This window comes from Nocardiopsis sp. NPDC006198, assembly GCF_040613895.1.
Taxonomy (GTDB): domain Bacteria; phylum Actinomycetota; class Actinomycetes; order Streptosporangiales; family Streptosporangiaceae; genus Nocardiopsis; species Nocardiopsis tropica.
Genome location: NZ_JBEXSY010000036.1, coordinates 1 through 56,147, shown reverse-complemented (window position 1 = coordinate 56,147; position 56,147 = coordinate 1). Strand labels below are relative to the sequence as shown.

The window sequence follows — 56,147 nt, the reverse complement described above, 5'->3', positions numbered from 1 at the left end:
GTGCGAGCGCCTGCTGGACATGGCGATCGAGTACTCCCGGACCCGCGAGACGTTCGGGGCGCCCATCGCCGACCGCCAGGCCATCCAGTGGATGATCGCCGACTCCCAGACCGAGATCGAGGCCCTGCGCCTGCTCGTCCTGCACGCCGCCTGGCAGGTGTCGGTGGGGCGGGACTCGCGCCACGCGCAGTCCATCGCCAAGCTCTTCGGCGGGGTGAAGGCCAACGAGATCGTCGACCGGGTCATGCAGATCCACGGCGGCATGGGCTACACCCGCGAACTGCCGATCGAGCGCTTCTACCGCGACGTCCGGCTGCTGCGCATCTTCGAGGGGACCGACGAGATCCAGCGCCGCACGATCGCCCGCGACCTGCTCAAGGGCCACATCAAGGTGGGCGCAACCCTGGGCTAGGCGGACGGAGGGGCCCGCGCCGCACCCGTGGGCACGGCGCGGGCCCCTCCGCGCTCCGCGTGTCCGGGGGCCCGGCCCCCGGCGCCGGTCAGGTCAGCGGACGCCGACGAGGTCGCAGACGAAGATCAGGGTCTCGCCCGGCTTGATGGCGCCGCCGGCGCCGCGGTCGCCGTAGGCCAGGTGCGGGGGGATGACCAGCTTGCGCCGGCCGCCCACGCGCATGCCCAGGACGCCCTGGTCCCAGCCGGAGATGACCTGGCCGGCCCCGAGCCGGAAGCTCAGCGGGCCTTCCCGGTTCCAGCTGGCGTCGAACTCCTCGCCGCTGGAGAAGGCGACGCCCACGTAGTGGACGTCGACGGTGCTGCCGTGGCCGGCCTGCGCGCCTTCGCCGACCTTGATGTCGGTGATCTCCAGGTCGGCGGGCGGCGGGCCCTCGATGAAGTCGATCTCCGGACGCTCGAGCGCCATGGTGGTACCCCTCGTGTGTTCAGTGGGAACAGAGAGGCCAAGGGTATCGGCGCGCGGACACCTCCCCGCGCGTCCGGGCCGCGCGACCGCTCCCGTCCGGCGCGGGCGGCGGACCGCTCCGTCAGTGGGAGCCGACCGTGGCCGCGACGACGTGCCCGTGCCCCTCGACCTTGATCGGCCCGCTGTCCGCCTGCACGAACACCGACTCCCCGCGTTCCAGGGTCAGGCCCTGGCCGACCTCCGCGACCAGTTCCACCCGCCCGTGCAGGGCCAGCACCACCGTGGGCCCCTCCCCCGGCAGGTGGGCCGCGACGCGGCCCGGCCCGATCTCGTGCAGGGCGAACTCGGGGGCGGCCGGGCGGAACTCCCGCCTCCCCTCCAGCAGGCCGGGCCGCGCGTAGGGGATCGGCAGCACCGAGAAGTCCACCACGTCCAGGAGTTCGGGGGCGTCCACGTGCTTGGCGGTCAGCCCCGCGCGCAGCACGTTGTCCGAGCTGGCCATCACCTCGACCGCCGTCCCCTGGAGGTAGGCGTGCAGGTTGCCGGCGGGCAGGAACAGGGCCTGCCCCGGCCCCAGTGTGACCCTGTTGAGCAGGAGCGACGCGACCGCGCCCGGATCGCCCGGGTAGCGGACGGCGAGGTCGGCGACGATGTCGCCGTGGGTCCCCCGGGGGCCGGACGCGGACCACTCGGCGACGAACTCGTCGAGCAGGCGCTCCCTGCTGCGGTCGGGGAGGGTGAGCAGGCGTGTGAGGGCCGAGCGCAGGGCCGCGTGGGTGTCGGGCACCGCCAGGTCCGCGCGCAGCAGCACGGCCAGCTCGCACGTGAGCCCGCGCAGCTCGGCGCCGGTGGCCGCGGGCTCGCGGAAGCCGCACAGCGCCTCGAAGGGCTCCAGGGCGAGCAGGAGCTCCGGTTTGTGGTGGGGGTCGCGGTAGTTGCGGTGGGGGGCGTCGAGGGGGATGCCCGCGCGCTCCTCGGCGTCGAACCCGGCCCGGGCGCGGGTGGCGTCGGGGTGCACCTGGAGGGAGAGGGGCGCCTCGGCGGCCAGGAACTTGAGGAGGAAGGGCAGCCGTCCGCCGAACCGCTCGGCGGTCCCGTGCCCCAGCACCCGGTGCGGGTCGTCGGCGATGAGGCGGGGCAGGGGCCTGGGCCCGTCCTCGCAGTGGGCGGTGCTGGGCGCGCCGTGGTGGGCGCCCAGCCAGAGCTCGGCCTGGGGCGTGCCGTCGGGGTCGGCGCCCAGCAGGCGCGGGATGGCCGTGCGCGCTCCCCAGGCGTACGGTCGTACCTGGTTGGTGAGCCTGTGCATCCGCCCCCCGCTTTCCCGTCTGCGTGTTCTCACCCCGTGGACGCTCCGGCGAGGTGGCAACAGTCTCGCGAAGGGGGCCGTCCCGGTCGACACGGCACGCCCCACTCGTAGAGGTAGTGCACACTTCACCTCGCGGGGTGGGCAGGCACCCGACTGCTGCGGGGCCCGGCGGCGGCTACGAAGTTACTGGGAAGTAAACCACGATCCCGGACACGTGAACAGCACCACATTGTCACCTCCCGGAGCCCGCGGCGACACCCGGACCGGGGTCCTGGAACCCCTTCCCCGCTCAGCTGTCGTCGCACCGGACCGCTATCGTGTCCCGGTCGTGATCGTTCCCCGAAGCGTGAGGCGGACACATGAGGCTACGGCAGGGAGGCCCGGCCGACCTACCGGCGGTGCTGGAGATGTTCGACCGCACCGTCGCGTGGCTGGCCGCGCGCGGGCGGTCGGGGCAGTGGGGCGACACACCGTGGTCGCGCGACCCCGACCGGGTGCGGCTCGTCGAGGACCTGGTCTCCGACGGGATGTGGGTGGCCGAGGCGGAGGGCTCCCCGGCCGGGGTCCTGACCGTCCGCGAGGAGGCCCCCGCGTACGCGCCGCCGGCCGGGGAGCCCGAACTCTACGTGCGCCTCCTGCTGGTCTCCCGGGAGCACACCGGGGCCGGCGTCGGCGGCGAGCTGCTCGCCTTCGCCCGGAGGCGGGCCCTCGACCGGGGCGTCGGCCTGGTGCGCGTGGACTGCTGGTCCGGCGGCGACGGAGCGCTCATCCGGTACTACGAGGGCCAGGGCTTCACCCCGACCGTGCGGGTCCCCGTGGGCGCCAGGGAGGTGCAGGTCCTCCAGCTCCGGCCCTGAGCCGGCGCGCTCCCCCGGGCCCGCCCGCCGCCCCAGGTGAGGGGCCCCGCGGCCCGGGCCCGCGCCTCCCCTCACCTGGGGCGGCGGACCTTGTCCGAGGCCTCGACCAGGCGGTCGATCATCTCCTGGGTGAGCGCGGGTTCGGGCTGCGGCAGGCCGGCGATCGCCGCCATGTACAGCCCGTCCCCGGCGCGCAGGATGATCTCGGCCAGGACGGGGTCGGTGAGCTCGTCGTGCAGCAGTTCCCCCCAGTGCGAGAACAGGTACTGCACCCTGCGGGTGGCCTCCTCCGGCATGTCCTCCCGGCCGCGCAGGGCGGCGATGACGGCCCAGTACAGCTCGCGCTCCTCGGGGCTCTGCGGCAGCGACGTGCGCAGGAACACGCGGACCACGCCCTCGGGGCCCTCCCGGGCCTCGCGGAACTCCTCCTCCGCCAGCGCGCTCAGGCGCTCGATCAGCCCGGTGAGCATCGCCGCCTTCGACGGGAAGTGGTAGAGGAGCCCTCCCTTGGACACCGAGGCGGCGCGGGCGACGGCCTCCAGGGTCACCCCGGAATAACCCTCGCCGATGAGGATGTCCTGGAGGGAGTCGAGAATTCGGTCGCGGGTGTTCGATGCGTTCACGATTGACACTGTACCGTCCGGACGGTACTGTACCGTCTGGACGGTTGAAGAGTCCTGCGGCGTGCCCGCGGTCGACCAGACTTCCCGCCCCTCCCGACCCGGAGTCCGCTGCCTCCCGTCGGGCCTCCACCGCGCCCCGGTCGGGGTGCCGCGCAACCAGCAACACGTAACGAGGAAAGATGAGCTCCGCCAAGGCCGGGAACGGCCCCACCGACGCGCACGGACGCGACCGAGCGACCCCGGCCCTCGCCGGGCCGCGGGAGTGGGCCGCCCTCGCCGTCCTGGTCCTGCCCGTGATCCTGATCTCGGTCGACTCGACCGTGCTCGGATTCGCCGTCCCCGCGCTGAGCGAGGACCTGCGGCCCACCGCGGGCCAGCTGCTGTGGATCGTCGACGTGTACGGCTTCGTCCTGGCCGGCCTGCTCATCACCATGGGCTCGCTCGGCGACCGGATCGGCCGCAGGCGCCTGCTCATGATCGGCTCGGCGGCGTTCGGCACCGCCTCGCTGATCGCCGCGTTCTCGCCCACGGCGCAGACCCTGGTCCTCGCCCGCGCCCTGCTCGGCCTGGCGGGCGCCTCGCTGATGCCGTCCACGCTGTCCCTGCTGCGCAACATCTTCCTCGACGCGCGCCAGCGGCTGCTCGCCATCGCCATCTGGGCCTCCGGGTTCTCCGGCGGCGCGGCGCTCGGCCCGATCCTGGGCGGCTGGCTCCTGGAGCACTTCTCCTGGGGTTCGGTCTTCCTGATCAACCTGCCCGTCATGGTGCTGATCCTGGTCCTCGTGCCGCTGCTGGTCCGCGAGTCGCGCAACCCGGAGGCGGGGCGGCTGGACCTCCTGAGCGCGGTCCTGTCCATGGCCGCGATGCTGCCCGCCGTGTACGGGATCAAGAAGCTGGCCACCGAGGGCTTCGGCGTCGTGCCGATCGCCTCCCTCGCCGTCGGCCTCGGCCTGGGCTACCTGTTCGTGCGCCGCCAGCGGCAGCTCCGCGACCCGCTCATCGACGTGGGCCTGTTCCGCTACCGCGTGTTCAGCGTGGCCGTCGCCACGAACCTGATGATCGTGTTCTCGCTGGTGTCGTCGCTGTTCTTCCTGACGCAGTACCTCCAGCTGGTCCTCGGCATCTCGCCCATGCGGGCCGGCCTCGTGCTGGTCCCCGGCCTCGTCCTGTCGGTCCTCGCGGGCCTGGTGGCGGTACGCCTGTCGCGGCACCTGAGCCTGGCCGCGGTGATCGGCGGGTCCCTGCTGACGACCGCGTCCGGGTTCGCCGTCCTGGTCCTGGCCCCGGAGAGCGGCGTGACCACGGGCGTGGTGACCGTGGCGCTCGGCTTCTCGCTCATCTCCACCGGCGCGGGCTTCGCCGAGACGCTGACCAACGGCGCGATCATGTCCGCGGCCCCGCCCCAGCGCGCGGGCGCGGCCTCGGCGATCTCCGAGACCGCCTACGAACTCGGGGCTGCCCTGGGCGTCGCCGTGCTGGGCAGCGTGCTGACCGCCTCCTACCGGTCGCAGCTGACCGGTGTGGAGGGCGTTCCGGCGGAGGCCGTCGACGCGGCCAGGGAGACCCTGGGCGGCGCCGCGAACGCCGCCGCCGACCTGGGCGGCGGCGCCGGCGACGCCCTCATGGGCGCGGCCCGGTCCGCGTTCACCGACGGGATGCACCTGACCAGCGTCATCGCCGTGGTGATCGTCCTGGCCGCCGCAACCCAGGTCTGGGTGCTGCTGCGGGGAGTGGGCAACCCGACCGTCGAGGCCCCGTCCTCCGCCCCGGAGGACGGGGGCGGCGCGGACGCGGTCGCGGTGGGCCCCGCCGGTACCGAGGTCCTCGCGGACGCCCCGGACGGGGCCGGTCCGGCCGGGAGCACGTCGGCCGCGGGGTCCGCGGCAGGCGCCCCGGACCGGGGCGCGCGGTAGCGGGGCGCGGCGGGACCGCCCCGGCCCGCGGCGGTCCGGCGGCCGATGGAGCCGGGCTCCCGCCGGCACCGCCGTCCCCGGACGGACCACCGGACGGCCGGTGGGAGAAGTGAGGCCCCGTGGCCCCGGGGGACGCCCTCCGGGGCCACGCGCGTGTCGGGCGCCGACGGGCAGGGGCCCGTGTCGGCGACGGCCGGACGCCTCCGCCTCAGGGGAGGCCGACCAGTTCCACCTCGGCGCCGTCCCAGGCCGGGGGCACCACCGCGTAGGCGTTGGCCAGGGCCGCGCCCCGGAGGCTGCCGGGGCGGTCGTGGCCGACGGGCACGGCCCGGCCGCCGACCAGGCGCACGGCGACCAGCCTGGTGTCCACCGGGTGGGACTCGACCCCGCCGTCCAGGACGGCCGCGGGCAGGCTCCCCCGGGGTTCGGCCGCACCCGCCATGGCCCGCAGCAGGGGCGCGAGCAGCGTCACCGCGGCGACCAGCGCCGCCCCCGGGTTGCCGGGCAGCCCCACGAAGACGGCGCCGTCCGTGTACGCCAGCAGCTGCGGGTGGCCGGGGCGGCAGGCGACCCCGTCCACCACGACGGTGGCCGCGAGGTCGTCCAGGACCGCGCGGAAGTGGTCGGCCGGGCCCCGGGAGGACGAGCCGCACACGGCGACGACGTCGGCGTCGGCGCCCTGCGCCGCCTCCCTGAGCGCCGACCGGTCGTCGCCGAGGTGGCGCACGGACACGAGAGCGCCCCCGGCCCAGTCGACGACTCCCGGCAGCAGCGGCCCGATGGCGTCGCGCACCCTCCCGTCCCCGGGCAGGCCCTCCGTGGCGACCTCGTCCCCCGTCACGAGGGCCGCCACCCTCGGGCGCGCCACGGGCAGGGTCGCGTGCCCCAGGCTCGCGGCCAGCCCGAGCGCCGCGGGTCCGATCACCGTCCCCCTCGTGAGAACGGTCTCACCGGGCGCGGTCTCCTCGCCCGCCCACCGCACGTGGCGGCCGCGCTCCACCCGGCCCTCCACCACACCGCCGCGGACCACCGAGCGCTCGTACGGCAGGACGCTCTCGGAGCCCTTGGGGACCCTCGCCCCCGTGGCGATCTCGACCGCCTCACCGGGACGCAGGCCGGCGCCGTCCGCGGGGGCGCCCGCGAGCCGCCTGCCGACCAGCCGCCAGGGACCCGGCCCCGCCACCGCGAAGCCGTCCATGGCGGAGGCGTCGAAGGCGGGCAGCCCCACCAGGGCCCGCACGTCCGCGCCGAGGACCCCGCCCAGCGACCGCTCCAGCGGGGTCTCGCGCGGCTCCGCGCCCCGCAGCCCGCCCAGCGCCACGGCCTCCGCGCGCGCACGGGCCCACGAGAGGTGGGACCCGTGGTCCGCGTGTGTTCCGTGCGTCCGCCCGTCCTCGGACGTCCCGTGTGTGCCCGGGGCCCCGCCCCGGTGGGCGTCGCCGCGGATGTCGCCGTTCCTGCCCATGCCGCCTCCCGGTCGTCGCACCAGCGCGCCCCCATTGTCCACCCGGGCGCCCCGGGGCGGGAGCCACCGCTCCGGCCGTTCCGCGCGGGGGTCCCGGCGCCGCCCCGCACGGGCCGGGGCCGGGGCCGGAGCCGGCGGCGGACCCGGTCCTCCCTGCGTCGATTTGCCGTCTGACGACTTTCCGCTAAAGTTCTTATCAGCAGCACGGCGGGGCCGCGGAGGACGCGGACACCGGCCAGGCAGCAAGCGGACGTGGCTCAGCTGGTAGAGCATCACCTTGCCAAGGTGAGGGTCGCGGGTTCGAATCCCGTCGTCCGCTCGGAGGAGACGCGAAGGCGCCCAGGCGCTTCCGTGTGACTCGGTGGAGTGGCCGAGAGGCGAGGCAGCGGCCTGCAAAGCCGTCTACACGGGTTCGAATCCCGTCTCCACCTCACACCGCTTCACGCGGGCGATTAGCTCAGTTGGTTAGAGCGCTACCTCGACACGGTAGAGGTCACAGGTTCGAGTCCTGTATCGCCCACCAGCATCACCCAAGGCCAGAGCTTCGGCTCTGGCCTTCGGCGTTCCCCGGGGCCGCCGCGCCGGGAGGTGTCCGGGAGAGCGCCTTCCCGAGGGTTTCCGCCTGGGCACGCACCGGACGCCTGGACGGCGTCGTGGACTGGTTCCCCGGCCCCACCAACGGATGGCGCTACTACCGCGCAGGCGACGTCTACGACCTCGCCGCACAACGCGGCACAACCACGTGAGACCTCCCCCAACCTTCCGAGACGATGAGCCGGCCCACCGCGTTGCCCGGTGGGCCGGTTCTGTGTGCACCGGGACCGCGCGGTGCACCGCCGCGCCGTCGCGGGGCCGCGGGGCCGCAGGGCCGCAGGGCCGCGGGAGGGCCGGGACCGGGTCCCGGGAAACGGCCGTTGACCCCGGGGTAAGGAGAATGTAGCCCCAGCCGTGGTCCGGTGGTCATGGCGGGAGTGGTCCACTCCCGGCGTGACCGGACCGGCGCCGCCGGAGACCGATCCCCTCGCTGATCACCGGGAACGCCCCGGAAGCCGGCCGACCGGGCCGGGACCCCGCCGCCCCCGGGTGGTCCCCCGCCCGGTACGGGGACGGCCCGGCGCCGCGACCACCTCGGCCCTTGACCGAGGGTCACGATCCACCTACCTTCGCCTCACCCCCCGACCCGGGTCCTCCGCTCCCTGGTCATCGAGGAAAGGCTCCGCGCATGAAGCCCCGCTCGTCCCCCCGCCGACTCCGCGCCGCGACCGCCGTGGCGGCCGCCACCGCCCTCTTCTTCACCCTCATGCCCGCCGGCGTCGCGTCCGCGCACGGCTACGTCTCCAACCCCATGAGCCGCCAGGCCCAGTGCGCCGCGGGCATCGTGCAGTGCGGCTCCATCCAGTGGGAGCCGCAGAGCGTCGAAGGCCCCAAGGGCCTGATGCGCTGCGACGGCGGCGTCGGGCGGTTCTCCGAGCTCAACGACGACAGCCGCGGCTGGCGGGTCACCGACGTGGGCCGCTCCCAGACCTTCACCTGGACCCTGACGGTGTCGCACGCCACCAGCACCTGGGAGTACTTCATCGGGAACCAGCGGATCGCCGTGTTCAACGACAACGGCGCCCGCCCCGGGTCGACGGTGAGCCACAACGTCGACCTGTCCGGGTACAACGGGCGGCACAAGCTCCTGGCCCGCTGGAACATCGCCGACACCGGCAACGCCTTCTACGCCTGCACCGACATCAACATCCGCTGATCCGCAGGGGCCCGTCCGGCGACGGGCCCCGACGGCAGGACGCGCCGACGCCCGTGCCGGCCGCGCTCCTCGGCCGCCGGCCCGGGGCCTCCCGGCACGCGTCCTCCCCTTTCCCCGCACCGCGCCGAGGCGGCACCGCGCCCCGGCACGGTGCGCGTCCCCGTCCGGGGCTCCGGAGTCCGGCATAATCTGCGGGGGCGGGACCACCTGCGGTGTCCCCGCGGCGAGGGGCGCTCCTGCCCCCGCCGCGAAGCCCCGGGCGCACCACGACCGCGTGGGACGCGCCCGTGTCCGACGGCGGAGGGTGGAAGGCCAGTGGAGCGGCAGGAGGGCGCGCCGGCGCCGGACCCCCGGGGCTCCGGGGTGGACATCGGACCCATGGCGGTGGAGCACCTTCCCGCGGTCCTCGACCTGGGACACCGGGTGTACGAGACGAGCGCCCTGCCGTACACCTCCTGGTCGCTCACGGCGGCCGCCGGCCACCTGGACAGCCCCCGCTCCTCCTGCCGGGTGGCGCTGAGCGGCACGCGGGTCGTCGGGTTCGTCCTCGGCTCGATGGGCTTCGAGCACCGCGACGACTGGGGCTACATGGAGTGGATCGCCGTGGACCCCGGCCTCCGGGGCCACGGGATCGCCGGACGCCTGGTCCGTGAGTGCTGCGCGGGGCTGGAGGCCCTCGGGGCGTCCCGGATCCTCACCGACGTGGAGACGGGCAACACGGCCTCCCTCGCCCTCATGCGCGGCAGCGGGTTCTCGGAGAACACCACCGTCATGTACCTCGAACGGCGGGTCGGGCCGGAGCGGTAGCGCCGCGGGCGCCTTCCCACGGGAGGAGGACCGCCCGCCGCCGGTGGAACCGGGGCGGACGCCGGGCCGACAGGCGCCCCGGCCGTCACCCGGCGTGCACGCCGCGGGGCCTCTCCCCGGGGCCTGCCCCCCGACCGGCCGGAGACCCCGCGGCGCGGAGGACTCCCCTCCGCGGGCCCGGGAGCGCAGGAGCGCTCCTTACGGGAGCGCCTCCGGCCCCCGGCCGGAGCCGTGCGCCCTCCCCGCCCTGCGGGCGGATCCGTCCCCGGTGGCGCGCCCCCGCCGGGTCTTGCGCCGAGGGCCGTCGGTCCGGGGCCGTTGCTGCCCGCCACCTGTGATCATCGCGCGTCAGAGAAACGAACTAACCGCTACAAAAGCTGACGAAAACCCCCTGAACGCCACCCTCGATGGCAACTCTCCGTAGTTAAACCATCTCGGCATGTAGGGATGGTCACAGTGCGAGCCCCTTTTGGTTAGGTTAGGCTCCCCTTGCTTGGATTTCGCATCCCGGCACCGCATCGACGCAGTTCACCCCCTCATGCCCACATCCGGCCAACGGATGCCTTTGGCATGCCCGCCTTCAGGAGGACGACCCATGAACTTCCTCGCGAGGTCCGTTCAGGACCCGCCGACCGGGGGACGCGGCTCCACGGACGCCGGGGCCGACGACGCCCCCGATACCCCGCCCGTCGAGGGGACCGACCACCGGGCCCACCTCTTCGACGCCCACAGCGCCGAGCGCTACCGCGTCCTCGCCGGCTCCGCCGTGGACCGGGTCGCCGCCCGGATCGCCCGGGTGGACCGGCCGTTCACGGGGGCCACCGCCGAGGACCTCCGCCCCGGAATGGACAAGGTCGACCTGGACCGCCCGCTCGACGACCCGGCCGCCGCCCTGGACGAGCTCGAGCACCTCTACCTCGACGACGCCGTCTACTTCCACCACCCCCGCTACATGGGCCACCTGAACTGCCCCGTGGTCCTGCCCGCCCTGCTGGGCGAGACCGTCCTGTCCGCCGTGAACTCCTCCCTCGACACCTGGGACCAGAGCGCCGGCGGAACCCTCATCGAGCAGCGACTGATCGACTGGACCGCCGGGCGCATCGGCTTCGGCGAGGACGCCGACGGGGTCTTCACCAGCGGCGGCAGCCAGTCCAACCTCCAGGCCCTGCTCATGGCCCGCGACGAGGCCCACGAGCGCCACGGGGGCCGCCTCTCCGAGCTCCTGCCGCGGATGCGCGTGCTGACGTCCGAGGCCGGGCACTTCAGCGTCGCCAAGTCGGCCGCGCTCCTCGGACTGGGCTACGAGTCCGTGATCACCGTGGCCTGCGACGACCGGCGCCGCATGCGCCCGGACGCCCTGGCGGCCGAGCTGCGCCGCTGCCTGCGGGAGGACCTGATCCCCGTCGCGGTGGTCGCCACGGCCGGGACCACCGACTTCGGCAGCATCGACCCCCTCCCCCGGATCGCCGACCTGTGCTCCCGCCACGGACTGTGGATGCACGTCGACGCGGCCTACGGCTGCGGACTGCTGGTCTCGCGCCACCGGCACCTGCTGAGCGGCGTCGAGCGCGCCGACTCGGTGACCGTGGACTTCCACAAGTCCTTCTTCCAGCCGGTCAGCTCCAGCGCCGTGGTGGTGCGCGAGGGTCGGTCCCTGCGCCACGTCACCTACCACGCCGACTACCTCAACTCCCGCTCCGACGGCAGCACCCCGGTCCTGGCCCCCAACCAGGTGGACAAGAGCCTCCAGACCACGCGCCGCTTCGACGCGCTCAAGCTCTGGCTGACCCTGCGCACGATGGGCGCCGAGGGCGTGGGCGCGCTCTTCGACAGCGTCCTGGACCTGGCCGCCGCCGGGTGGTCGCTGCTCGACGCCGACCCCCGGTTCACCGTGGTCACACGGCCCACACTCAGCACCCTGGTGTTCCGGTGCGCCCTGCCCGGGGTCGACGAGGAGACCGCCGACGGCGCCAACCGGTACGCGCGGGAGGCCCTGCTGGCCTCGGGCCGCGCCGTCGCCGCCCGCACCACGGTCGACGGCCGCCCGCACCTGAAGCTCACCCTGCTCAACCCCCGGAGCACGCGGGAGGACGTCGCCGAGGTCCTGGACCTGCTCGCGGGACACGCCCGGCACTACGCCGCCGAGCACGGCACGGTGGCCGGAACCGGCGGCGCACCGTCCACCGCGCCTGCCGGCGCACCGCACGACCCCGCGCACACCTCTGGGAGGACCCGTTGACAGGCGACCACAGCCCCGGCGCACACGGCGGAGACCGGGTCCACGACTTCGCCGCGATCGGCCTCGGCCCCTTCAACCTCGGCCTGGCCTGCCTGAGCGCGCCCATCGCCGAGCTGGACGGCCTCTTCCTCGACCAGAAGCCGGAGTTCGACTGGCACAGCGGCATGCTGCTGGAGGACGCCGAACTGCAGACCCCGTTCATGTCGGACCTGGTCACCCTGGCCGACCCCACCTCGCCGTACTCCTTCCTCAACTACCTGAAGGAGTCCGGGCGGCTGTACCCGTTCTACATCCGCGAGCGCTTCTACCCCCTCCGCACGGAGTACAACGACTACTGCCGCTGGGCGTCCCGCAAGCTGGGCGACGCGGTCCGCTTCGGCCAGCGGGTCGACGCCGTCGAGTACGACCCCGAGCAGTCCCTCTACCTGCTGCACAGCACCGACACCGCGACCGGGGCGCCCGGCCTGCACCGCGCGCGCCGCCTGGTGCTCGGCACCGGGACCCCGCCCTACGTCCCCGAGTCCTGCCGGGGCCTGGACGGGGACGCCGTGCACAGCTCGGACTACCTGTACGCCGGGGAGGACCTCCGGTCCAAGCGGAGCATCACGGTGGTCGGCAGCGGCCAGAGCGCCGCCGAGATCTTCCACGACCTGCTCCAGGACGTGGACAGGCACGGCTACCAGCTCAACTGGGTCACGCGCTCGCCGCGCTTCTTCCCGCTGGAGTACACCAAGCTCACCCTGGAGATGACCTCCCCGGAGTACGCCGACCACTTCCACTCCCTCCCGGACGCCACCCGCGACCGCCTGGTGAGCTCCCAGAAGAACCTGTACAAGGGCATCGACACCGAGGTGATCAACGCGATCTACGACCTGCTCTACGTCAAGAGCAGGCTCGGCCCGCCCCCCGTGCGCCTGCTGACCGGCACCGAGGTCACCGGGGCCTCCCGGGTGGCGGAGCTGGACGGCTACCGCCTGGAGCTGCGCAACACCGACCAGGGGCGCGACTTCACCCTGGACACGCAGGGGCTGGTCCTGGCCACGGGCTACCGGTACCGGCGGCCGGACTTCCTGGGGCCCGTCTCCGACCGGCTGGCCTGGGACGCGGCCGGGCGCTTCCGGGTGCGCCGCGACTACCGGGTGGACGCGGACGCCCACGGGCCCGGCGGGGACGCGGAGGGGCCGGGCACGCAGGCCCCGCCCGGGGCGGTGTTCGTGCAGAACGCCGAGCTGCACACCCACGGGTTCGTCTCCCCCGACCTGGGGATGGGCGCCTACCGCAACTCCTACATCCTCCGCGCGATGCTGGGCCGCGAGCCCTACGCCGTGGAGCGCTCCATCGCCTTCCAGGAGTTCGGCGCGCCCGCGCCGCGGGACCCCGGGGCCCGGGACGGGGGCTCCGCTCCCGCGGGGCCGGACACCGAGCTGGAGGTGGTCGACCGATGAGCCGCCCCGCGCCTGCCGCTCGTTTCCCGGCCGGGCTGACCAGGGACGACCCCGAGCTGGGCCGGTTCGGTGTCCGCCCCGTCGACCCGGACGCCGACACACCGCTCCTCCACGGGTGGCTGACCGAGCCCCGGGCCCGCTTCTGGCTGATGACCGAGGCCGACGAGGAGGACGTGGCCCGCCAGTTCCGGGCCGTGCACGCCTCCGACCACGAGCAGGCCTACATCGGCGTGTGGAAGGGCCGGCCCGTCTTCCTCGCGGAGCTCTACTCGCCCGCGGACAGCGAACTGGCCCACCACTACGAGGTGCTGCCGGGCGACATCGGGATGCACTTCCTGGTGGCGCCCGCCGACACCCCGGTCCACGGGTTCACCCGCGCCGTCATCACGACGGTCATGGAGCTGGCCTTCGCGGCCCCGGGGGCCGAGCGCGTCGTCGTCGAGCCGGACGTGCGCAACCGACCCGTCCACGCGCTCAACGAGGCGGTGGGCTTCCGGGTCGAGTCCACCGTCTCCCTCCGGGAGAGCGGCAAGGACGCCTACCTGAGCACCTGTACCCGCGACCGGTTCCGCTCCGCCCTGGCGGCGGCCGCGCCCATGAGAGGAGTCGACAGATGACCGTCAGCCACCCCGGTGGGACCTTCACGGCGGAGCCCTCCCCGGGCGTCCGCGCACCGGACCCCGCAAGCCCCGCGGCCGCAGCCCGGGAACGGCGGGCCCCCCGGCCGGCCGGGGCCCCGACCGACCCCCGCGAGGGCGTCGCCCACCTGTCCCCGGACCTGTGGGAGCGCGCCAACCGGCTGCTCGTCCGCAAGGCCCTGGCCGAGTTCTCCCACGAACGGCTGCTCACCCCCGAACGCGGCGTCGACGGCGCGTACACCGTCCGCTGCGACAGCGGGGCCGAGTACCGGTTCACGGCGCGTGTCATGGCCCTGGACCACTGGCGGATCGACGCCGACAGCATCGTCCGCCGCGCCCCCGGCGGCGACGGCTCCCCGGAGGCGACGGACACCCTGGACGCGCTGGAGCTCGTGCTGGACCTGCGCGACACCCTCGGTCTGGGGAAGGAGGTCCTGCCGGTCTACCTGGAGGAGATCACCAGCACCCTGGCGAGCAGCGCCTTCCGCATGGCGGGCACGCAGCCGGACGCCGCGGAGCTGGCGCGCTCCGGTTTCCAGGCGATCGAGGCGGGGATGACCGAGGGCCACCCGTGCTTCGTCGCCAACAACGGGCGCCTGGGCTTCGGGTCCGACGAGTACCTGGCCTACGCCCCCGAGGCCGCGGCCCCGGTGTGCCTGGTGTGGGTGGCCGCGCGGCGCTCGCGCACCGCCTTCTCCCACTCCGCCGACACCGACCCCGGCTCCTTCCTGCGCTCGGAGCTCGGCGACCGCGTCCTGGCCGCCTTCCACGCCGAGCTGGCCGGCCTGGGCCTGGACCCGGACGACTACCACCTGGTGCCGGTCCACCCGTGGCAGTGGTGGAACCGGGTCTCGGTGACCTTCGCCGCCGACCTGGCCCGCCGCGACCTGGTGTGCCTGGGGTACGGGCCGGACGAGTACCGGGCCCAGCAGTCCATCCGCACCTTCTTCAACGCCTCCGAGCCGGAGAGGCACTACGTCAAGACGGCCCTGTCGGTGCTGAACATGGGGTTCCTGCGCGGGCTGTCGGCGGAGTACATGGAGGCCACCCCGGCGATCAACGACTGGCTGGCCGACCTGGTCGGGCAGGACCCGGTGCTGCGCGCGACCGGGGTCGGGGTGCTGCGCGAGCGCGCCGCGGTGGGCTACCGGACCTCGCACTACGCGCGGGCCGCCGCCAAGGGCTCGCCGTACCTGAAGATGATCGCCGGACTGTGGCGGGAGAGCCCGGTGCCGAGGCTCGGACGGGGGGAGCGGCTCGCGACGATGGCGTCGCTGCTGCACACCGACGCGGACGGCGGCTCCCTCGCCGGGGCGCTCATCGCCGAGTCGGGCCTGGCCCCGGCCGTGTGGCTGCGCCGCTACCTGGACGTCTACCTGGTCCCGCTGCTGCACGCGTTCTACGGGCACGACCTGGTGTTCATGCCCCACGGGGAGAACGTGATCCTGATCCTGCGCGACGGGGTCCCCCAGCGGGTGCTGATGAAGGACATCGCCGAGGAGATCGTGGTGATGGACGCGGACGCGGAGCTGCCCGAGGCGGTGGAGCGCATCCGCGCCGAGGTCCCCGAGGACAAGCGGCTGCTGTCGCTCTTCACCGACGTCTTCGACTGCTTCCTGCGGTTCCTCAACGGCATCCTCGCCGACGAGGGCACCCTGGCGGAGGAGGACTTCTGGCGGACGGTGGCGGAGTGCGTCGCCGACTACCAGGCGTCGGTCCCGCACCTGTCCGAGCGCTTCGAGCGCTACGACGTGTTCGCGGACCGTTTCGCGCTCTCCTGCCTGAACCGGCTCCAGCTCCGCGACAACCGCCAGATGGTGAACCTGGACGACCCCGCGGGGGCCCTCCAGCTGGTCGGAACGCTGGAGAACCCGATCGCCGCCCACCGCCCGGGACGGGTCCCCCGGTAGGGCGTGCCCGGCGGGTGCCGCCCGCCGGACAGCAGTGTCCGCCCCTCCGCGCCCGGTGCCCCGGGGCGCGGAGGGGCGGCCCGCGGCGGCGGCCGGCGCCGTCCGCCGCCGCGGCCCGGGTCAGGCGGGGCGGCGGCCCCGCACGGAGTAGACCACGCAGGAGCAGGCCCGGAACGACGGGTCGTCCAGCAGGTCCCGCACCCGTGCCAGCCGCTCGTCCGTCATCCCCTCGCGCACGAACGCGTCGCGCAGGTGCAGGGTGTGGTGGCGGATCAGGCGGACCCCCGGGGAGCCGGCGTCCCACAGTTCCACGTGCGGCCGGGGGTCGACGCCGACCAGCCCGGCGCCGCGCATCGCCTCGGCGGCGTTCCTCCCCCAGGCAGGGTCGGCCCCGGCCCGGGTCATCAGCCGGATCTTCGCCTCCAGGAACTCCTCGTACAGCTCGCGGGCCCCGGCGTCGGGCATGAGCAGCGACGGCCCGTAGGTGATGTCGAACTCGTCCAGCTGCAGCACCCCGCCCGGCTTGAGCGCGCGCACGAGGCGGTTCAGGACCTCGATCCGCTCGGGCAGGTGCAGGAGCACCAGCCGCGAGTGGACGAGGTCGAAGGCCGCCTCCGGCAGGGGGTCCCGGGTGATGTCGTGCTTCCACACCTCCAGCCCTTCGGCCGGGGTGATGTGGTCGGGTTTGACGTCGGTGGCGACCACCCCGCCGCCGGGCGCGACGCGCCCCGCCAGCCAGCGGGCGACGCCGCCTCCGCCCGCGCCCACCTCCAGGCAGCGCCACCCGGGTCCGACCCCGGTCTCCGCCAGTCTTCCGGTGGTCAGCGGGTCGTAGGCGGCGGCCAGGAACCGGTGCTGGTCACCGGCGTTCTCGTTGTGGTTGTCGAAGACGTAGCCGGGTCCGGCGGTGGCTGTGTCCGTCATCGTGGGCCTCCTGGGAGTACGGTCGGTCGGTCGCGGACCGCGTCGGCCGCGATCCGGGCCAGGGTGGACGTGCACACCTTCCCGGTCGGGCCGAGCGGCAGCGCGGGGAGGAACAGCACGTGCTCGGGCAGGGCGCGGACGTCCACGCCGTGCCCGTCGCGCAGGTGGGCGAGCAGTTCGCCGCCCGTGGGCGGGTCCACCCCCGGCAGGGGGCAGACGCAGGCGCACATGCGCTCGCCCAGGTCGGGGTCGGGTACCGGGACGCACTGCGCCTCGCCCAGGGCGGGGTGGGCGGCCAGGGCGCGCTCCACCTCGGCGGGGAAGAGGGTGACGCCGCCCCGGATCACCGTGCGGCGCAGGCGGTCCACGACCCACAGCGTCCCGTCGCCGTCCAGTCGGCCCGCGTCACCGGTGCGGACCCATCCGCCGGGGTCGCGCCGCTCGGCGTCGAGTGCGGGGTCCGCGACGTGGCACAGGGGCGTCATCGGTCCCCGTGCCCGGATCTCGCCGACCTCCCCCGGCGGCAGCGGCCGCCCCCGGGGGTCGCACACCCGGATTGCGGCGACGGCCGGGTCGGGGCGCCCGGCCATGCCCGGCTCCCACGCCCCGGGGTCGTGCGCGGTGTGGCAGTTGACCCCGTCGGTGGAGCCGTAGACGTTCACGACCGGTCGGCCGAAGCGGCGTTCGCACAGGTCGCGCACCTCCCGGTGCAGGGGCGCGCCGCTGGCCACGAGCGCCCGCAGCGATCCGGTGTCGGCCGCCTCCCCGACCAGCGCGGTGCGCCTGAGCATGGTGGGCACGCCGATCAGGTGGGTGGGGCGGTCCCGTTCGACCGAGCGCAGCACGGCCACGGGGTCGAACCGCCCCGGAACGACGAGGGTGGCCCCGAGCCGGACCAGGGACACGATGCCCAGCGAGCCGAAGGAGGAGGCCAGCGGCACCGGGATGAGGGCGCGGACGGGCCCGGCGCCCAGCACGGCCCGCGCGTAGTTGCCCCTCCCCCCGGCCATGGCGTTGTGCGAGTAGGCGACCATGGTCGGCTCGCCCTCGGATCCCGAGGAGACGAGGATGCGCGCGGGTGATTCGGCGTCGGGGCGCGCCGGCTCGGGCGCCCTCGCCCCCGCGAGGGGGCCGCCGGGGTCCAGCGTCCCGGCGTCCGCGCACCAGACCGGTGTGTCCGGCGCGTCGTCCGCGCGGGCGGGGGCGGTGACCAGGAGCGCGGCGCGGGAGCGCGCCAGCAGGGAGAGCACGTCGGTGCGGGAGCGCCCGTACGGGACCGGCAGGGCGACCGCCCCGAGCGCGGCGACGGCGAGTTCGACCGCGATCGCGTCCCTGCCGTCGGGCAGCAGGACCGCGACGACGTCGCGCTCGCCGCACCCCCTTGCGGCCAGGGCCGCGGCGGCCCGCCGGGCCCTGGCCGCCAGCCCGGCGCGGTCCAGGCTTCCGCGGCCGTCCACGACCGCCTCGCGCGCGGGGTCCTCCCGCACCCGGTCGAGGAACAGGGAGTACAGGTCCCGGCCGGGGCACAGGCCCTCCGCGACCCACCGGGCGCGCTCCTCCGCGGGGACGAGGTCCGCCAGGACCAGCCCCGCCCCGGAGGTCCAGGCCGTCACAGGTCCTCCCCGTCCAGGGGGGCGAACGTCCACGGGGCGCGCGGGAGGGAGGCCCCGCCGACCGTCGTGAAGGCCTCCGGGAAGGCGTCGGCCGCCTCGGCCGGGCCGGCCGCCGGCGGCGTGCCGGGGCGGGGCAGGTGGGCGGTGCCGCGCCCGGCCCACCGGAGCAGGCGCGCGGCGTCGACCAGCCCCGTCCTCGCCACCGCACCGGTCCCGGTGCGGGCGCGCAGCAGCAGGCCGGCCAGGGCCGCCTCGGCCGCGATGATGCCGCCGAGCACATCCGTGAGGGTGACCAGGGAGGGGGCGGCGGGCGCTCCGCCGACGGACACCAGGTCCGCGATCCCGCCGTCGGCCTGGACCAGGAAGTCGGTGGCCGGGATCCCCGGTCCGGGGTCCTCGCCGGCCCACCCGTCGGCGTGGACGTGGACCAGTCCCGGGGCGCGGGCGGAGAGGTCGTCCGCCCCCAGCCCGAACCGCTCGGCCCGGCCCGGCGGCCAGTTGTAGAGCAGGACGTGGCCGGAGGCCGCCAGGTCGGCGGCCGCGCGGCGGCCACCGGGGGTCTTGAGGTCCAGTCGGACCGCGTCCTTGCCCCGGTTGAGGGCGGCGAAGCGGGCGGAGAGGCCTCCGGCCAGGGGCGGGACACCGCGCATGGGGTCGCCGCCCGGCGGCTCGACGCGCACGGTGTCGGCGCCGAGGAGGGTCAGCAGCAGACCCGCCAGGGGCCCCTGGACCCGGTTGGTGGCCTCGACCACCCGCAGCCCTGCCAGCGGCCCCGTCCCGGAGGCCTGCCACGGCGGCAGGCCCGGACCGGGCTCCCCGCCGGCGCCGCGGAGCCGCCACGGCGAGGCGGGGCCCTCCCCGGCGACCTCGGACAGGGGGCGCAGCGGGACCACGCCCACCCCGCACTCCCGGCCGGTGTCGCGGACGACGGCGAGCGGCAGCGCCGCGAGGGTCGCGGACAGCGCGGCGGGCAGCGGGCACACGGCGGTGGCGAACCTGCGCTGGAAGGGCGCCCATCCGGTGGCGACCGCCCGCGCGGGCGCGCCCAGGGCCTCCCAGAACCGGAGCCACGCCTCGGGGTCGAGGGTCTCGATCTCGAACCGGACACCGTCGGCGGAGCGGAAGGGCGGCGGTTCGCCCTCCCCCGGGGCGGGCGGCGCCCCCCGCGCGGCGGTGGCGTCGGCGACGTACGGGGCGACCGCGAGGAGCGCCGCGCCGGCCACGGAGACCGACGCCCGCAGCGCCGGCCCCCCGCGCAGCGCGCAGAGCACCGCCGCCGCCACCGCCTGCGCCGCGAGCACCCCGGCGCACACCGACGCGTGGTCGACGGGCAGGAAGAGCGGTCCTCCCCCGGCGAGGCCGTGCAGGTGCGCCAGGCCGCACGCGGCCTGGACGTCGCGCTCGTCGGCCAACGGCTCCGGGGACGCCGACCACACCAGGTCGCACCCGGCCCGGACGCCTCCCGGACCGGTGAGCAGGTCGATCCGGCCCGCGGGGGCGCTCGCCGCGGCGGGTCCCCGCACGACCTCGCACCCCAGTGCCCGCAGGCGTGCCGCCGCGACGCGCACCGGTACCGCGTCGCCCGAGGCCAGGACCGCGGTCCCCGCCAGCGGAGGGGCGGCGATCGCCGTCGCGGTCACGTCCACCTCCCCTTCCCGGGTGCGTCGGGGCCCAGGCCGAGGCTCTCCCGCAGCGCGCCCCGGCGGACCTTGCCGGTACCGGTGCGCGGCAGGTCGCCCCAGGTGAGGACCACCGGTTCGGCCATCGTCGGCAGGTCGACGACGGCCTCCTTCCAGACCCCCGGGGCGAGGGTGCCGTCCTCCGTGGCCACGACCGGCACGGGCGGGCCGTCGGCGACCCCCAGCACGACGCAGTCCAGCGCCTGGGGGAGCCGTTCGTCGACGACGTCCTCGATCTCCAGGCAGCCGCCGTCGGACAGGGAGTCCACCTCCCGGTCCACCAGGCGGACCGCGCCGGTGCGGTCGACGGAGCCGATGTCCCCGGTGCTCCACCACTGGCCGACGAGCTTGGAGCGCCAGCGCCCCTCCTCCCCGACGTAGCCGAGGCACAGCGCGTCGGTGCGGCAGAACAGCAGGCCGGGCTCGCCCGCCGGGAGGGGGCGCAGGGTCCTCGTGTCGACGGCGCGCAGCCGGGTCCGACCGGGGACGGGCCGCCCCAGGTTGCGGGTGGTGGGGTCGACCCACTGCCTGCGGGCCAGCGACCGGCGGGTGAGGAAGCGGAAGGTCAGCGGACCCGTCTCGCTCTGGCCCCACCCCTGCATCCACACCGGCGCCCGTCGGCGGCTGGCGTTGAGAAAGGTGCGGACGGTGGACGGGTGCACGGCGTCGAAGGTGCTGACGAACAACCGCACGCGCCCGAACTCGTCCCCCTTCCCGTCGACGTGCCGCTGCCAGCGCACCAGGGTGGAGGGCTGGGCCTCCAGGGTGGTGGGCCGGTGGCGGCGCAGCGCGGGACCGGCCTCGTCCCAGTCGGGCGAGGTGATCAGCGAGACCGCCTCCGGGAACATCCACAGCACCCCGGCCGTCCAGGCCAGGGCACGGCCGTGGGCGTAGGAGAAGGAGGAGGCGACCGTGTCGTCGCGCCGGCTGCCCAGCACCGGCCACCGGTGCGACTCGAAGCCCGCCAGCCTGCGCAGGATGGTGCGTGTGGAGTGCACGGCCAGTTTCGGGACGCCGGTGGTGCCGGAGGTGTGCATGACGGCGAGCGGTGCGTCCAGGTGCGGACGGCGCGGCGGCGGCGCGGAGCTCCCCCGCACGTCGTCCGTGCACAGGGCCCGCTCGGCGCGGCCCCCCACCACCAGGGTGCGCGCGGCGTGGGCGGAGGGGTCGTGCCCCGCCCCGCGGGCGGCCTCCAGCAGGGCGGTGTCGGTGACCAGGAGCGCCGGTTCCAGCCTGCGGAGGAGGATTCCCAGGGTCTCGGGGGACAGGTGGGCCGACAGCGACGCGGGGACGGCGCCCAGGCGTGCGGCGGCGCAGGCCAGGAGCACGTAGTCCCAGTGGTTGCGCTTGGCGATGGCGACGCGGTCGCCCGGCCGCACCCCCGCCTCGGCGAACCAGCCGGAGACCCTGCGCACCAGGTCGGCGGCGGCCGGCACGTCGAGTTCGGAGCCCGCCTCGGGGGCGATGTCCAGGGGCCTGCTCAGCCGCACGGCGGTGGTGGAGCCGCGCGCCGCCAGGTCGTCGAAGAGGGTGCCCAGGTGGAGGGGTTTGCTCAGGAGTGTCATGGCGCCTCGGTCGTGATCGGTTCGCGGGAGGTGGTGAGCAGGGCCGACGTGCGTTCGGCGGCCGTGAAGGCCGAGGCGACCGCCCCCTCGCTGCACGGGCGCAGGGCGGTCCAGTCGCCGGCGTAGTCGACGGGGGCCAGGGGCCGGTCGGCGAAGGCGGGGCGGGCGGCCAGCGCCCGTGGTTCGGGCAGGGGCAGGCCGTGCCGGAAGCGGTGCACGATCGTCCTCCTCACGCGCTTCCCCACCCCGGGCATGAGGCGCTCGGCGCGTGCGGTGAGGCGCGCGCCCACCTCGTCGTCGGGTGCGTCGATGAGGTCGCGCGCCGCCCGCGGGGAGGCGACCAGGGACACCAGGCCGCGTCCCCTGGGCGCCCGGCCGGGGTGCTTGGCGTGGTCCGCGGTGACCACGGCGAGCACCGGGTCGTCGGGCACCAGGACGGCGAAACCGCGGCGCGCCCCGCGCGGGGCCGCCGGGGCGTCCAGCAGCAGGGACACCCGGAGCATGGGCGCGTATCCGCAGGCCTCCAGGTACTCCCGCTCGGCCGGGGGCGCCCCGGGGTGGAGGCGCAGGGCGACGGGGGCGGGCACGGCCAGGACGACGGCGCGCGCGGTCACCGCTCCCCTCGGGGAGTCCAGGCGCACCCCGCCGGGGGCGTGCGCGACACCGGTCACCGGGTGGCCGGTGCGCACGTCCAGCCGGGCCGCCAGAGCCCGGGGCAGCGTGTCCATCCCGTCCCGGTAGGTGCGCCAGGTGGCGGTGCTGCCGGAGGCGGCCAGGTGGGCGGCGAAGGGCGCGGCGGCGGCCCGTTCCGGCGGCCAGCCGAAGAACCCCGCGGCGAGCGGGCCCAGGAGGCGGTCGCGCACCTGCGGGTGGTACCTCCGCAGGAGGTCGGCGACGGTCTCCTCCCCCAGCACCGCCCTCTCGGGGCGGTCGGGGTCCAGCCCGGCGCGGTCCAGGCGCCGCAACAGGCGCGCGAGGTCGAGACGGGCCCTTCCGGACAGTCCCATGCCGGTGAGCAGCCCCAGGGGGCGTCCGGCGTGGGGGCGGGCGCGCCCGTTCCACCAGACCGCGAGGGCGTCGCGCACCAGGGGGACCGCCTCCGGGTCGGAGTCCAGGCCGGTGGCGCGCACGAGCCGCCAGGTCGCCGGGTAGGCGTCGGCCGAGGGGATCATCTCGGCGCCGGTGTCGACGAGGTAGCCGTCGGAGCGCAGTGTGCGCGTCCTGCCCCCCACGGCGTCGGCGGCCTCCAGGACCCGCACCGTGTGTCCGGCGGCGGCCAGCAGGTGCGCGGTGGCGAGCCCTGCGGGCCCCGCGCCCACCACCGCCGCGTCGAGCGGCGCGCTCACAGGGCGTCCGGCAGGAACGGGGCGAGCAGGTTGGCCCCGATGAGGAGCACGACCGCGGCCCGGTGCGTGTGGATGGCCGTGCGGCGCGCCCTCAGGATGTCGCCGAGGACGAAACCGGTGTAGAGCTGTGCGACCCGCAGGGCGATGACGGGCAGCAGGGCGACGGTGAACCACCAGGGGGCGATCCCGAGCAGGTGGGACCCGGTGACCAGCAGGGTCTCCGTCGCGGTGAGCGCGACGATGAAGGCCGTGTTGGCGCGCAGGGACACCCTCGCGGCGACGGTGACGCGGCCCGCGGCCCGGTCGCCCGCGGCGTCGTTGGTGTTGGAGTACAGGCCGAAGATCATCGGGCCGCCGCCGAACACCAGCGCCTGGACGATCACGAAGCCGTCGACGTGCCCGACGAGCAGGCCGTAGGGGACCAGGACCCAGCCCACCCCCAGGCCGCAGAGGAAGATCTCCTGGAAGCCCCGGTAGCTGAGCTTCAGCCCCCAGGAGTACTGGACCGACGCGACCAGGCACAGGGCCGCCCCGACGACGGCCCACAGGGGCCGGTGCGGGGCCAGCGCGACCACCAGGGCCCACAGGACGACGCTCGCGGCGGTCGCCGCCCGCCCGAAGCGGAGCGCCTGGGGCTCGGTGAGGGTCCCGTGGACCAGGGGTTTGCGGGCGAGTCGGCGCCGCGCGGCGTCGGAGCCGTAGTTGGCGGCGTCCGAGCCGTCACGGTAGCCGGTGACGTCGTCGAAGGAGACCATGGCGGCCACCACCGCCACCTCGGCCACCAGGACGAGCAGGAGGAACCCGAGGGTCTCGGCGCGCGCCCCCAGCAGGGGCAGCGTCATGGCGAACACCAGCGGCAGGCCGATGTAGTAGTCGACGATGTCGAGTTTGGCGAGCCTGGCGTAGGCGCCCGGGGTGGGCCGGGGCGGAGTGGGCGGCGCGGCGGGCGGCGCGGCGGGCGCGGTCGTGCGGTCGGTCATCGTTTCCTCCCGTGGGCGAACGCGCGCACGGCGGTGACCACGTGCTCGACGCGTTCGTCGGTCAGGTGCGGGTACAGGGGCAGGGAGATGTTGCGGCGCGCCGCGTCCCGGGCCCGGGGCCACTGCCCGCCGGGGCGGGCGTGGGGGGCGAAGGCGGGCTGCTCGGGCAGGGCGCGGGGGTAGTAGACGTGGGTGTCGATCCCTTCGGCGGCCAGGTGGTCCCGCAGCCCGTCGCGGTCCTCGCACAGGAGCGTGTAGACGTAGGGGAAGCGGCCGTCCCCGCCCGCGGGGGGCGCCGCGACCCCGTCCTCGCGCAGGTCGGCCAGGTGCTCGGAGTAGTACGAGCAGATGGCGTTCCGGCGGGTCACGCGCTCCTCCAGCCCCGCCAGGCGGTGCAGCTGGAAGGCGGCCATCACCTCGTCGAACCGGCTGTTGTGGCCGATGCGGTGGTGCAGGAACCGGTGGCGGCCGTCCTGGCCGTGGTTGCGCAGCATCCGCACCCGGTCGGCGAGTCCGGCGTCGGCGGACAGGACCACGCCGCCCTCGCCGGGCATGCCGAAGACCTTGACCTGGACGAAGGAGTACACCCCGGCGTCGCCCCACAGGCCGGCGGGGCGGCCCCGGAGCGTGCCGCCCTGGGCCAGCGCCGCGTCCTCGACGAGCCGCACCCCCGCACGGGAGGCCAGATCGCGCAGGCGGGGCATGTCGGCCATGACGGAGAACATGTGGGCGGGCATGAGGGCCCGGGTCCTGGCGGTGAGGAGCTGCTCGGCGTGGTCGGGGTCCATGGTCAGCGTCACGGGGTCGACGTCGGCGAAGACCGGGGTCGCGCCGCACGACAGGACGGTGCTCGCCAGGGGGGCGCAGCCGAAGGCCGGGACGACCACCTCGTCGCCGGGCCCGATGTCCATGGCGGCCAGGACGAGGGTCAGCGCCGAGGTCCCGCTGGAGCAGGCCACGACGTCGCCGGCGCCCAGGGAGTCGCGCAGGGCCTCCTCGAACCGCGCGGTGCGGCGTCCGAGGATGAACTTCTGCTCGGGGTCCGTGCCGACCTCGTACAGGGCCGCGAGGAGCGCCTCGCGCTCGGTGTCGAAGAGGTCGGGGGCGAAGAACGGGACGGTCCGCCCGGTGGCCGCGGTCATCGGGTCCTCCCGGCGAGGAAGCGCTCGATCTCGTCGCAGACCCGGTCGACCCGCTCCTCGGACAGGTCGGCGTACAGCGGCAGCGCCACGGCCGACCGGCACACCTCCTCGGCGCGGGGCAGGTCGCCCGGCCGGTGGCCCAGGTGGGCGAAGCACGGCTGCAGGTGCAGCGGGCGGGGGTAGTAGACCTCGGTGCCGACACCGGCGGCGTCCAGGTGGGCGACGAGGCCGTCGCGGTCGTCCACCTCGACGAGGTGGACGTACACCGCGCGCTCCTCACCGGGCCGGGCCGCGGCGTCGCCGGGGACGGTCCGTACCCCGGGCAGGCCGCGCAACCGCCCGTCGTAGCGGCGCGACAGTTCGGCGCGGCGCCGGATGTCGGCGTCCAGGCGGGTGAGCTTGGCCAGCAGGACGGCGGCCTGGATGTCGTCCATCTTGCTGTTGCCGCCGACGACGACCGTCGGGTTGGAGATGCCGGGGAACTCGGCCAGGGTGCGCCCGGACCGGCCGTGGTGGCGCAGCATCCGCGCGGTTTCGGCGACGGCGTCGTCGTCGGTGAGCAGGGCCCCGGCGTCGCCGACGGCCCCCAGGGTCTTGGCGGGGAAGAAGGAGAGGACGCCGCCGGCGCCGAGCAGTCCCGCGTGCTTGCCGTGGAGGCGCATGCCGACGGCCTCCGCGCTGTCCTCCACCACGGTCAGCCCGTGGGCGCGGGCGACCCGGCCGATGCCCTCCATGTCGGCGAGCCGGTCGAAGAGGTGGACCGGCATGACCATGCGGGTGCGCGGGGTGACGGCGTCCGCGACCGCGCCGGGGGAGAGCCCGTACCCGTGCGCCTCGATGTCGGCGAAGACGGGGACGCCGCCGGCGTGCACGACGGCGGTGGCGGTGGCGACGAACGTGTAGGCGGGGACGATCACCTCGTCGCCGGGGCGCAGTCCTGCGGCGCGCAGGAGAATGACGAGCGCGTCGGTCCCCGAGTTGACGCCGACGACGTGCCGGGCACCGGTGTAGCGCTCCATTTCCCGCTCGAATTCAGCCACCATGGAGCCGTGCGAGAACTTACCGTCGTCCATGACGCGGACACAGTTCTCCTCGATCTCCGGCCACAGTCTTCGGAAGGTGTCCGACTGGTCGAAGAAGGGAATGCGCGAACGACCCCCGCCGCGTTCGCCCGCGGCGGGGGAGGAGAGTGCCGACTTCATTTCTTCCGTTCTGCGTGTGGGGGAGGGACCGGAGCCCGGCCGCGCCGTGGCGCGGCCGGGCCGGAAGGGGGACGGGACCCGAGGGGGGTCAGACGCCCAGGAGGGGGATGTCGTTCTTGCCGAGGTGGTAGTCGCGCACCGCGGCGACCAGCTCGGTGACGGTGAGGACGCCGTCGTTGTCGGTGTCGATCTCACCGAAGGCGTCGGCGGCCTGGGCGGTGCTCAGACCGATGGCGTCGAACCACCGCTCCAGCTCGGTCGGGTTGATCCGGCCGTCGCCGTCGGTGTCGGCGATGGTCATGATCGCCTGGATGGTCGGCTGGAGGACCTCCGAGAAGCCGGCGTCGCCCTTGCTGACGATCTCGCTCTCGGCGGCCCGGACGAAGTCCTCCTTGCTCATCCGCTCGGTGCCCGCGGACCGCGCCAGGCGGTCGAACAGGCCGAGGTAGGCGCCGCGGAGGCCCTCCGCGGCGGGGGCCGAGGCCTCGACGCCGAAGCGGCTGAGGATGCCCTCGACCTCCTGCTCGAAGTCCGCGCGCTCGATCACGCCGTTGCCGTTGTGGTCCCACAGGCGGAAGCGCTCTTCGAGGCGGTCGTTGGCCTTGACGGCGGTCGTCATCCGTTCTCCTTCAAGAGAATAGTTGGGAACAACAAAATGAATAACAAGGAGAAGGGGACTCGAATGCGATTCGAGAATCACCTTCCCCCGACTCGAATATTACCGATCCGTGGGCCCCGGAAAAGCCAATCCGGGAAAATCATCGATGCTTCGTGAAATTTATTTCGGACATTCTTCGACATTTTCCGCGGACGGTGTCCGGAAGACCTCGGCCACGGTCCCGGGGCTCCCCTGCCGGAACACCACCGGCTCCTCCGGTCGCAGCGCCAGATCGCGCCCCGTGGGGGCCGGGTCCGCGTGGATGAGCACGTTGTAGTGGTTCGGCGTGTGGCAGGCGTCGAACCCCAGCACCACGCCCACCCGGCGCGGGCCGATCCACACCTCGTCGCCCCGGTCCACGACGCCGGCGGCGGTGATCTCGGCGAACCCCAGGAACCCCACGCGGTCGATCCGGGCGCCCTCCGCGGTGTCGGTGTGGTCGGTGGCGACCAGCTCGTGGACCTCCCCCGCGCGCACGCACCGGCTCGCGAACGGTTCCAGCCGCATGCCGCGCTCGGTCCTGCGGTGGACCAGGACCTTGAGCAGGGTGGCGGCCACGTCGCGCTTGGCGCCGTCCTCGTGCGGATTCACCGGGCGGCCCTCTCCCCGAGCTCCGCCGCGCGGTAGGCCTCGCCGACCAGGCGCAGCGCCGACACCCCCGCGCCGTCGTCGGTCCGCCCTTCGCGCACCCGGCGCGCGAAGTCGGCGGCGATGCCCTCGTACTCGTGCCAGAGGGACTCCTTGAAGGCGGGGCGGCCGGCCAGCAGGTCGGCCGCCCACACCTGCCCGTCCGCCGTTCTCACCACCACGTCCTTGCGCTCCCCCGGATGGGACCAGTCCAGCAGCACCCGGGCGCGGGCTCCCCCCGCGCGCAGGGCGACGTCCGCCCTCCGGTCCACCCCCGCGTCGTCGTACTCCACCCGGGCCCCGGTCACCTCGGCCCGGCCCAGCAGGGTCTCCACCAGGTCGAAGGCGTTGGGTCCGTTGTCGGCCACGCACCCGCCGCCGCAGCGGCCCGGATCCAGGTACCAGGTGTCCTCCCCGGCGTGCTCCTCGATCCGCTCCAGGTAGCGCACGGTCACCTCCGCCACCGCGCGCTCCCCGATCCGGTGACGCAGCGCGGCGAACCCGGAGTTGTACCGGCGGTGGAAGGCCGTGGTCAGCGGCACCCCCCGGTCCCGGGACAGGGCGGCCAGGGCCTCCCCCTCCGCGAGGTCCAGGGCGAGGGGCTTCTCCGCGCACACCGCGACACCGGCCGCGAGGGCGTCGGCGCAGATCCGGGCGTGCGCGTCGTTGGGGGCCGTGACCACGACCGCGGCCAGGTCCGCCTCCGCCAGCATCCGCGTGTGGTCGGTGTAGCCCGCCGCCCCCGGCGGCGGGTCCGCGACCCTCGACGGGTTCAGGTCGCACACGGCCGCGAGCTCCCAGTCGGTGGAGGCCGACAGCGCCGCCAGGTGGAACCGGGAGATGACCCCCAGGCCGACCACCCCCACGCGCAGGGGCCCCCTCATCGTCCCTCCCCCGCGAGCGCCGGCGCCGGGATCCCCGCCCGCGCGGCCACGTCCGCCAGTTCGGCGTACAGGCCGGCGGCCAGCGGCACCCCCGTGGCGCGGCGCTCCCGCGCCGTGCGGTGCTCGTGCCAGCCGGGGTAGCGCACCGGGTCGCCGGGGGCGGCCGGAGGGCACGCCGTCACCACGCCGAACAGCTCCTCGGCGTCGGCCGGCGCCCCCTCGCGCAGCGCGTCGGGGGCGATCGCCAGCATCAGGAAGCCGATGTCGTCGTCCCGGCCGGAGGGCCCGCCGTCCCCGGACAGGGCGTCGGGGTCCGGGCCCCGCCCGGCGCCGGAGACCACCGCGGACAGCACCTCCACCAGCAGGCCGAGGCCGAAGCCCTTGAACCGCCCCGCCTCGCCGCCCAGCCACATCAGGTGCGCACGCCCGGCGTCGAACGCCGCCGGGTCGGTGACGGGGGCGCCGTGGTCGTCGCACAGCACCCCCTCCGGCAGCCGCCGACCCTCGCGGGCGGCCTGCCGGACCCGGCCGGTGGGCGCCGCCGTGGTGCTCATGTCCAGCAGGAACGGCGGATGCGCACCGGCCGGGGCCGCGGCGCTGAGGGGGTTGGTCCCCAACAGGGCCACGGCCCCGCCCGGCGGCCGCGCGATGCGCTGGCGGCCGCAGTTGCTCGCGACCACGCCGATCATGCCGCGTTCGACGGCGCGCAGTGCGTGGTAGCCGGCGCAGCCCAGGTGCGTGGCCCCGCGTACCGACACCAGGCCCACCCCGTGCTCCCCGGCCCGCCGCGCGGCGAGGTCCATCGCCTCCGACGCGGCCCACAGGCCGAGGGCGCGCCGGGCGTCGAGCAGCACGGCGGCGCCGAGGTCGGCCAGCACGCGGGGCTCCGCGCCGGGGTCCGCCCTCCCCTCGTCGAGCAGGGGGAGGTAGAGCCCGGCCAGGTTGGCGACCCCGTGGGAGTCCATTCCGGTGAGGTCCCCGTGGCACAGGGCGCGCGCCGCCTCCGCGGCCCGGCCGCGGGGCAGGCCCCGGCCGGCGAAGACCTCCGTGAGGAAGGCGAGCAGCGCGTCGTGGTCGACCGTCACGGTCGCCCGTTCCTGTGCCGGCGGTGACTCTGGGGAGAGGGTGGTCACGATCCTCCGTCGGTGTCGTCGGTGTCGTCGGTGAAGGCGGTCAGGAGACGGGCCACCGTGTCGGCGTACCCGTCGAGGTCGCGGAGGCGGACGCGCTCGTCGTCGCCGTGCGCGCCGTCGGCGTCCAGGTCGCCCGGTCCCAGCACGACGGTGCAGGTGTCCGGGACGTCCGCCATCCAGATGGCGTCGCAGGTGAAGGCGGGTTCGCCGGCCGGCCAGGCGGGCACCCCGGCCCGGCGCAGCAGGTCGTGCCCCCACCGGTCGCGGTCGTCCAGGACAGGCAGGCCGCGCTTGGGCCAGTCCAGGCGGGTGAGGCGGCGCGCGTCGGCCGCGGTCCGGGCGAAGAGGGCGGTGTCGGCGAAGGCGGAGCCGAACTCCGCCAGCGCGGTGTCGAAGGCGCCCCGCACCGCCTCCTCCAGGGTCCTGCCGGCGCGGGCGTCGGCGTAGGACAGGTTGAGGAGCAGGTCGCCGGAGCCGTACACGCGGTTGTGCAGTGTGCCCGTGTGCAGCCCGGCCACGCACACCGCGCCGTTCCGGGCGTGGGCGTCCAGGGCGCGGCCCATGCGCTGGGCGAGGAACCCCAGCAGCACCGAGGCGTTGTGCCCGCTGTGGGGCCGGTCGTCCACGGCGTCGTCGCCGCGCACCGAGACACGGGCGGTCATCGAGGCCGTGGAGCGGGTGAGGAACCGTCCGGACGTGGGTTCGCAGAACACGTTGACGCGGCCGGTGTGACCCAGTCCGACCAGGGGGCGGGTGCCCAGGACGCCCATGGCCCCGCCCTCCTCCCCCGCGACCGCCTGGACGAGGACGGCGGTGTCGCGGCCCAGGGCCGGCGAGCGCTCCAGGGCGGCGCGCACCCCGGCCAGGAGCGCCACCGCGGGCCCCTTGGCGTCGACGGCGCCGCGGCCGCGGAAGACCTCGCCGTCGAAGGAGGCGGCGGGGCCGCCCGCGACGGTGTCCATGTGCACGTTGAACATGACCGTGCGCTCGCGCGGCACGGCGTCGGGGCCGAGCCTCAGGACCAGGCTGGGCTGGCAGGCGAGGAAGCCGGGGTCGGCGGCGGCCTCGCGCACCGTCTCGGGCACGCCGGGCGCCTCCAGGTCGGCGGGGTCGGCGGGGGCGTGGCGGACCACCCGGAACCCGAGCCGCCCGGCGGCGCGGGCGTAGTCGCGCTGGGCCTCCCACAGCCGGGGCGCCGGGCCCGCGGCCCCGGTCTCCAGGGGGCCGGCCGTGGGGGCGGCCAGCAGCCGCATCAGCAGGGAGCGCTCGTCACCGGTGAGCGTCATCGGACCGCCTCCGCGCGCCAGACCCGGCGCACCGTCTCCTCCAGGGCCCGCCCGTACTCGACGAACCCGGCCGCGTCCCCCCGGCCGGGGTCGCCGGTTCCCCGCAGGTGGGGGCGCAGGTGCAGGTGGGGTTCGATGGACAGTGCGCCCCGGTAGCCGTGGCCGGCCAGGATCCGCAGGCACTCGTCCACCCCGGCCCGCCCCCGGCCGGGCAGCACGTAGGCGGTGTCCCCTCCGGGGGCGTCGACGGCGTCCTTGACGTGGACGTGGGCCACGTACTCCACGAGCGGGCGCAGCATCGCGGCGGCGTCGTAGCCGTGGGCGACACCGTTGCCGGTGTCGAACAGCACCCGCAGCGCCGGGCTGTCGACGTGGGCCAGCAGGTCCAGGACGCGGGCGGCGTCCTCCCCCGCCCATCCGGCGCAGTTCTCGTGCGCCAGGACCAGGCCGGCGTCCTCGGCGCGGTCGGCCAGCACGCGCATCCGCGTGCGGACCACGCGCCCCCACCCGGGCTCGGCCAGGCCCCCGGAGGGGAAGGACATGATCCGCACCGTGCGCGTGCCCAGGACCGCGCAGCGCCGGGCGAGCACGTCCAGCTCGGCCAGGTCGACGGCGAAGTCCCCGGTGGCGGGCCGGGACCAGTCGCCGATCTTGGCGGCGACGGCGACCACCTCCACCCCGGCCGCGCGGATGCGCTCCGCGGCCCGCGCGAAGGCGGCGTCGTCCGTCTCGGCGACCGGCACGCCGTCCAGGGTGCGCAGCTCCAGCAGGTTCCAGCCGAGCGCGCGCACGGCGGCGATCTGGCCGGGCAGCCCGGGGGCGGCCTCGTCGCCGATCCCCGCCAGGCGGGGTGTCTCAGACGCGGACGGCACTGTCGGCCTCCCGGGGGTCGTCGGTGCGGGAGGAGCAGAGGTTCTTCGCCTCGGACAGCAGGCGGACGGCCTCCACGTGGACGGGCAGGTCCCCCCTGGCGCGCCGGGGCCGGGAGTAGCGGGTGTAGCAGGCGCGCAGGAACGCGGTGAAGGCGTCGTCGTGGAAGGCCGAGCGGGTGGGGGCCCGCCCCGGCACCGCCACCGACAGCTGGGCGGTGTGGTCGGCCTCGCTGCACGGGTAGTGGCCGGTCAGGACGACCTCGTCGAACTCCAGCACGATGCGCCGCTCGCGCAGCGGGGAGGTCAGGTCGGACTCGATCCGGGTGAGCACGCCGGTGTGGTGCACGAGGTCCAGGCGGGCGCCGCCCAGGCCCGGCAGGCGCGTCCCGTCGACGACCATGTCCTCCAGTCCGGCCGCGGCGACGTCGGCGCCTCCCGCGAGCGCCACGACCACGGCGAGGGCGTGGGGGACCTCGATGTCGAAGGCGGTGGGGTGCCCCGGCGACCCCAGGGACCTGGTGAACCGGGGCTTGTGCTGGAGCACCGTGATCGCGCGCAGCGCCCCGAAGGCGCCGGAGCGCCGGGCCGCCGACAGCCGCCTGCTCAACGCGCTGGCCGACCAGGGGGTGGAGACGGCGAGGTCGAGGTCCCAGCGGCGGCGCAGCCGCGCGATCGCGGCCAGTTCGACGAGGTCCAGGGCCAGCGGCTTCTCCACGATGATGCTGCGGTAGCCCAGGCGGGCCAGGGTTTCCAGCGGCTCCGCGCGCAGGTGGGGCGGGGTGCACAGGTGGACCACGGTGTCCCGCGGCGGGCGGCGGCGCGCCGCCTCCTCGGGGGAGGCGACCGCCAGGAGCCCGTCCGCCCCGGGACACAGGGGGTCGTGGCCCATCACCGGGCCCGGGGCGAAGAGGGAGGGGGCCGCCGCCCGCGCCTTGGCGAGCGACGGCAGGTGCAGCCCTCTTCCCGATCTGCCCAGGCCGACGATGAGGGTGTGCAGCATGGAGGGTGCGCGCCTTTCCGTTCGCCGTCATCCTCGTTCCGCGCCCTTCCGGACGGGCGGAACCATCGAACGGAGACCCAGCGTGGAGCACCACGGAAAAAGCGTCAAAACGCGAAACCTCCACCCGCGTCCCAAACCCCACCCCCGACTACTCCTTAATCGGGGGAAACAAGCAGACAAAGCAGGCGTATTGGAAATGCTTAATTTTGCCGCTTTGTCCGGTCTCCGCGGGTCAGGCCACGGAGAAGCTGAACAGGCCGCTGGGCGGGGCGTGCCAGCCCCGGTCGGGGGCCACGGTCACCCCGGGCCCCAGGCACCGCGTCCCGGCGTGGAGGCGCACGTCCGCGTCGGTCAGGTTGACCAGGACGTGGGCCGTCCCGGGGAGGCGCACGCAGCTTCCCGAGGCGGGGTCGGAGTAGCGCACGAGATCCTCGAACTCGGTCGTGAAGACCACGACCTCACCGGTCGCCGCCTGCGCGGGAGAGGCACCCAGGAGGACACTGCCCAGGAGCGCCGCGGCCACGGTGGACGAAAACTTCATTCCACCATCCTTTCTGATTTCATGTGCGTTTCACGGAGGCGGCCTCCTCGCCCGGGGAGGACGCGGAGGTTCGCCGGAACGATCTTCTCCGAAAGCCTCGTCCGGCACAACCGGAATGCCGAAAGGCATTTTCGGCCCACCGGCCGACCGTGGATAGAAGCATTACGACGTGGCTACATAAAATCAATAAATGCAATCTTATGCTGACGAAACGGACCCGATCCGGCGCCTTCTCCGACCCTGCGGGACCGGGGCCCTCGGAGCTCGCGGAAGTCCCGGCCGGCGGCCTTCCCCGGCACCGGCCGGGACCGGGGGCGGCGGCCGCCCGGCACGTGTGCCCCGCCCGGAGGGGCGCGGGCCTCCCGGCCCCCGCGGCGCCCTCCGCTCCCGGCGGTGTGCACCGTCCGGACGGTACGGTTCCTCTGTGGAGCTCCACGGCCCGTGGACGGCTCCCACACGCAGCGGGCGAGGCGGACGGGTCCCCCGCCCTCGCCCCCGACCCGGAGGATTCGAGTGCCTATCAGGAACAGGAACGTGCTCATCGCGGGCGGCGGGGCGGCCGGTCCCGTGCTCGCCCACTGGCTGGCCCGGCACGGGTTCGCGCCGACGGTCGTCGAACGCGCGCCGGAGCCGGCCGCGGGCGGCCACCTCGTCGAGGTGTCCCCGCAGGGGATGGGCGTGCTGGACCGGATGGGCGTGGGCGAGAGGGTCCGGGCCGAGGGCGGGCCCCTCCCCGACGTGCACTCCTACATCAGCGGGCGCGAACGGCCGATCGTGCTGCCGCAGGGGCACGTGGGCGCGGTCGCGATCAGGAGCGGGAACCTGTCCCGCCTCCTGCGCGACCGCGCGGGCGAGGGCGTCGAGTACCTCTTCGGCGACTCCGTCACCTCCCTGGACGAGGACGCCGACGGCGTGGACGTCGGCTTCGCGCACGCGCCCGGGCGCCGCTTCGACCTGGTGGTGGGCGCCGACGGCCCGGACTCCCCCGTCCGCCGGCTGGTGTTCGGCTCCGACGCCGACGGACAGGTCGAGCACCTGGACGCCAACCTCGCCGCCTTCGAGATCGACAACCACCTCGGCGTCGGCGACGTGATGATGTGCCGCGTGTGGCCCTACCGGGGGTGCGTCGTCACGACGTTCCCCGGCAACGACCGGCTGGAGGTGGAGTTCCTGATGCGCAACAGGACCCCGGCCGCTCCGGCCGAGATGGACATGGAGGCGAGGTACCGCTTCCTGGAGGAGGTCTACGGGGAGGACGGCTGGGAGGTCCCCGGCCTGCTGCGGGCCATGCGCGGGGCGGACGTGCGCCTCGCGCCGTCGACCCAGGTCAGGCTGGACGTGTGGAGCAGGGGCCGGACCGTCCTGGTGGGCGACGCGGCCCACGCGGCGGACCCGATGGCGGGCCAGGGGACGGCCCTGGCCCTGATGGGCGCGACGGCGCTGGCCGGGGAGCTGGTCTTCGCCGAGGGCGACCACGAGCGCGCCTACTTCTCGTACGAGGCGTCCATGCGCGGGACGGTGCGGGAGGCGCAGAGCCTGGGGTCCGCCCTCACCAGGGACTACGCGCCGGAGGGCAGCAGGGGGGAGGTGTGGCTGCGCGAGCGGGCCGATGCCGCCCTGCTGCTGGGCAGCCGCCTCATGGCCCAGTACGGCGCACGGTCCGGCTACGAGTACGTGGGCGACGGCTTCCCCGCCGACCGCTACGCGCGCATCCTCTCCCCCTGACCGGGCCCCGGGGGGCCCGCCCGGCCCGGCCCGGACCGGCGCGGTGCGCCCCGCCGGTCCGGGCCGGGCGCGGGTCAGCCGCAGTTGGTGGCGGGCAGGGTGATCGTGGCGTTGCCGATCGTGCCGCCCCAGTTCATGCAGTACCCCGCTCCGCTGCGGTAGACCGGCCCGGCGTAGGTGGTGTAGTCGCCGGAGTCGCGCACCCAGGCGCTCTCCCCCGTCCTGCGGACCATGGCCTCCATGTGGGTGGCGGCGCCGGGGTTCGTGCGCACGGTCACCACGCAGTTGTAGCCGTTGGAACTGTTGTAGGTCAGGAACGCGGTCCCCCGGTTGTCGGGGAACTCGATCCTGTTGACCACGGCGTACCCGCTGCCGCAGGCGCCGTTGTAGGCGGCGGCCGCGGCCGGGGCCGCCGAGAGGAGCGAACCCGCGGCGACGGCCGCGCAGAGCACGCTCGTGGCGATGGTTTTCCGGAGCTTGTCCATGTCACTTCCCCGCATCTGTCGCGCCGGGTCCGGCGCGGGGGACATCGTCTCCGGGACGGCTTCCGTTCCCCTTCTCATCCGCTTGCGTCCGGTCCTCCGTCCGGCGGGCGCGGCCGGGCCGTGCCGGAGGACCGGCGGCCCCGCGCGGACGGCCGGGGCGGACGGCCGGGGCGGGCGGGGCCGGAGCGGTGTGCGGTCAGCGCTCCCCGCCCTCCCTCAGGGCGCCGGTGATCCGGTGGTAGAGGCCCCCGGAGGTGAGGCCGCCGTCCACGACCATCTCCGCGCCCGTGACGTAGCGGGACGCGTCGGACAGCAGGAAGAGCACGACCTCGGCGATCTCGTCCGCGCCGGCGACCCGCCCGGCGGGCACCGAGCGCAGGCTCTCGTCGACGAAGTCGTCCGACCCGGAGCGGAGCAGCGGCGTGTCCACCAGGCCGGGGTGCAGGGAGTTCACCCGCACCCCCGCCCCGGCGAACTCCAGGGCGCCGACCTTGCTCAGCCCGCGCACGGCCCACTTGCTCGCGCCGTAGCCGGCCGCGAAGTAGCCGGTCATGCCCGCGACGGAGGACACGTTGACCACCGAGGCCGAACCGGATCCCCGCAGCAGCGGAGCCGTGTACTTCATCCCGTAGAACACGCCGGACAGGTTGATGTCGACCACCCGCCGCCAGTCCTCGTCGGCGGTGTCCTCGATCCCGAAGCGGTGGCTGACCCCGGCGTTGTTGACGAGGCCGTCGAGCCGCCCGTCCTCCCGGCCGATCCGGTCGCGCAGCTCCCGCCAGCCCGCGGGGTCGCGGACGTCCAGGCGCGCGGACCGCGCCGAGCCCCCCTCCGCGCGGATCCGGGCCGCGACCTCCTCCCCTCCCTCCTCCGCGAGGTCGGCCACCCAGACGCGCGCCCCCTCGGCGCCCAGCGCCAGGGCCTCCGCCCTGCCCATGCCCCCGGCCGCCCCGGTCACCAGGACGGTCCGTCCGGCCAGTCCGTGCTTCATGTCAGCTCCTTCCTCGGTGTGCTCCGTACTCAGTCGACGCGCAGCTCGGTGCCGCGTGTCTCGGCGACGAAGAAGACCGTCACCAGGGTGATCAGGGCGGTCAGGACGAAGTAGGCCGCGGGCGCCAGCGGTTGGCCGGTCGCGCCGATCAGCCAGGTCGCCACGAACGGCGCGGTGCCGCCGAGGACCGTGTTGGTCACGTTGTTGCCGAGCGCGATCCCGCTGTAGCGGGTGGAGGCGCTGAGCATCTCCGCGTAGGTGACGAACGAGGCCCCGTTGACGACCGAGACGCAGACGAACAGGACCGACTGCCCGACGACCGCGGCCCAGGCGGGGCCGGCGGCCATCATCATGAACATCGGGAACCCGAGGAGCGTCGCGCCGACGCTCCCGATGAGGATGACCTTCTTCCGGCCGATCGTGTCGGCCAGGTAGCCGGAGAGCGGGAGCGTGGCCGCGCCGACCACCATCGCCACCGCGGTGGAGGCGAAGGCCAGCTGCGACGAGTGGCCGGCCGTGGTCTGGAGGTAGGTGGCCGCGTACACCGAGACGATGTAGTACCCGCCGGTGATGACCGCGCCCAGGCCGATGATCTTCAGCACCGACCGCCAGTTGGTCACCAGCAGGGTCTTGACCGGTACCTTCTTCGTCTCGCCCTGGTCGGCCAGCTCCTTGAACTGCGGGGTGTCGTCGAGGTGGCTGCGGATGTACAGGCCGATCACGCCGATGGGGAGGCTGAGCAGGAACGGGATCCGCCACGCCCAGTCCAGCATCTGCTGCTCGGTGAACAGCGAGGTGGCCGCGAGCGCCACCAGCGCGGCGAACAGCGATCCGAGGTAGGTCCCGGAGTTGACCAGCGAGGTCTGGGTGGCCCGCCAGCGGGTGGGGGCCGACTCCGCGACGAACGCGTTGGCGCCGCCCAGCTCGCCGCCCGCCGCGAACCCCTGCACGCAGCGGCACAGGACCAGCAGGGCGGTCGCCCACACGCCCAGCGTGACGTAGGTGGGCAGCAGTCCGATGACGGCGGTGGCCGCCACCATCAGGAGGATGGTCCACGACAGGGCCCTCTTGCGCCCGTACCTGTCCCCGATGTGTCCGAAGAGGATGCCGCCGGGAACGCGCATGAAGAACGCGACGGCGAAGGCGGCGAACGTGCCCAGGAGCGCCGCCGTCGGATCCTCCGAGACGAAGAAGAGCATCGCCACGAAGGTGGCCATGTACCCGTAGATGCCGAAGTCGTAGTACTCGACGACGGTGCCGATGACGGCCGCCCGGATGACCTTCACCCGGGACTGGAAGCCCCCGTCGGCGTGCGTCGTGCCCGGTCCGTCCGCGGACCTGTGGTCCAGTGGCATGCTGCCTCCTCGGGCAGGGTCGGACCGGGGGCGTGCGGGCCGCCCGGTCCTGGTGGTTCAGGGGGGAAGAAGGGGGGTGCGGCGCGGGGGTCAGCCCCGGGCCGCCGCCCCGCGGCCGGCGATGCGGCCCATGGTGATCGCGTTGGCGACGGCGTTGCCGCCGCCGACGTAGCGCAGTCCGAGGACTCCGGCCCCGGCCTCCCCCGCCGCGAAGAGCCCGGGGATGGCGCGGCCCTCGCGGTCGCGCACGGCCGCCCGGGGGTCGATCTCCATCCCGGCGTGCGTGCAGACGAGTTCGGTCGGGAGGAGGAGTGCCGCGTGGAAGGGTCCCTCCCCGATGGGGTCGGGGTCCTCCTGGCCCTTGTCCCGCAGGCTGAGGTGGCGCAGGAAGCGCTCGTCCTCCCCGTGCGGGAGCTGGGTGTTCCAGGCGTCCACGGTGGCGCGCAGGGCTCCGGGCGGCACCCCCATCAGTCCGGCGAGCCCCTCCAGGGTGTCGGCCCGCAGCGTCCTGCCCGCGTCGGCCTCCTCGGTGACGCGCTCCGGCGTCCAGTCCGCGTAGCCGGAGGGCAGGGAGGCCCTGGCCCTGTCGTCGAAGACGCACCAGACGGGGCCGTCCTGGGCGTCGATGACGCCGCTGGAGACCGCGTAGGACGCGTCCTCGTCCATGAACCGCCGTCCGGCCCTGTTGACGTACACCCGCGAGACGGGCGGGAACCCGGACTGCCAGTGGTGGTACCGCTGGAAGTAGGCGGTGGGCAGGCGCAGCCCCCGGCCCGCCCCGGTGACCGAGGCCCCGACCCCGTCCGCGAAGCGGATGTGGTCGCCGCGGCTCCCCGGGGCGGCGACGACGAACGCGTGCTCGCCCGCCTCCAGAGCCGCGGGGTAGTACTCCCGGAGGAGCCCGGGGTCCCGGGCGAGCCCCCCGGTCGTGACCACGACCGCTCCCGCGCGGACCTCGACGCCGTCGGCGACGACGCCGACCACCCGGCCGTCCTCCGCCAGGAGCCGTTCGACCCGGGTGTTGAGCACGGTCTCGACACCGTGCCGGCGGCAGGCGGCCGCCAGCACCTGGACCAGGCCGAGGCCCTGGTCCCTGGGGACGTGGCCGCGCCGGACGTCCTCGACGCCGGCCCGGCACAGGCCGGGCATGTGCGCGTTCGTGGAGATCCGCGCGGGGATCTCCACGCCCAGCCCGATGAGCCATTCCAGGGTGGGCCCCGCGTTCTCGCAGAAGGCGCGGACGAGCCCCGGTTCCAGCATCCACTGGTTCAGGTCCATGTAGTGCTGGTAGAACCGCTCGGCGGTGTCCTCCACGCCCGCGCCGCGCTGGACGCTCGTGCCGGCGGCGGTGAACAGCCCGGCGGAGAGCTGGGTCGACCCGCCGAGTTCGGTCTCGGCCTCGAACAGCAGCACGCCCGCACCGGCCTCCGCCGCGGTGGCCGCCGCGGCGAGCCCGGCCCCTCCGCCTCCGACGACGACGACGTCGACGGTCTCCCCCGCCCCGGTGGCCGGCTCAGACATGGCGCGATCCCCCGTCCACGGCGATGCTGTGCCCGGTCACGTAGCGGCTGCTGTCGGAGAGCAGGAACAGCAGGACGCCGACGACCTCCTCCGGGGAGCCGACCCGGTGCAGGGGGACGTGGTCGAGGGCGGCGGCGAGCGCCTCGGGGTCGTCCTGGAGCCAGCGGGTCATCTCGGTGTCGATGAACCCGGGGGCGATGGCGTTGACGCGGATGCCCCGGTCCCCGAGTTCGACGGCGAGCGACTCCGTCAGGTGGGCGACGGCGGCCTTGGAGGCGCAGTAGGCCGCGCGGCCCCGGCGCACCCGTACCGCGGAGACCGAGGACATGTTCACGATGGCGCCGCCCGGCCCCATGTGGCGGGCGGCCGCCTGGGCCCCGTGCAGGACCCCCTTGACGTTGACGTCGAGGACGGCGGAGACCTGGTCCGCGGAGATGTCCCCGACCAGGGCGTACGGGAAGACCCCGGCGTTGTTGACCCAGTAGTCGAGGGAGCCGGTCCCCCGGACGGCGGCGAGGGCGAGCTCGTCCTGCTGGGCCGGGTCGGCGACGTCGACGCGGTGGGCGGCGACCCGCCCCGGCCGGACGCCGCCCGGCCTCCCGGCCAGCTCGCGGTTGATCTCGTCGGCGGTCAGCTCCATCCCGGCGTCGTCGAGGTCCGCGCCGACGACGTCGACCCCCCGGGCGGCCAGCGCCGCCGTGAAGGCGCGGCCCATGCCGCGCGCCGCGCCGGTGACGACGGCGGTGCGCCCGGCCATCTCGGGGTGGACGGCCTCCATGGGTCGGTCGACGACGCGTGCGGGACCGGTGCCCTCGTGCTGGGTCATGGGACGTGCCTTTCGGTGGATGTGCGGGGGTCTCTCGGCGGGAGGGGCCGGGGCAGGTCAGGCGGTGTCGTCGCGCCGGACGTCGCGGCGCGCGACGCGCCAGTCGTCCCCGTGCCGGACGAGCCGGTCGTGGAGCGCGGTGAGGCGCAGCACCCGGGTGCCGCCGGCCACACGCGTCGCCATGACCTGGAGGTAGGCGCTGACCCGTGCCTCCTCCGCGTCCAGGGACTCCACGTACACGTTGGTGACCACGTGGCGGCGCACCTCTCCCCCGGCCCGGGCGTCGCGGGCGAAGTCCCGGGCGAAGTCGCGGAGCGGCGTCCGGCCCACGACGGGGGCCGGATAGGTCGGGGAGTGGAACTCGCCGTCGGGGGTGAAGGTGTCCGCCCACCCCCCGGCGTTCCCGGAGTCGATCAGGTGGGACTGGCGCGCGTAGAGCTGGTGGATGCCGGTGACCTGCGTGCCGTCCATGAGCCCCTCCAAGGCGTGCGATAATCGCACTAGGCGTGCAATTAAAAGTCAACGTATGTGTCCCACGTCACCGACGTCAAGAGGCGGGGGTGTATGTTCGCCCTGCGAGAGGAGCCCGATGCCCACCACACCGGCCCCACAGCCGGACCCACGGACGTCCAAGACCCTGCACAACGGGATCGAGGTGCTCGAACTGCTCAGCCGCAGCCCGCACGGGCTGTCGGTGACCGAGGTCGCCGAGGGGATCGGTGTGCACCGCACGGTCGCCCACCGGCTGGTGCGCACCCTGGAGGAGCACCGGCTGTGCAAGCGCGACTCCTTCAAGCGGATCACGCTCGGCCCCGGACTGGTCGCCCTCGCCGAGTCCGTCGAGGTCGACCTCCGGGAGGTCGCGAGGCCGGTCCTGGCCGACCTCGCGGAGGCGCAGGGCGCCACCGCGCACCTGGTGGTGCCCGAGGGCGAGGACGAGGCGCGCGCGCTCATGGTCGTCGAACCCCGGCACGCCAGGGCGCACATCGCCTTCCGCACCGGCCGGGTCGACCCCCTCGGCAAGGGCTCCGCCGGACTGGCCCTGCTGTCGGCCATGCCCCCGCGCCCGGGGGAGCGGGAGGAGGTCTCCCTGGCGCGCCGCCGCGGCTACGCGGTCTCCCACGCGGAGGTGACCAACGCCGTCACGGGGGTCTCCGCCCCGGTGGTCGGCCCCCGCGGCGCCCCCGTGGCGAGCATCGGGATCTCGGTGCTCGAACTGGACGACCCGGCGCCCTTCGGCGAGGCCGTGGTCGACGCGGCCCGGCTGATCGCCGGCATGCTGCACCTGCCCTGACCCCCGGCCCCGGGGCGGTGCCGGGGCGGCGCGGAGGGCCGGCCGCGGCGGAGGGGGCCGCCCCCGTGCCCCGGACGGATCGCCCCGGCTCCGCGCGGTGCGTACGCTGGCGGCGTCGGCGGATTCCGGAGGACGGGTCCGCCGGCCTGTCGACGGACCCCGGGCACGGCCCGCCGGGGCCCACCCCTCCCCCAGGGCCCGAGTGGAGACCGCCCCGTGAGGATCAGCACCGAGTTCACCGTGAACGCGCCGGTCGGGCGCGTGTGGCGCCTGCTCACCGACGTGGAGGCGGTGGCCCCGTGCGTGCCCGGCGTGAGACTGACCGGCGTCGACGGCCCCCTGTACTCCGGTGCGGTGCGGGTGAAGGTCGGCCCGCTCGTGGCCGCCTACTCCGGCACCGCCCGTTTCACGGAGCTGGACGAGGGGGCGCGCCGGGCGGTGGTCGAGGCGTCCGGGCGGGCCAGCCGGGGCGCGGGAGGCGCCTCGGCGACGGTGACCGCGCGGCTGCGGGCCGAGGCCGGGAGGACGGTCGTCGGCGTCGACACCGACCTGGTCCTCACCGGCCGGTTCGCCGAACTGGACGCCGGCACGGTCAGCGCCGTGTCGGCCTCACTGGCGGCGCGCTTCGCCGCGGCCCTGGAGGAGAAGTACGGCTTCGCCCCCGCCGGGCCCGGGAGCACGGAGGCGGCCGGGCCTGAGGGGACCCCGGAACCCCTCGGCGCCGGGCCGGAGGAGCCGCCGGAGGCCAACCGGAGCAGGGAGGACGCCGGGACGGGCGCGGCCGGCGGGGCCGCCGGAACACGTGAGACCTCTCGGTCGGACCACGCCTTTCCGGACGCGGCCAGAAAAAGAGCGACAAAAAACCCCGAGCCCTCCGCCGGGGAGGAACAGCGCTCCGAACAGGCAGAACACGGGAACTCCGCCCCCCGCCCCGCCGCCTCCGGGGCCGGGGAGGACTCCGCGGAACCCACCGTGTCTGGTATCACAGGCGATGTGACCGGTGCGCAGAAGTTCCCCGACCATGCGGATATCTCCCACTCGGCCCCGGCGGCCTCCGCCGCGGGGGCCGTCGCCGACCGGCTCTGGCCGCTCCTGGCCGTGGTGGTCGTGGCGGGCGGGATGATCCTGGGCTACGTCCTCTTCACCTGAGCCCGCGCCTCCGCGGCCCCGGCTCCCCGTTCCGCGGTGGGGCCGTCCGGGCCTGCGGCCCGTCCGGGAACCCCGCTCACGGGAGCGCCCGGCGGACCTTCGGCGGCGGGCCGGGGCGGGACCCCGCGGCGCGGGACGGTCACCGCGCCCGGCCGCGCCCCGCGTCCCCCGGGACCGCTCCTCAGGCTCCGCCCAGGGCCGTGCCGGGCAGCCGGGTGGCCAGCCACTGGTCGTCGGAGTCCTGGCGCATCTCCAGGACTCCGGGGTCGTCCTCCCCCGGGAAGACCAGGGTGACCGTGGCGATCGGGGTGTCCCCGTCCAGGTCGGTCCCCATCACGGCGTCCCCGACCTCGGCCCCCTCCGCGTCCGGGAGGGACTCGGCGTAGGCGGGGAAGGCCTCGGCGCAGTCGGCGCCCCCGTGCGCCTCGACCAGCACGTTCCGGGCGGCGGGGTCGATCAGGGCGCAGCCCGCCTCGCCGTCGACGGCCTGGAGCGAGGCGACGAACCCCCCGGCGGCGCGCAGGGCGTCGGCCTCGGTGTCGGCGTCCGGCGCCGCGTCCCCTCCCGCCCCCGCGTCCGTCTCCTCCGTCTGCCCGGCGGCCTCCTCCTGCTCCTCCCCTCCCGCGCAGGCCGTCACGGCGAGGAGCAGGGCCAGGGGCAGGGCGGGCAGCAGCCGTCGCATGGGGGGCCTTCCGAAGGGGGCGGGCGGGGCGTCCGCACCATTGTTACCGCATCCACCCGGCCGGTGACCACCGGTGCGCACCGCCGGGTTCCCGGCGCCCTCCGGGCAGGGCGCGGTCCTCCCGCCCCGCCCGCCCCCGCGAAGGCGCACCGCCGACGGGCCCGTCCGGGCCCCCCGGCGCCCCGCGCCCCGGGCGGACGCGCGGCGGGCGCGCGACGCGGACGGCCCCCGGAGGGCGGCCGGGGGAGGCCCCGGACCGGGCGCCGCCGGCCTCCGGCGGCGCCCTCCCCCGCGGGGGCGGGGTTGTCCGCGCGTCCGGGCTCTGGTGATATGGAACCGTGTGGTACCCGTCACCGCGTCGGGTCCCGCCGAGACCCGTACTTTCTGGCGCACAGAGCACGCGCGGGCGTGCCACGGGCGGCTCCGCCGCGCGTCCGCGCCGGAGGTGACATGACCCATCCACTGCGGGAGGACCGCGGGACGGAACCGTTCTCGCGGATCCCGCCGGAACTCGGCGCGCGGCTGCGCGCACAGGTCCCCTCCCTCGTCGAGGAGGCCCTGGAGGACCTCCGGCACAGGTCGCGTGAGCACTCGGCCCCTCTGGGGCCCGCCGACGCCGAGAGGCTGCGCCGGGCGCTCGCGGCCGGTGTGCACGGTTTCCTGGACCGGGTGGAGGTCGGCGGCCCCTCTCCCGTGCTCGCGGACGCGCTGGCCTCGGAGTTCCGGGCGCTGGGCGCCGCCGAGGCACGGCACGGGCGCACCCTGGAGTGCCTGCACACGGGGATGCGCGCGGCGGCCGCCGTGGCGTGGCGGAGGCTCTCCGCCGCGGACGCCCTCACCCGCGAGCACATGGGCGTGGTGGGCGAGGCGATCTTCGTGTTCCAGGAGGAGGTCTCGGGCGCCGCCGCCGAGGGGCACGCCCGGGTGCGCGGCGCCGGCGCGGACGCCCTGCACCGGCGCAGGGTCCGCCTGCTGGAGGCGCTGCTGGCCGAGACGGGCACGGAGTACGACGCGCGGGCGGTGTCGGCGCTGGCCGGGGCCGCCCGGTGGCGGGCCCCCGGGCGGGTGGCCGTGGCCCTGCTGCTCCAGGACGGCCCGGCCGGACGGACGGCCGCCCTGCCCCCGGACGTGCTGGCCGACCTGGACCGGGCGGAGCCGTGCGCGCTGGTGCCCGATCCGGAGGGGCCGGGCAGGCTGCGGTCGCTGGAGCGCTCGCTGCGCGGGGCCGACGCGGTGCTCGGTCCGAGCGTCCCCCTGGACCGGGTGCCCGTGTCGCTGGCGCGTGCCCGCGACCTCGCCGAGCTGGTGAGGACCGGGCTCGTCAGCGGCGGGGGCGTGCTGCGGTGGAGCGACCACCTCCCCGTCCTGCTGCTGACGCGCGACCCGGCGCTGGTCGGCGAGATGGCGCGGACCCGGCTGGCCCCGCTGGCGGGTCTCCGCGCACCGCAGCGCGAGCGCATGGCCGACACCCTGCTGGCCTGGCTGGAGTCGGGGCTGAACGCCAACGAGGCGGCGGACCGGCTGCGCATCCACCCCCAGACGGTGCGCTACCGGATGCGCCGGCTGGAGGAGCTGTTCGGCGAGCGGCTGCGCGACCCGGCCGAGCGCTTCGAGCTGGAGCTGGTGCTGCGGGCGCGCGGCCTGCTCGGCCCCCTGGCGGAGGGCGGCGGGTAGCGCCCCCCGCCGCCCGGGCGCTCCGGTCAGTCCCCGGGGGCCAGGGCCCGCACGAGGGCCGCCGGGTCCGCGGACGCCTGCCCGATCGGGGCGAGCACCGGGGTCGTCACACCGTTGTCCGCGTAGGCCCGCACGCGCTCGCGGCAGTACTCGGCGGGACCGTGCACGATCAGCTCGTCCACCACCGGGTCGGGGATCGCGGCCAGGGCTCCCTTGCGGTCCCCCTCGTCCCACTTGCTCCACATCGGGTTCAGCTCCTCGCGTCCCAGCCACTCGTGGAAGGCCCGGTACACGGGGACGTTGAGGTAGGCGGCCACGGCCCGCCTGCCGATCCCGCGGGCGGTGTCCGGGTCGGTGTCGGGGGCGACGAAGATCCTGGCCACGATCTCCTTGTCCTCCCCGGCCCCGCGGACGTACGGGGCGACCGTGCGCACGTCCTCGGCCGAGAGCCAGTTGACGACGGCGCCGTCGCCCTCGCGGCCCGCGAGCCTGAGCATGCCCGGTCGCAGGGCCGCCACCAGCAGCGGCGGGGCCTGCTCGGGGACCGCGCCGAGGGTGAAGCCCCGGACGCTGAACGTGTCGTAGTCGGCCGTGACCTTCCGGCCGGTGAGCGCGGTCCGCAGGAACCGCACGGTGTCGCGCACCTTCTTGTACGGCTCGTCGAACGGGATGGAGTTCCAGCGTTCCACGATCACGTTGGAGGAGGTGCCGATCCCCAGGGCGAACCTGCCCGGCGCCGCCGCGGCCATGGTCGCCGCGCTCATCGCGAGGGTGGCGGGGCCGCGCGTGTACGCGGGCACGATCGCCGTGCCGAGGCGCAGCGCGGGCGCCCAGACGCTGGCCAGGGCCAGCGGGGTGAACGCGTCGGTGCCGGCGGCCTCGGCCGACCACACGTCGGTGTACCCCAGGTCCGGCATCTGCTCGACGACGGCGCGCTGGTCGGGCAGCGGGACGCCCTCCAGCGGGATGGTGATGCCCCAGCGAGTGGTCATGGCGACTCCCTGTCGGTGTCCGGGGACCGGCCCGGGTGCGTTCCCCCGTGTCGACAAGCACCGTACCGCCCGGTCGGTTTGTTGTCTGCGCCCCCTCCCCGCCATCCGCGGGGGCGGGGGCCGCGGCCCCCGCCCCGGCGGGCTCCCCCTCCCGGGGCCGGCCGACACGGGGCCGCGGCCCCCAGCGGGCACGGCCGCCGGGGCGTATGTTCGTAGGGTCCGCCCTCCGGGCCCGCCCGGAGGGCGGAGGCAGCCGACCCAGACGAACGAAGGAGGCCCCTTCCGTGGCCACGCCACCCTCCCCCTACGACTTCCTGCCCCAGGTCGCGCCGTTCACCGTGACCAGCGACGACGTCGCCGACGGGCAGACCCTGCCCACCGCCCAGGTCAGCGGGATCATGGGCGCCGGAGGCGAGGACGCCTCGCCGCACCTGGCCTGGAGCGGCTTCCCCGAGGGGACGCGGAGCTTCGCCGTCACCTGCTTCGACCCCGACGCGCCCACCGCCAGCGGCTTCTGGCACTGGGCCGTGGCGAACATCCCCGTCGGGGTCACGGAGCTGGCGACGGGCGCCGGTGACGGTTCCGGACTCCCTGAGGGGGCCGTCACCCTGCGCAACGACGCCGGCGGCCACCGCTACGTGGGCGCCGCTCCGCCCGCGGGGCACGGACCGCACCGCTACTTCTTCGCGGTGCACGCGGTGGACGTCCCCCGCCTCGACGTGGACGGGTCGGCGAGCCCGGCCTTCCTCGGCTTCAACCTGTTCTCGCACGCGATCGGCCGCGCCCTCGTCACACCGGTGTACGAGCAGGAGTAGGTCCGCGGACGGATCCCGTGTGAACCCGAGGGGGCGGTCGGCGCGACACGGCGCCGACCGCCCCCGGCCCTTTCCTCCCGGGGGCTCCTGATACACGCGCAACCCGCCCGTCCGGTTGTCCCGGCAACCGGATTCGGCCAATCACGGGCTTCCCGGCGCCTCGCGGTCTAGGCTCGGGCTGTCCCCCGGCCCGCCTCCCGAACACGCTTGGAAGGGTGCAACCGGTGCCACAGCAGACGCCGAGCAGACCGACCGTCGTCGTCACGACAGCGGGGTCCGCTCCCACCCCCGGCACCATCCTCCACCTGCGGGAGCAGGGGTTCCGTGTGGTGGCCACCGACATCGACCCCGCCGCTCCCGGCCTGTACCTCGCCGACCGCGGCCACCTGGTCCCGCCCGGGGACAGCGAGGCGTTCCTGCCGCGGATGAGGGCCCTGTGCGCCGAGGAGGGGGCCGTCGCGATCGTCCCGCTCGTGGACGAGGAGCTGATCCGGGCCGGCGAGCTCTCCGGGGACGGCCTGTCCGTGCTCCTGCCCCGGCCGGAGTTCGTCGCCGCCTGCCTGGACAAGTACGTCCTCATGCGGGAGCTGGAGCGCGCCGGCATCGGGACCCCCCGCACCTGGCTCGCCTCGGAGCGGCCCTGCGCGCCGGAGCCCGCCGCCCCGGACGGCCTCGTCGTCAAACCGCGCAGAGGGCGCGGCAGCCGCGGGGTGACGGTCGTCGAGTCGGTCCGCGACGTGGCACGGGCCGTGGCCGAGAGCGGCTACGCGGCCGACGAGCTCATCGTGCAGGAGCGGATCACCGGACCGGAGTACACGGTCTCGGTGGTGGTGTGGCGCGACGGCGCCGTCCAGGCCGTCGTGCCCAAGGAGGTCCTCCTCAAGCAGGGGGTCACCAGGTACGCGGTGACGCGGCGCCACCACGAGGTGGCCCGGACCTGCCGGGCCGTCCAGGCCGCGATGCGCGCCGACGGACCCTTCAACGTGCAGCTGGCCCTGGACGGGGCGGGCCGCCCGAGGGTCTTCGAGATCAACCCGCGCTTCTCCTCGACGGCGGCGCTGACCGCGGCCGCCGGGGTGGACGAGATCGCCGGGCTGCTCCGGCAGGCCGTCTCCGGCGGCCCCAGGCTCACCGACGAATGGCGTGAGGGCGTGGCGATGGTGCGGCGGTGGACGGACGAGTTCATCAGCGAGGCCGGCTTCGCCTCGCACGGCCTCTCCCCCGCCCCGGCGGGCACGCGCGCCCCCGGACCGCGGGGGACCACCGCACCGCCGGAGCCGCCCGGGGGGCCGGCTCCGGCCGCCGTCCCCGTCGCCCCGGCGCGTGCGCGATGACCCCCGGTCCGTACCCGAGCCCCTCCCACCCCCTGTCGGAGGCGATGGCCGAGGCGGTCGTGGCGGTCGGCGACCGGCTCCGCGCCTGGCGCTCCGACCCGGCCGCGCGCGGCGGGGCCTGGGACGGGGACCAGTTCAAGGCCGGGGCCGACGCCCTGGCCCACCGGGCGCTGTCGGAGCGCCTGGCCGCGATCGACGGCCGCATCCCCGTGGTCAGCGAGGAGGACCCCGCGTCGCTGCGCCGGGAGCGGCCGCCCCGGTACTGGCTGATCGACCCGGTCGACGGGACGGCGAGCTACGCGCACGGGTTCCCCGGGTACGTCACCCAGGCCGCGCTGGTGATCGGGGGCCGGCCGGAGGTCGCCGCGGTGTTCGCACCGGAGTCGGAGACCCTGTACACCGCCGTGCGCGGGCAGGGCGCGCGCCGCGACGGGCGCTCCCTCCCCCCGCTCGGAGCCGCCCCGCCCGGCCGGGGCGTGCTCACCGACAACACCCCCGAGCCCCGGGGGATCGCCCGCCGGGTCCGGGAGCACTTCGGCTACGGCGGGTACCTGGAGAGCGGGAGCATCTCCCTGAAGCTGTGCCTGATCGCCGACGGATCGGCGCACCTGTTCGTGAAGGACGTGCCGGTGCGCGACTGGGACGTGGCCGCGCCCGCGCTCGTCCTGGAGGAGGTGGGCGGTCTGGTCACCCGTCTGGACGGCTCCCCCTTCGGGTACCGGGGGCCCTACGAGCACACCGGCCTGGTCGGCGGCGCGGACCCCTCCACCTGCCGCGCCGTCGCCCGCTGGCTGGCCTCCTGACCTGCGGTTCGACAGGACCCCGCAAGGCGTCTCAACGAGTGGCGCGGATCCCTTTTCCCCGCCGGTCGTGGCGCGTATCGTGTGGTCACCAACTCGCGCCTCTGGGGGTGGGAAGTGGAAGGCCGAACTCTGCCGCCGAACCGGATACGCGCCTCGGACGCCGAGCGCGACCAGGCGGTCGACCGCCTCACCGTCGCGTTCGTCGAGGGCCGCCTGGACCACGAGGAGTACGACCGCCGGGTGGGCCTGGCCCTCACCGCGGTGCTCGTCGGCGACCTGCGGCCGCTGACGGAGGACCTCCCCGACCCCGGTCCGGGGACGCCCCGCGCGACTCCGCGCCGCGATCCCCGGTTCCGCGAGGCGCCCTCGGGGGGCGACCTGTCCGTCCTCTCCCTGCCCCGGCGGGAGTGGGGGGACGAGTGGCGCTGGTGGACGGGGGTGGCGGTCACCCTCACCGGCGTGTGGGGGACGGTCAGCCTGATGGGCGGCGAACTCGTGCCCTACTGGCCGCTGGTGCCCCTGGGGATCTGGGCCGCCGTCCTGCTGGCCTCGGTCATCTGGCCCGGCGGGGAGGAACCCCCCTGAGGCCGCTCCGGCGTCCGGGCGCGCTCCGGGACGCGGAGGGGGCACGGGCCCGCACCCGCCCCGGCGCGGCGGCCTCCGGGACGTCCCGGAGGCGCCGGAAGGGACGCACCCGCCCCGGCCCGCGCGGCGCGGCGGGCCCGGTCCCGGGTCAGCCCACGGCGTGGAGCCAGCGGACGGGCGCGCCGTCGCCCGCGTAGCGGAACGGCTCCAGCTCCTCGTCCCACGAGCGCCCGGTGAGCAGTTCGATCTCGGCCGCGAGGTCGGTCCCGTCGGCGGCGGCACGCTCCATGGCGTGGCGCAGCCGTCCCTCGGGCACGAGGACCTCGCCGGCGGCACTGGTGACGGCGGTGAACATTCCGAGCGACGGCGTGTAGCTGTAGCGCACGCCGTCGCACCCGGGCGACCCCTCCTCGGTCACCTCGAAGCGCAGGCGCTGCCATTCGTTCAGCGCCGAGGCCACCGCGCCCGCGGTCCCCGGCTTCCCCTGCCAGTTGAGCTCGGCCCGGTGGTTGCCGGGGGCCGCCGGTTGGGCGACCCAGTCGAGTTTCACGGGTACTCCAACGACGCCCGCGACCGCCCACTCGACATGTGGGCACAGCGCCGCCGGCGCGGAGTGGACGTACAAGACGCCACGTGCGGACACCGAACCTCCTGATACGAACGAGTGCGCTTCCCCGACGCCCTCGTACCACGAGAAGGTTGCATACCCGCCTGAATACTTTTGCCCCATTGTGCCCCAAGGGCACCCTGAGAACCAGCTCACCAGCTGGTATTTTCCAGCGTTCCCCTCCCGGACCGCGACCCCAGGGATTAGCGTGGGCCACGGACGAGCAGGGAGTCCGATCATAGTGGGGGCGGGTTTGTCAGACCAGTCGCACGAGGACATCCGTGGCACCCAGGCATCTCCTCAAACCGTACTTTCGACCCCTTCGGGGGAGGAAGCCCCCCTCCTGTTGTCGGTTTCGGCCAGAACCGGCCCCGCTCCCGCCCGCGCCGAACCGCCCGGCCCCGGCCCCCTCCCCCCGGACCGCGCGCCCACCGGCCCCGCCCCCGCCGACGGGCCCGCCGCCCGTACCGGAGGAGGACGGCCCCCGCCCGCCCACGGCGCCGGCCCCCCGCACGTGACGGCCGACCGGTCCCCGCGGGGCGCCTCGGGCGAGCCCCCGGACGGGTCGGCGGAGGACGCCGACCTGGTGCGGCGCGCACTGCGCGGCGACCACCTCGCCTGGGAGGGGATCGTGGACCGCCACCTGCCGGTGGTGAACGCCATCGCCCGCTCCTACCGGCTCTCCGGCCCCGACCGCGAGGACGCCGTGCAGACGGTGTGGCTCACCCTCAACCAGCACCTGCCCCGCCTGCGCCACCCCGGGCGGCTCCGCGCCTGGCTGCGCCGGGTCGCCCACCGGACCTGCGCCCGCCAGCGGCGCACCGGGTCCCTCGACCGCGCCGTGGACCCCCACGACCTGGCGGCCCTCCCGCTCGCCGGGGCGCCGGACCCCGAGGCGGAGTACCTGCGCGGGGAGCGCGACGAGGAACTCCACCGCGCGATCCGCAGCCTCACCGACCCGGCCGAGCGGCGCGCCGCCCTCGCCTACCTCGCCGACCCGCCCGGCCCCGGCTCCGCCGGCCGGACCGCGCGCCCGGAGGGGGGCGACGGCCCCGCGAACCCCCGGGCCGCCTCGAACCAGCGGCGCCGCGTGTTCCGCAGACTCCGCCGCCTCCTGGAGGAACCCACGTGAGGAACCGTCCCGACACCGGCCCCGCCTCCCGGCCCCCGCACGCGGAGGACGGGAGGGCCGCCGCCCTGGCGGCCTTCGACCGCTCGGACGACGCGGCGGACCTGGCACGGACCCGCGCGGACACGGTCCCGGCCACCGAGGCGGCGCGCTCGGAGGACGGCGCCGTGACCGCCGCGCTGCGGTTCGAGCACGGGGGCGTGGCCGTGGACCTCCAGGTCCGGGCGCACGGGCGCACGCGCTCGCTGTCCGGACTCGTCACCGGGGACTTCGAGCACGCCGTCCTGCGCGTGCGCCGACCCGGCGCCACCGCCAGCCCGACGGTGGGCGAGGACGGCCGGTTCTGCCTGGACGGGCTGCCACGGGGGCCGATCAGCCTGTCCCTGCTCAGGACGGGGCGCCCTCCGGTGGTCACCGCCTGGTTCACCGTGTGACGACGTGCCGGGGCCGACCACCGTGACGACGTGCCGGGGCCGACCACCCGGAACAGGACGCTCCGAACCCGGATTGGGGACGCGCGCGAACCCGCTCCCCTTCGTCCGCGCCCGCACCGCTTCGTCCGTTTTCGCTCCCCCCGGTTCGTCCACAGCGGCGCGGACACCGTTCCCCCGCGGACTCCGACCCTGCTATCACTGGTTCCGGCCCGCCCCTCGGCGAAAGGCAGCCGGTCGTGTCCCTCGGTCCACCGACGTCCCCCTCCGCCTCCCCTCCCGCGCTCCGGCCCGGCGACCGCGTGTCGCGCTCCGGAGGCTCCCTCCTCTCCCGGGTCACCCACGGGGTCCGGCTCGCCCAGGACGGCAGGTTCGAGGAGACCGTGGACCTCCTCACCGACACCCGCCGGCGCCTGGACGGCCATCCCGTGTCCGAGGCGGCCCAGGTGGTTCCCGGGCTCCTCGTCAACCTGGGCCTGGCGCAGATCCTGTGCGGCCGCTTCGACCGGGCCGAGGACCAGTTGCGCGAAGCCCTCTCCCTCACCGAGGAGCGGGGGCTGCCCCTGCTGGGCATGGTGGCCGGCCAGAACCTGGGCTGCCTCAGCCTCTACCGGGGCGACGCCTCCGCGGCCATCGCGGCGTTCCACGCGCTCGCCCCGCACCTGCCCTCCTCCAGGAGGGAGGCCCTGCACGTGGACCTCGCGGAGGCGCTGCTGGCCGAGGGGCTGGTGGAGGAGGCCGCGGAGGTCCTCGCGGACGGCCCCTGGGCGGGCGGGGGGTCGTCGTCGGCGAGCACGCTGCTGGTGGAGGCCAAGCTGTGGCTCCTGCGGGGCGACCACCGCCGCGCGGCGGAGCTGGCCCGCCGCGTCCGCCGCGGTTTCGGCAGGGGATCGCTCTGGCACCGGCTGGCCGCACGCCTGGAGCACAGGGCCCTGCGCGAGGCCCGCCACCGCCCGCTGTCACCCGTCGAGCGGGCCGAGAACGCCCTGGCGGCGAGGGTCCCGCTGGCCGTCACCGCGCGGGGCGCGCCGACCGCCCGGCACGGGGCGCCGGCGTCGCCGGCCCGGGCGGGCGGGCCTGCCGCGCCCCGGTCGGACGGGCCTGCCGCGCCCCGGTCGGACGGGCCGGTCGAGGACCCGCACGTCGTGCGGGCGGGGCTGGAGAGCGCCCTGGCCGCCGGGGACGCGTCCGCCGCCGTGGAATGGGCTGAGCTGGCCCGCACCTGGGCCGTGCCGCGCGTGCCCGGCCCCCTGGCGCACGCCCCCGGGACGGCCGCGCTGGCGGACGGGTACCGCGAGGCACTGGTCCACGACCGGGACGCGGACGCGGCGGCCCGCCTCTGGGAGTCGGAACGCTGGCGGGCCCACCACGCGGCCCGGGCCGCGGGAGAGCCCGGCGACGCCCCGTTCCCCCGGCAGGCCGGGAACCGGCGGCGGGGCCGACCGCCCCGTACCGCCCCCGCACCGCATCCGGGCTCCCCGGAGCGCGCCGACCGCCCGCGCCCCGTCACCGGCCCCCTCCTGGAGCGGCTCGGGGACAGGGCGTTCCTGCGGTACACCAGGGCCGCGGGGGACGCGGTGGTGCTCGTCGCGGTGGCCGGGCGCGTACACGCACGCGTCCTGGGCCCGCTCCCCCGGGTGGCGCGGGCCCTCTCCCGGTTCGTCCACCCGCTCCTCGTCCCCGGCCGCCCGCCCGGCGCGACGGCGCGCGAGGCGGCCGCCCTCGCCACCCGGGCCCTGCTCGGCCCCGCCCTGCCGCTGATCGGGGACCGGCCGCTGGTCGTGGCCAGCGACCCCTTCCTGGGCGACCCGCCCTGGGGCATGCTGCCGGCGCTGCGCGGACGCCCCGTGAACCTGGTGCCCACCGCCCGCTTCTGGCTGGACCGCCGACGGGAGCCCGGTCCGGGCGCTCCCCGCCCCGGGCGCGTCCTCCTGGTGGCCGCTCCCGAACCCGGCGGAGCCGTCCGCGAGGTCTCCCGGCTGGCGGACCTCTACCCGGGGGCGCGGGTGCTCGCCGGCGACCGGGCCAGGCGCGGGGAGGTGCTGGCCGGGATCGGGCGGGCCGACCTGGCGCACGTGGCCGGGCACGGGCGCGTACCCGACCGCTCGCCCATGCTGGCCTCCGTCGGCCTCTCCGACGGTCCGATGCTCGCCTGCGACCTGTCGGCCCTCCCGCGTGTGCCGGACACCGTGGTCCTGTCCACCTGCTGGAGCGGCAGGGACTTCGCGGGACGGACGGGCGCTCCGCTGGGGTTCGCCGGCGTCCTCCTGGCCGCCGGGGCCCGCACCGTCGTGGCCAGCCCCGTCCCCGTGGGCGACTCCGGGACCGGCGAGGCCATGCGCCGCTTCCACCGCGCCCTGGTCGGCGGCGTGCCCGCGCCCGAGGCGGTGGCCGTCCACCTCGGGCGGGCAGGCTTCTGCTGCTTCGGCGCCTGAGCCGCGCCGCGGGGCAGCGCGCCCCGGGGCCGGCGGCCGCCGCTCCCCCGCGGGGGCGCCCTCACCAGCCGCGTTCGCGCCACTCCCCGAGGTGGGGCCGCTCGGCGCCCAGGGTGGTGTCGGCGCCGTGCCCGGGGTAGACCCAGGTGTCGTCGGCGAGCGCTCCGAACACGCGCTCCTCCACGTCCCCGAAGAGGGTGCGGAAGTCCTCGTCCGACCACGTGCGGCCGACGCCGCCCGGGAAGAGCGAGTCGCCCGTGAAGAGGTGGGTGCGGCCGTCCGGGTCGTCGTAGCGCAGGGCGACCGACCCGGGCGTGTGCCCGCGGAGGTGGATGACGGTGAGGGAGCTCTCGCCGACCGGGACCCGGGTCCCGTGGACGACGGGCTCGTCCACCGACACCGGGAGCTCCTCCCCGTCGTCGGGATGGGCCACCGTCCGGGCCCCGGTCTGGCCGACCACCTCCGCGAGGGCCGTCCAGTGGTCCTGGTGGCGGTGGGTGGTGATCACCCGCGCGAGTCCGCCCTCGCCGACCATGTCCAGGATCCGGTCCGGCTCCGCGGCGGCGTCGATGAGTACCGCCTCACCGGTGGAGTGGCAACGCAGCAGGTAGGCGTTGTTGTCCATCGGGCCGACGGTGAGTTTGCTGATCGTCAGGTTGGTCAGTCGTCGCAGGTCGGCGGGGCCGCCGACCCTCGTATCTCCGGAGTAGCTCACCCGACCATTGTGGCCTGCCGGGGGGAGCGGGCGCACCCGGCCCGCGCATGCCGGACGGCCGGCGGTCCGGACGCCCCGCCTCACGGCCGGGGTCCGCCCCCGTCCCGGGCATCCGCTACCGCGCCCACCGGGGGGCGCGCTTCTCGAAGAAGGCCGCCCGCCCCTCGGCGGCGTCCTCCCCGGAGAAGAACTCGGCGGACAGCTCGCCCATCCGCGTGAACGCCTCCTTGCGCCGTTCGGGCGCGGCCAGCGCTCCCGAACCGAGCTCCCCCAGGAGCTCCTTGGTGCGGGACAGCGCGCGCGGGGCCGCCCCCCTCAGCCCCTGGAGGACCGCGTCCACGGCGTGGGCCATGTCGCGGTCGGGGACGGCCTGGGTGAGCAGGCCCGCCTTGGCCGCGGCCGAGGCGTCGAACAGCTCGCCGGTGAGGAAGTAGCGGCTCAGCTGGCGCGAGTGCATGCGCGCGGACACCGGCACGGAGATGACGGCGGGGACCACGCCGATCCGCACCTCCGTGAAGGCGAAGGTGGCGCTCTTGGGGGCGAGCGCGATGTCGGCGGCGGCCACCAGCCCGATCCCCCCGGCGCGGGCGGCGCCGTTGAGGACGGCGATCACCGGTTTGGGGGCGCCCATGACCTGCTCGAAGATCTCGGGGAGTTCGGGGGCCGGCTCGGTCGGGGCTCCCTGGAGCGCCGCCGCGACCTCCTTCAGGTCGGCCCCCGCGCAGAACACGGGGCCCGTGCCGGTGAGCACGATCCCCCGCACCCCGTCGTCGGCCACCGCCTCGGCGAGGGCCGCGGACAGTTCGGAGCGCAGCCGCGCGGAGAGCGCGTTGCGGTTGCCGGGGGAGTCGAGGGTGACCGTGGCGATGGCGCGGTCGACGGACAGGCGCACCAGGGGGGCGTCGTCCGGGGGCATCGGGGACGGGTGCTGCGTCATCGCAGGCTGACCTTTCTCCGTGTCCATCCCCGCGTGCGCGGAGAGGGGGTGAACCGCGCGCGGACCTGTCGGACCCGGCGCGCGTACGCAGGCGGTTCGTGACCGGTCGCGTCTCGCTTGTGGCGGTATGCGCGAATCCGCTTCCACCTTAGACGGACCGATCGCCGAGGCACCACGCTTCGTCACGCCCGGTTCGTTAAGTCCCCGTCACACCCCGACGCGGGAGTGTTACACGAACCGGCGGAGCCGGCCCTGCGCCGTCGCCGACCGGCGCCCCCGGCCCCGCACGCACTCCCGGGGGCGCGGACCGGTCCGGTCCTGGCTTCATCACGGACGCCAAGGAGTTGGAGCGCTGGCGGACCGTCGCCGAGCTGCTG

General features: G+C 75.6%; 51 protein-coding genes and 3 tRNA genes (1 of these 54 running past the window's edge). 23 read left to right on the top strand and 31 right to left on the bottom strand.

Features of this window, described 5'->3' with window-relative positions:
- On the top strand, positions 1-412 hold the 3' end of the coding sequence (locus tag ABZ234_RS22340; RefSeq protein ID WP_355013317.1) for an acyl-CoA dehydrogenase family protein. The gene continues 764 nt to the left of window position 1, outside the view; the window shows 412 of its 1,176 coding nt (coding positions 765-1,176); its start codon lies beyond the left edge, outside the window; it ends in the stop codon at positions 410-412.
- A gap of 93 nt (positions 413-505) precedes the next feature.
- Here the strand turns inward: ABZ234_RS22340 and ABZ234_RS22335 are convergent, their stop codons facing one another.
- Positions 506-880 (bottom strand): FKBP-type peptidyl-prolyl cis-trans isomerase, encoded by a 375-nt coding sequence (locus ABZ234_RS22335; protein ID WP_355013316.1) that lies wholly within the window; start codon positions 878-880, stop codon positions 506-508.
- 121 nt (positions 881-1,001) lie between these two features.
- A complete protein-coding gene (gene manA, locus ABZ234_RS22330; protein WP_355013315.1) occupies positions 1,002-2,186 on the bottom strand; it encodes a mannose-6-phosphate isomerase, class I in 1,185 nt (394 codons plus the stop codon).
- Between the two features lie 359 nt (positions 2,187-2,545).
- Between manA and ABZ234_RS22325 the strand changes: the two genes are divergently transcribed.
- Positions 2,546-3,043 carry a GNAT family N-acetyltransferase gene (locus ABZ234_RS22325; protein WP_344184351.1) on the top strand — a complete coding sequence of 166 codons (498 nt, stop codon included), beginning with the start codon at positions 2,546-2,548 and terminating at the stop codon, positions 3,041-3,043.
- 71 nt (positions 3,044-3,114) lie between these two features.
- Here the strand turns inward: ABZ234_RS22325 and ABZ234_RS22320 are convergent, their stop codons facing one another.
- Complete coding sequence (locus ABZ234_RS22320) at positions 3,115-3,666, bottom strand: TetR/AcrR family transcriptional regulator (protein ID WP_330156561.1); 552 nt, start codon at positions 3,664-3,666, stop codon at positions 3,115-3,117.
- A gap of 179 nt (positions 3,667-3,845) precedes the next feature.
- Between ABZ234_RS22320 and ABZ234_RS22315 the strand changes: the two genes are divergently transcribed.
- Positions 3,846-5,579: an MFS transporter gene (locus tag ABZ234_RS22315; protein ID WP_355013314.1), complete on the top strand. Its 1,734-nt coding sequence runs from the start codon at positions 3,846-3,848 to the stop codon at positions 5,577-5,579.
- 208 nt (positions 5,580-5,787) lie between these two features.
- Here ABZ234_RS22315 and ABZ234_RS22310 read toward each other — a convergent pair whose 3' ends face one another.
- A complete protein-coding gene (locus ABZ234_RS22310; protein ID WP_355013313.1) occupies positions 5,788-7,044 on the bottom strand; it encodes a molybdopterin molybdotransferase MoeA in 1,257 nt (418 codons plus the stop codon).
- A gap of 246 nt (positions 7,045-7,290) precedes the next feature.
- Between ABZ234_RS22310 and ABZ234_RS22305 the strand changes: the two genes are divergently transcribed.
- From ABZ234_RS22305 to ABZ234_RS22265, 9 genes are all read left to right on the top strand, one after another.
- A tRNA-Gly gene (locus ABZ234_RS22305) sits at positions 7,291-7,363 on the top strand.
- Positions 7,364-7,404: 41 nt separating this feature from the next.
- Positions 7,405-7,475, top strand: a tRNA-Cys gene (locus ABZ234_RS22300).
- Positions 7,476-7,490: 15 nt separating this feature from the next.
- Positions 7,491-7,567: transfer RNA gene (locus ABZ234_RS22295), tRNA-Val, on the top strand.
- A gap of 699 nt (positions 7,568-8,266) precedes the next feature.
- Complete coding sequence (locus tag ABZ234_RS22290; protein WP_267948726.1) at positions 8,267-8,794, top strand: lytic polysaccharide monooxygenase auxiliary activity family 9 protein; 528 nt, start codon at positions 8,267-8,269, stop codon at positions 8,792-8,794.
- A gap of 315 nt (positions 8,795-9,109) precedes the next feature.
- Positions 9,110-9,601, top strand: a complete 492-nt coding sequence (locus tag ABZ234_RS22285) for a GNAT family N-acetyltransferase (RefSeq protein WP_355013312.1) — start codon at positions 9,110-9,112, stop codon at positions 9,599-9,601.
- A gap of 595 nt (positions 9,602-10,196) precedes the next feature.
- Positions 10,197-11,840, top strand: coding sequence for an aspartate aminotransferase family protein (locus ABZ234_RS22280; RefSeq protein ID WP_355013311.1), 1,644 nt, complete (start codon positions 10,197-10,199; stop codon positions 11,838-11,840).
- Entirely contained in the window at positions 11,837-13,285 is a 1,449-nt protein-coding gene (locus ABZ234_RS22275; RefSeq protein ID WP_355013310.1) for a lysine N(6)-hydroxylase/L-ornithine N(5)-oxygenase family protein, read from the top strand. The genes ABZ234_RS22280 and ABZ234_RS22275 overlap by 4 nt, the downstream gene beginning before the upstream one ends.
- Positions 13,282-13,902: a GNAT family N-acetyltransferase gene (locus tag ABZ234_RS22270; RefSeq protein WP_355013309.1), complete on the top strand. Its 621-nt coding sequence runs from the start codon at positions 13,282-13,284 to the stop codon at positions 13,900-13,902. The genes ABZ234_RS22275 and ABZ234_RS22270 overlap by 4 nt, the downstream gene beginning before the upstream one ends.
- A complete protein-coding gene (locus ABZ234_RS22265; RefSeq protein WP_355013308.1) occupies positions 13,899-15,833 on the top strand; it encodes an IucA/IucC family siderophore biosynthesis protein in 1,935 nt (644 codons plus the stop codon). The genes ABZ234_RS22270 and ABZ234_RS22265 overlap by 4 nt, the downstream gene beginning before the upstream one ends.
- A 120-nt stretch (positions 15,834-15,953) precedes the next feature.
- Here ABZ234_RS22265 and ABZ234_RS22260 read toward each other — a convergent pair whose 3' ends face one another.
- The 16 genes from ABZ234_RS22260 to ABZ234_RS22185 all read right to left on the bottom strand — a co-directional run bounded on the left by ABZ234_RS22260 (position 15,954) and on the right by ABZ234_RS22185 (position 33,285).
- A complete protein-coding gene (locus tag ABZ234_RS22260; RefSeq protein WP_355013307.1) occupies positions 15,954-16,757 on the bottom strand; it encodes a methyltransferase domain-containing protein in 804 nt (267 codons plus the stop codon).
- On the bottom strand, positions 16,754-18,370 hold the full coding sequence (locus ABZ234_RS22255; protein ID WP_355013306.1) for a fatty acid--CoA ligase family protein: 1,617 nt from the start codon (positions 18,368-18,370) through the stop codon (positions 16,754-16,756). Before ABZ234_RS22255 ends, ABZ234_RS22260 begins: the two co-directional genes overlap by 4 nt.
- Complete coding sequence (locus ABZ234_RS22250; RefSeq protein ID WP_355013305.1) at positions 18,367-20,010, bottom strand: CoA transferase; 1,644 nt, start codon at positions 20,008-20,010, stop codon at positions 18,367-18,369. Before ABZ234_RS22250 ends, ABZ234_RS22255 begins: the two co-directional genes overlap by 4 nt.
- Positions 20,007-21,614, bottom strand: a complete 1,608-nt coding sequence (locus ABZ234_RS22245) for a class I adenylate-forming enzyme family protein (protein WP_355013304.1) — start codon at positions 21,612-21,614, stop codon at positions 20,007-20,009. Before ABZ234_RS22245 ends, ABZ234_RS22250 begins: the two co-directional genes overlap by 4 nt.
- The gene (locus tag ABZ234_RS22240) at positions 21,611-22,960 is read right to left on the bottom strand and encodes an NAD(P)/FAD-dependent oxidoreductase (protein ID WP_355013303.1); all 1,350 of its coding nucleotides are present in this window, start codon (positions 22,958-22,960) and stop codon (positions 21,611-21,613) included. The genes ABZ234_RS22245 and ABZ234_RS22240 overlap by 4 nt, the downstream gene beginning before the upstream one ends.
- A complete protein-coding gene (locus tag ABZ234_RS22235; protein WP_355013302.1) occupies positions 22,957-23,940 on the bottom strand; it encodes a UbiA family prenyltransferase in 984 nt (327 codons plus the stop codon). Before ABZ234_RS22235 ends, ABZ234_RS22240 begins: the two co-directional genes overlap by 4 nt.
- Positions 23,937-25,082 carry a DegT/DnrJ/EryC1/StrS family aminotransferase gene (locus tag ABZ234_RS22230; RefSeq protein WP_355013301.1) on the bottom strand — a complete coding sequence of 382 codons (1,146 nt, stop codon included), beginning with the start codon at positions 25,080-25,082 and terminating at the stop codon, positions 23,937-23,939. The genes ABZ234_RS22235 and ABZ234_RS22230 overlap by 4 nt, the downstream gene beginning before the upstream one ends.
- Positions 25,079-26,284 carry a DegT/DnrJ/EryC1/StrS family aminotransferase gene (locus ABZ234_RS22225; RefSeq protein ID WP_355013300.1) on the bottom strand — a complete coding sequence of 402 codons (1,206 nt, stop codon included), beginning with the start codon at positions 26,282-26,284 and terminating at the stop codon, positions 25,079-25,081. The genes ABZ234_RS22230 and ABZ234_RS22225 overlap by 4 nt, the downstream gene beginning before the upstream one ends.
- An 88-nt stretch (positions 26,285-26,372) precedes the next feature.
- The gene (locus ABZ234_RS22220) at positions 26,373-26,903 is read right to left on the bottom strand and encodes an EF-hand domain-containing protein (protein ID WP_355013299.1); all 531 of its coding nucleotides are present in this window, start codon (positions 26,901-26,903) and stop codon (positions 26,373-26,375) included.
- Positions 26,904-27,062: 159 nt separating this feature from the next.
- The gene (locus ABZ234_RS22215) at positions 27,063-27,533 is read right to left on the bottom strand and encodes a hypothetical protein (protein ID WP_355013298.1); all 471 of its coding nucleotides are present in this window, start codon (positions 27,531-27,533) and stop codon (positions 27,063-27,065) included.
- On the bottom strand, positions 27,530-28,453 hold the full coding sequence (locus ABZ234_RS22210; RefSeq protein ID WP_355013297.1) for a Gfo/Idh/MocA family oxidoreductase: 924 nt from the start codon (positions 28,451-28,453) through the stop codon (positions 27,530-27,532). The genes ABZ234_RS22215 and ABZ234_RS22210 overlap by 4 nt, the downstream gene beginning before the upstream one ends.
- Positions 28,450-29,538, bottom strand: a complete 1,089-nt coding sequence (locus tag ABZ234_RS22205) for an Ldh family oxidoreductase (RefSeq protein ID WP_355013296.1) — start codon at positions 29,536-29,538, stop codon at positions 28,450-28,452. The genes ABZ234_RS22210 and ABZ234_RS22205 overlap by 4 nt, the downstream gene beginning before the upstream one ends.
- A 44-nt stretch (positions 29,539-29,582) precedes the next feature.
- Positions 29,583-30,872, bottom strand: coding sequence for a M20/M25/M40 family metallo-hydrolase (locus ABZ234_RS22200; RefSeq protein ID WP_355013295.1), 1,290 nt, complete (start codon positions 30,870-30,872; stop codon positions 29,583-29,585).
- Complete coding sequence (locus ABZ234_RS22195) at positions 30,869-31,744, bottom strand: sugar phosphate isomerase/epimerase family protein (RefSeq protein WP_352983475.1); 876 nt, start codon at positions 31,742-31,744, stop codon at positions 30,869-30,871. Before ABZ234_RS22195 ends, ABZ234_RS22200 begins: the two co-directional genes overlap by 4 nt.
- Positions 31,728-32,744, bottom strand: a complete 1,017-nt coding sequence (locus ABZ234_RS22190; protein WP_267948706.1) for an oxidoreductase — start codon at positions 32,742-32,744, stop codon at positions 31,728-31,730. The genes ABZ234_RS22195 and ABZ234_RS22190 overlap by 17 nt, the downstream gene beginning before the upstream one ends.
- A gap of 232 nt (positions 32,745-32,976) precedes the next feature.
- Positions 32,977-33,285 (bottom strand): hypothetical protein, encoded by a 309-nt coding sequence (locus tag ABZ234_RS22185; RefSeq protein WP_267948705.1) that lies wholly within the window; start codon positions 33,283-33,285, stop codon positions 32,977-32,979.
- 513 nt (positions 33,286-33,798) lie between these two features.
- Here ABZ234_RS22185 and ABZ234_RS22180 point away from each other — a divergent pair.
- Complete coding sequence (locus ABZ234_RS22180) at positions 33,799-35,010, top strand: FAD-dependent monooxygenase (RefSeq protein ID WP_344183158.1); 1,212 nt, start codon at positions 33,799-33,801, stop codon at positions 35,008-35,010.
- A 74-nt stretch (positions 35,011-35,084) separates the two neighbouring features.
- Here the strand turns inward: ABZ234_RS22180 and ABZ234_RS22175 are convergent, their stop codons facing one another.
- The 6 genes from ABZ234_RS22175 to ABZ234_RS22150 form a co-directional block, all read right to left on the bottom strand.
- Positions 35,085-35,495: a spore-associated protein A gene (locus tag ABZ234_RS22175; protein WP_267948703.1), complete on the bottom strand. Its 411-nt coding sequence runs from the start codon at positions 35,493-35,495 to the stop codon at positions 35,085-35,087.
- A gap of 196 nt (positions 35,496-35,691) precedes the next feature.
- A complete protein-coding gene (locus tag ABZ234_RS22170; RefSeq protein WP_355013294.1) occupies positions 35,692-36,486 on the bottom strand; it encodes an SDR family NAD(P)-dependent oxidoreductase in 795 nt (264 codons plus the stop codon).
- Positions 36,487-36,515: 29 nt separating this feature from the next.
- Entirely contained in the window at positions 36,516-37,841 is a 1,326-nt protein-coding gene (locus tag ABZ234_RS22165) for an MFS transporter (RefSeq protein WP_355013293.1), read from the bottom strand.
- A gap of 90 nt (positions 37,842-37,931) precedes the next feature.
- Positions 37,932-39,362 carry an FAD-dependent oxidoreductase gene (locus ABZ234_RS22160; RefSeq protein WP_355013292.1) on the bottom strand — a complete coding sequence of 477 codons (1,431 nt, stop codon included), beginning with the start codon at positions 39,360-39,362 and terminating at the stop codon, positions 37,932-37,934.
- Positions 39,355-40,188, bottom strand: coding sequence for an SDR family NAD(P)-dependent oxidoreductase (locus ABZ234_RS22155; RefSeq protein WP_355013291.1), 834 nt, complete (start codon positions 40,186-40,188; stop codon positions 39,355-39,357). The genes ABZ234_RS22160 and ABZ234_RS22155 overlap by 8 nt, the downstream gene beginning before the upstream one ends.
- Positions 40,189-40,245: 57 nt before the next feature.
- Entirely contained in the window at positions 40,246-40,659 is a 414-nt protein-coding gene (locus tag ABZ234_RS22150) for a nuclear transport factor 2 family protein (protein ID WP_352983485.1), read from the bottom strand.
- A gap of 118 nt (positions 40,660-40,777) precedes the next feature.
- Here ABZ234_RS22150 and ABZ234_RS22145 point away from each other — a divergent pair, with 118 nt between their 5' ends.
- Together ABZ234_RS22145 and ABZ234_RS22140 are read left to right on the top strand one after the other, a co-directional pair.
- A complete protein-coding gene (locus tag ABZ234_RS22145; RefSeq protein ID WP_267948698.1) occupies positions 40,778-41,482 on the top strand; it encodes an IclR family transcriptional regulator in 705 nt (234 codons plus the stop codon).
- Positions 41,483-41,698: 216 nt separating this feature from the next.
- A complete protein-coding gene (locus tag ABZ234_RS22140) occupies positions 41,699-42,631 on the top strand; it encodes an SRPBCC family protein (RefSeq protein ID WP_355013290.1) in 933 nt (310 codons plus the stop codon).
- 181 nt (positions 42,632-42,812) lie between these two features.
- On the opposite strand, the gene ABZ234_RS22135 is transcribed toward ABZ234_RS22140, so the two are convergent.
- Complete coding sequence (locus ABZ234_RS22135; protein WP_344183173.1) at positions 42,813-43,313, bottom strand: hypothetical protein; 501 nt, start codon at positions 43,311-43,313, stop codon at positions 42,813-42,815.
- 450 nt (positions 43,314-43,763) lie between these two features.
- On the opposite strand from ABZ234_RS22135, the gene ABZ234_RS22130 reads away from it, so the two are divergent.
- Positions 43,764-44,987: a helix-turn-helix domain-containing protein gene (locus tag ABZ234_RS22130; protein ID WP_355013289.1), complete on the top strand. Its 1,224-nt coding sequence runs from the start codon at positions 43,764-43,766 to the stop codon at positions 44,985-44,987.
- Between the two features lie 26 nt (positions 44,988-45,013).
- Here the strand turns inward: ABZ234_RS22130 and ABZ234_RS22125 are convergent, their stop codons facing one another.
- Positions 45,014-45,979: an LLM class F420-dependent oxidoreductase gene (locus ABZ234_RS22125; RefSeq protein ID WP_344183177.1), complete on the bottom strand. Its 966-nt coding sequence runs from the start codon at positions 45,977-45,979 to the stop codon at positions 45,014-45,016.
- Between the two features lie 284 nt (positions 45,980-46,263).
- Between ABZ234_RS22125 and ABZ234_RS22120 the strand changes: the two genes are divergently transcribed.
- The 4 genes from ABZ234_RS22120 to ABZ234_RS22105 all read left to right on the top strand — a co-directional run bounded on the left by ABZ234_RS22120 (position 46,264) and on the right by ABZ234_RS22105 (position 49,516).
- Positions 46,264-46,794, top strand: a complete 531-nt coding sequence (locus ABZ234_RS22120; RefSeq protein WP_267948693.1) for a YbhB/YbcL family Raf kinase inhibitor-like protein — start codon at positions 46,264-46,266, stop codon at positions 46,792-46,794.
- A gap of 224 nt (positions 46,795-47,018) precedes the next feature.
- A complete protein-coding gene (locus ABZ234_RS22115; protein WP_355013288.1) occupies positions 47,019-48,128 on the top strand; it encodes an ATP-grasp domain-containing protein in 1,110 nt (369 codons plus the stop codon).
- Entirely contained in the window at positions 48,125-48,931 is an 807-nt protein-coding gene (locus ABZ234_RS22110) for an inositol monophosphatase family protein (RefSeq protein ID WP_355013287.1), read from the top strand. The genes ABZ234_RS22115 and ABZ234_RS22110 overlap by 4 nt, the downstream gene beginning before the upstream one ends.
- 114 nt (positions 48,932-49,045) lie before the next feature.
- A complete protein-coding gene (locus tag ABZ234_RS22105) occupies positions 49,046-49,516 on the top strand; it encodes a DUF1707 domain-containing protein (RefSeq protein ID WP_344183183.1) in 471 nt (156 codons plus the stop codon).
- A 148-nt stretch (positions 49,517-49,664) separates the two neighbouring features.
- On the opposite strand, the gene ABZ234_RS22100 is transcribed toward ABZ234_RS22105, so the two are convergent.
- The gene (locus ABZ234_RS22100) at positions 49,665-50,159 is read right to left on the bottom strand and encodes a DUF3145 domain-containing protein (protein WP_267948689.1); all 495 of its coding nucleotides are present in this window, start codon (positions 50,157-50,159) and stop codon (positions 49,665-49,667) included.
- Between the two features lie 478 nt (positions 50,160-50,637).
- Between ABZ234_RS22100 and ABZ234_RS22095 the strand changes: the two genes are divergently transcribed.
- The 3 genes from ABZ234_RS22095 to ABZ234_RS22085 all read left to right on the top strand — a co-directional run bounded on the left by ABZ234_RS22095 (position 50,638) and on the right by ABZ234_RS22085 (position 54,118).
- Positions 50,638-51,255, top strand: a complete 618-nt coding sequence (locus ABZ234_RS22095) for a sigma-70 family RNA polymerase sigma factor (protein WP_355013286.1) — start codon at positions 50,638-50,640, stop codon at positions 51,253-51,255.
- On the top strand, positions 51,252-51,686 hold the full coding sequence (locus ABZ234_RS22090) for a hypothetical protein (protein WP_355013285.1): 435 nt from the start codon (positions 51,252-51,254) through the stop codon (positions 51,684-51,686). Before ABZ234_RS22095 ends, ABZ234_RS22090 begins: the two co-directional genes overlap by 4 nt.
- Before the next feature lie 236 nt (positions 51,687-51,922).
- Positions 51,923-54,118, top strand: a complete 2,196-nt coding sequence (locus ABZ234_RS22085) for a CHAT domain-containing protein (protein ID WP_355013284.1) — start codon at positions 51,923-51,925, stop codon at positions 54,116-54,118.
- Positions 54,119-54,179: 61 nt separating this feature from the next.
- On the opposite strand, the gene ABZ234_RS22080 is transcribed toward ABZ234_RS22085, so the two are convergent.
- The gene (locus tag ABZ234_RS22080; RefSeq protein ID WP_267948686.1) at positions 54,180-54,833 is read right to left on the bottom strand and encodes an MBL fold metallo-hydrolase; all 654 of its coding nucleotides are present in this window, start codon (positions 54,831-54,833) and stop codon (positions 54,180-54,182) included.
- A gap of 115 nt (positions 54,834-54,948) precedes the next feature.
- Positions 54,949-55,770: an enoyl-CoA hydratase-related protein gene (locus tag ABZ234_RS22075; RefSeq protein ID WP_267948685.1), complete on the bottom strand. Its 822-nt coding sequence runs from the start codon at positions 55,768-55,770 to the stop codon at positions 54,949-54,951.
- Between the last annotated feature and the right edge of the window lie 377 nt (positions 55,771-56,147).

Bases quoted from the DNA above. Each gene is read 5' to 3' on its own strand.
- ABZ234_RS22335 (WP_355013316.1), bottom strand. From the start codon at position 880: ATGGCGCTCGAGCGTCCGGAGATCGACTTCATCGAGGGCCCGCCGCCC.
- manA (WP_355013315.1), bottom strand. From the start codon at position 2,186: ATGCACAGGCTCACCAACCAGGTACGACCGTACGCCTGGGGAGCGCGC.
- ABZ234_RS22325 (WP_344184351.1), top strand. From the start codon at position 2,546: ATGAGGCTACGGCAGGGAGGCCCGGCCGACCTACCGGCGGTGCTGGAG.
- ABZ234_RS22315 (WP_355013314.1), top strand. From the start codon at position 3,846: ATGAGCTCCGCCAAGGCCGGGAACGGCCCCACCGACGCGCACGGACGC.
- ABZ234_RS22310 (WP_355013313.1), bottom strand. From the start codon at position 7,044: ATGGGCAGGAACGGCGACATCCGCGGCGACGCCCACCGGGGCGGGGCC.
- ABZ234_RS22290 (WP_267948726.1), top strand. From the start codon at position 8,267: ATGAAGCCCCGCTCGTCCCCCCGCCGACTCCGCGCCGCGACCGCCGTG.
- ABZ234_RS22280 (WP_355013311.1), top strand. From the start codon at position 10,197: ATGAACTTCCTCGCGAGGTCCGTTCAGGACCCGCCGACCGGGGGACGC.
- ABZ234_RS22270 (WP_355013309.1), top strand. From the start codon at position 13,282: ATGAGCCGCCCCGCGCCTGCCGCTCGTTTCCCGGCCGGGCTGACCAGG.
- ABZ234_RS22265 (WP_355013308.1), top strand. From the start codon at position 13,899: ATGACCGTCAGCCACCCCGGTGGGACCTTCACGGCGGAGCCCTCCCCG.
- ABZ234_RS22260 (WP_355013307.1), bottom strand. From the start codon at position 16,757: ATGACGGACACAGCCACCGCCGGACCCGGCTACGTCTTCGACAACCAC.
- ABZ234_RS22245 (WP_355013304.1), bottom strand. From the start codon at position 21,614: ATGACACTCCTGAGCAAACCCCTCCACCTGGGCACCCTCTTCGACGAC.
- ABZ234_RS22235 (WP_355013302.1), bottom strand. From the start codon at position 23,940: ATGACCGACCGCACGACCGCGCCCGCCGCGCCGCCCGCCGCGCCGCCC.
- ABZ234_RS22230 (WP_355013301.1), bottom strand. From the start codon at position 25,082: ATGACCGCGGCCACCGGGCGGACCGTCCCGTTCTTCGCCCCCGACCTC.
- ABZ234_RS22225 (WP_355013300.1), bottom strand. From the start codon at position 26,284: ATGAAGTCGGCACTCTCCTCCCCCGCCGCGGGCGAACGCGGCGGGGGT.
- ABZ234_RS22220 (WP_355013299.1), bottom strand. From the start codon at position 26,903: ATGACGACCGCCGTCAAGGCCAACGACCGCCTCGAAGAGCGCTTCCGC.
- ABZ234_RS22210 (WP_355013297.1), bottom strand. From the start codon at position 28,453: ATGAGGGGGCCCCTGCGCGTGGGGGTGGTCGGCCTGGGGGTCATCTCC.
- ABZ234_RS22200 (WP_355013295.1), bottom strand. From the start codon at position 30,872: ATGACGCTCACCGGTGACGAGCGCTCCCTGCTGATGCGGCTGCTGGCC.
- ABZ234_RS22190 (WP_267948706.1), bottom strand. From the start codon at position 32,744: ATGCTGCACACCCTCATCGTCGGCCTGGGCAGATCGGGAAGAGGGCTG.
- ABZ234_RS22185 (WP_267948705.1), bottom strand. From the start codon at position 33,285: ATGAAGTTTTCGTCCACCGTGGCCGCGGCGCTCCTGGGCAGTGTCCTC.
- ABZ234_RS22175 (WP_267948703.1), bottom strand. From the start codon at position 35,495: ATGGACAAGCTCCGGAAAACCATCGCCACGAGCGTGCTCTGCGCGGCC.
- ABZ234_RS22170 (WP_355013294.1), bottom strand. From the start codon at position 36,486: ATGAAGCACGGACTGGCCGGACGGACCGTCCTGGTGACCGGGGCGGCC.
- ABZ234_RS22165 (WP_355013293.1), bottom strand. From the start codon at position 37,841: ATGCCACTGGACCACAGGTCCGCGGACGGACCGGGCACGACGCACGCC.
- ABZ234_RS22160 (WP_355013292.1), bottom strand. From the start codon at position 39,362: ATGTCTGAGCCGGCCACCGGGGCGGGGGAGACCGTCGACGTCGTCGTC.
- ABZ234_RS22155 (WP_355013291.1), bottom strand. From the start codon at position 40,188: ATGACCCAGCACGAGGGCACCGGTCCCGCACGCGTCGTCGACCGACCC.
- ABZ234_RS22150 (WP_352983485.1), bottom strand. From the start codon at position 40,659: ATGGACGGCACGCAGGTCACCGGCATCCACCAGCTCTACGCGCGCCAG.
- ABZ234_RS22145 (WP_267948698.1), top strand. From the start codon at position 40,778: ATGCCCACCACACCGGCCCCACAGCCGGACCCACGGACGTCCAAGACC.
- ABZ234_RS22135 (WP_344183173.1), bottom strand. From the start codon at position 43,313: ATGCGACGGCTGCTGCCCGCCCTGCCCCTGGCCCTGCTCCTCGCCGTG.
- ABZ234_RS22130 (WP_355013289.1), top strand. From the start codon at position 43,764: ATGACCCATCCACTGCGGGAGGACCGCGGGACGGAACCGTTCTCGCGG.
- ABZ234_RS22125 (WP_344183177.1), bottom strand. From the start codon at position 45,979: ATGACCACTCGCTGGGGCATCACCATCCCGCTGGAGGGCGTCCCGCTG.
- ABZ234_RS22110 (WP_355013287.1), top strand. From the start codon at position 48,125: ATGACCCCCGGTCCGTACCCGAGCCCCTCCCACCCCCTGTCGGAGGCG.
- ABZ234_RS22075 (WP_267948685.1), bottom strand. From the start codon at position 55,770: ATGACGCAGCACCCGTCCCCGATGCCCCCGGACGACGCCCCCCTGGTG.